General features: G+C 41.0%; 54 protein-coding genes (1 of these 54 running past the window's edge). 25 read left to right on the forward strand and 29 right to left on the reverse strand.

What is annotated here, in order from left to right; genetic code table 11:
• Nucleotides 1-127 precede the first annotated feature (127 nt).
• From ACWIB3_RS07605 to ACWIB3_RS07615, 3 genes are read right to left on the reverse strand one after another with little or no spacing between them, the layout of a single operon-like run.
• The gene (locus ACWIB3_RS07605; RefSeq protein WP_454291298.1) at nt 128-1,534 is read right to left on the reverse strand and encodes an arylsulfatase; all 1,407 of its coding nucleotides are present in this window, start codon (nt 1,532-1,534) and stop codon (nt 128-130) included.
• A gap of 1 nt (nt 1,535) precedes the next feature.
• The gene (locus ACWIB3_RS07610) at nt 1,536-2,609 is read right to left on the reverse strand and encodes a Gfo/Idh/MocA family protein (protein WP_454291299.1); all 1,074 of its coding nucleotides are present in this window, start codon (nt 2,607-2,609) and stop codon (nt 1,536-1,538) included.
• Nucleotides 2,610-2,626: 17 nt separating this feature from the next.
• On the reverse strand, nt 2,627-3,886 hold the full coding sequence (locus ACWIB3_RS07615; RefSeq protein ID WP_313259949.1) for a Gfo/Idh/MocA family protein: 1,260 nt from the start codon (nt 3,884-3,886) through the stop codon (nt 2,627-2,629).
• A gap of 115 nt (nt 3,887-4,001) precedes the next feature.
• Here ACWIB3_RS07615 and ACWIB3_RS07620 point away from each other — a divergent pair, with 115 nt between their 5' ends.
• The 5 genes from ACWIB3_RS07620 to ACWIB3_RS07640 all read left to right on the forward strand — a co-directional run bounded on the left by ACWIB3_RS07620 (nt 4,002) and on the right by ACWIB3_RS07640 (nt 9,777).
• Nucleotides 4,002-5,267 (forward strand): DUF819 family protein, encoded by a 1,266-nt coding sequence (locus tag ACWIB3_RS07620; RefSeq protein ID WP_185210483.1) that lies wholly within the window; start codon nt 4,002-4,004, stop codon nt 5,265-5,267.
• A gap of 252 nt (nt 5,268-5,519) precedes the next feature.
• Nucleotides 5,520-5,750, forward strand: a complete 231-nt coding sequence (locus ACWIB3_RS07625) for a hypothetical protein (protein ID WP_185218211.1) — start codon at nt 5,520-5,522, stop codon at nt 5,748-5,750.
• A 75-nt stretch (nt 5,751-5,825) separates the two neighbouring features.
• A complete protein-coding gene (locus ACWIB3_RS07630) occupies nt 5,826-7,451 on the forward strand; it encodes a fimbrillin family protein (protein WP_454291300.1) in 1,626 nt (541 codons plus the stop codon).
• Between the two features lie 405 nt (nt 7,452-7,856).
• Nucleotides 7,857-8,075, forward strand: a complete 219-nt coding sequence (locus ACWIB3_RS07635; RefSeq protein ID WP_454291301.1) for a hypothetical protein — start codon at nt 7,857-7,859, stop codon at nt 8,073-8,075.
• Between the two features lie 28 nt (nt 8,076-8,103).
• Entirely contained in the window at nt 8,104-9,777 is a 1,674-nt protein-coding gene (locus ACWIB3_RS07640; RefSeq protein WP_454291302.1) for a fimbrillin family protein, read from the forward strand.
• 103 nt (nt 9,778-9,880) lie between these two features.
• Here the strand turns inward: ACWIB3_RS07640 and ACWIB3_RS07645 are convergent, their stop codons facing one another.
• Nucleotides 9,881-10,936 (reverse strand): phytase, encoded by a 1,056-nt coding sequence (locus ACWIB3_RS07645; RefSeq protein WP_454291303.1) that lies wholly within the window; start codon nt 10,934-10,936, stop codon nt 9,881-9,883.
• 10 nt (nt 10,937-10,946) lie between these two features.
• Nucleotides 10,947-13,757, reverse strand: a complete 2,811-nt coding sequence (locus tag ACWIB3_RS07650; RefSeq protein WP_454291304.1) for a TonB-dependent receptor — start codon at nt 13,755-13,757, stop codon at nt 10,947-10,949.
• A gap of 266 nt (nt 13,758-14,023) precedes the next feature.
• Between ACWIB3_RS07650 and ACWIB3_RS07655 the strand changes: the two genes are divergently transcribed.
• From ACWIB3_RS07655 to ACWIB3_RS07675, 5 genes are read left to right on the forward strand one after another with little or no spacing between them, the layout of a single operon-like run.
• Complete coding sequence (locus tag ACWIB3_RS07655; RefSeq protein ID WP_185210490.1) at nt 14,024-14,467, forward strand: acyl-CoA thioesterase; 444 nt, start codon at nt 14,024-14,026, stop codon at nt 14,465-14,467.
• Between the two features lie 20 nt (nt 14,468-14,487).
• Entirely contained in the window at nt 14,488-15,153 is a 666-nt protein-coding gene (gene rsmI, locus ACWIB3_RS07660) for a 16S rRNA (cytidine(1402)-2'-O)-methyltransferase (protein ID WP_185210491.1), read from the forward strand.
• Nucleotides 15,154-15,189: 36 nt separating this feature from the next.
• Nucleotides 15,190-16,011, forward strand: coding sequence for a PH domain-containing protein (locus ACWIB3_RS07665; protein ID WP_454291305.1), 822 nt, complete (start codon nt 15,190-15,192; stop codon nt 16,009-16,011).
• 4 nt (nt 16,012-16,015) lie between these two features.
• Complete coding sequence (gene lnt / locus ACWIB3_RS07670; RefSeq protein ID WP_454291306.1) at nt 16,016-17,620, forward strand: apolipoprotein N-acyltransferase; 1,605 nt, start codon at nt 16,016-16,018, stop codon at nt 17,618-17,620.
• Nucleotides 17,621-17,661: 41 nt separating this feature from the next.
• Nucleotides 17,662-18,795 (forward strand): cysteine desulfurase family protein, encoded by a 1,134-nt coding sequence (locus tag ACWIB3_RS07675; protein ID WP_313259966.1) that lies wholly within the window; start codon nt 17,662-17,664, stop codon nt 18,793-18,795.
• Nucleotides 18,796-18,849: 54 nt separating this feature from the next.
• Here the strand turns inward: ACWIB3_RS07675 and ACWIB3_RS07680 are convergent, their stop codons facing one another.
• The 3 genes from ACWIB3_RS07680 to ACWIB3_RS07690 all read right to left on the reverse strand — a co-directional run bounded on the left by ACWIB3_RS07680 (nt 18,850) and on the right by ACWIB3_RS07690 (nt 20,381).
• On the reverse strand, nt 18,850-19,428 hold the full coding sequence (locus tag ACWIB3_RS07680) for a hypothetical protein (protein WP_313259968.1): 579 nt from the start codon (nt 19,426-19,428) through the stop codon (nt 18,850-18,852).
• A gap of 136 nt (nt 19,429-19,564) precedes the next feature.
• Nucleotides 19,565-19,981: a copper resistance protein NlpE gene (locus ACWIB3_RS07685; protein ID WP_185218218.1), complete on the reverse strand. Its 417-nt coding sequence runs from the start codon at nt 19,979-19,981 to the stop codon at nt 19,565-19,567.
• A 67-nt stretch (nt 19,982-20,048) separates the two neighbouring features.
• A complete protein-coding gene (locus ACWIB3_RS07690) occupies nt 20,049-20,381 on the reverse strand; it encodes a tetratricopeptide repeat protein (RefSeq protein WP_185210498.1) in 333 nt (110 codons plus the stop codon).
• A 291-nt stretch (nt 20,382-20,672) separates the two neighbouring features.
• Here ACWIB3_RS07690 and ACWIB3_RS07695 point away from each other — a divergent pair, with 291 nt between their 5' ends.
• The 4 genes from ACWIB3_RS07695 (at nt 20,673) to ACWIB3_RS07710 (ending at nt 24,551) form a co-directional block, all read left to right on the forward strand.
• Complete coding sequence (locus ACWIB3_RS07695) at nt 20,673-21,404, forward strand: electron transfer flavoprotein subunit beta/FixA family protein (protein ID WP_185218220.1); 732 nt, start codon at nt 20,673-20,675, stop codon at nt 21,402-21,404.
• A 26-nt stretch (nt 21,405-21,430) separates the two neighbouring features.
• Nucleotides 21,431-22,405 carry an electron transfer flavoprotein subunit alpha/FixB family protein gene (locus ACWIB3_RS07700; RefSeq protein ID WP_185218221.1) on the forward strand — a complete coding sequence of 325 codons (975 nt, stop codon included), beginning with the start codon at nt 21,431-21,433 and terminating at the stop codon, nt 22,403-22,405.
• 104 nt (nt 22,406-22,509) lie between these two features.
• A complete protein-coding gene (locus ACWIB3_RS07705) occupies nt 22,510-23,163 on the forward strand; it encodes a bifunctional nuclease family protein (RefSeq protein ID WP_093098894.1) in 654 nt (217 codons plus the stop codon).
• 32 nt (nt 23,164-23,195) lie between these two features.
• The gene (locus ACWIB3_RS07710) at nt 23,196-24,551 is read left to right on the forward strand and encodes a nucleoside permease (RefSeq protein ID WP_093098893.1); all 1,356 of its coding nucleotides are present in this window, start codon (nt 23,196-23,198) and stop codon (nt 24,549-24,551) included.
• Between the two features lie 572 nt (nt 24,552-25,123).
• Here the strand turns inward: ACWIB3_RS07710 and ACWIB3_RS07715 are convergent.
• Both ACWIB3_RS07715 and ACWIB3_RS07720 read right to left on the reverse strand, forming a co-directional pair.
• Entirely contained in the window at nt 25,124-26,290 is a 1,167-nt protein-coding gene (locus ACWIB3_RS07715) for a hypothetical protein (RefSeq protein WP_185210501.1), read from the reverse strand.
• A 70-nt stretch (nt 26,291-26,360) separates the two neighbouring features.
• Complete coding sequence (locus ACWIB3_RS07720) at nt 26,361-29,111, reverse strand: TonB-dependent receptor domain-containing protein (protein WP_454291307.1); 2,751 nt, start codon at nt 29,109-29,111, stop codon at nt 26,361-26,363.
• Between the two features lie 176 nt (nt 29,112-29,287).
• On the opposite strand from ACWIB3_RS07720, the gene ACWIB3_RS07725 reads away from it, so the two are divergent.
• Genes ACWIB3_RS07725 through ACWIB3_RS07735 form a run of 3 tightly spaced genes read left to right on the forward strand, consistent with a single transcriptional unit; the run spans nt 29,288 to nt 31,861 of the window.
• Nucleotides 29,288-29,935 carry an ABC transporter ATP-binding protein gene (locus ACWIB3_RS07725; RefSeq protein WP_254529789.1) on the forward strand — a complete coding sequence of 216 codons (648 nt, stop codon included), beginning with the start codon at nt 29,288-29,290 and terminating at the stop codon, nt 29,933-29,935.
• Between the two features lies 1 nt (nt 29,936).
• Nucleotides 29,937-31,373, forward strand: a complete 1,437-nt coding sequence (locus ACWIB3_RS07730) for an ABC transporter permease (RefSeq protein ID WP_313259976.1) — start codon at nt 29,937-29,939, stop codon at nt 31,371-31,373.
• Entirely contained in the window at nt 31,373-31,861 is a 489-nt protein-coding gene (locus tag ACWIB3_RS07735; protein WP_237219546.1) for a hypothetical protein, read from the forward strand. The genes ACWIB3_RS07730 and ACWIB3_RS07735 overlap by 1 nt, the downstream gene beginning before the upstream one ends.
• Here ACWIB3_RS07735 and ACWIB3_RS07740 read toward each other — a convergent pair.
• The 10 genes from ACWIB3_RS07740 to ACWIB3_RS07785 all read right to left on the reverse strand — a co-directional run bounded on the left by ACWIB3_RS07740 (nt 31,858) and on the right by ACWIB3_RS07785 (nt 41,533).
• Entirely contained in the window at nt 31,858-32,577 is a 720-nt protein-coding gene (locus ACWIB3_RS07740) for a 16S rRNA (uracil(1498)-N(3))-methyltransferase (RefSeq protein ID WP_313259977.1), read from the reverse strand. The two genes, ACWIB3_RS07735 and ACWIB3_RS07740, sit on opposite strands and share 4 nt — an antisense overlap.
• 11 nt (nt 32,578-32,588) lie before the next feature.
• Nucleotides 32,589-33,902, reverse strand: a complete 1,314-nt coding sequence (locus ACWIB3_RS07745) for a hemolysin family protein (RefSeq protein WP_185218226.1) — start codon at nt 33,900-33,902, stop codon at nt 32,589-32,591.
• Nucleotides 33,892-34,509 (reverse strand): inorganic diphosphatase, encoded by a 618-nt coding sequence (locus ACWIB3_RS07750; protein ID WP_185210507.1) that lies wholly within the window; start codon nt 34,507-34,509, stop codon nt 33,892-33,894. The genes ACWIB3_RS07745 and ACWIB3_RS07750 overlap by 11 nt, the downstream gene beginning before the upstream one ends.
• A gap of 8 nt (nt 34,510-34,517) precedes the next feature.
• Complete coding sequence (locus ACWIB3_RS07755; RefSeq protein WP_093098881.1) at nt 34,518-35,060, reverse strand: inorganic diphosphatase; 543 nt, start codon at nt 35,058-35,060, stop codon at nt 34,518-34,520.
• A gap of 7 nt (nt 35,061-35,067) precedes the next feature.
• The gene (locus ACWIB3_RS07760; protein ID WP_185210508.1) at nt 35,068-35,724 is read right to left on the reverse strand and encodes a DedA family protein; all 657 of its coding nucleotides are present in this window, start codon (nt 35,722-35,724) and stop codon (nt 35,068-35,070) included.
• 26 nt (nt 35,725-35,750) lie between these two features.
• Nucleotides 35,751-36,164, reverse strand: a complete 414-nt coding sequence (locus ACWIB3_RS07765) for an HIT family protein (protein ID WP_185210509.1) — start codon at nt 36,162-36,164, stop codon at nt 35,751-35,753.
• 473 nt (nt 36,165-36,637) lie between these two features.
• Nucleotides 36,638-37,111: a transcription elongation factor GreA gene (gene greA / locus ACWIB3_RS07770; protein ID WP_093098877.1), complete on the reverse strand. Its 474-nt coding sequence runs from the start codon at nt 37,109-37,111 to the stop codon at nt 36,638-36,640.
• 143 nt (nt 37,112-37,254) lie between these two features.
• Nucleotides 37,255-37,962, reverse strand: a complete 708-nt coding sequence (locus tag ACWIB3_RS07775) for a response regulator transcription factor (RefSeq protein ID WP_093098875.1) — start codon at nt 37,960-37,962, stop codon at nt 37,255-37,257.
• 13 nt (nt 37,963-37,975) lie between these two features.
• Entirely contained in the window at nt 37,976-39,640 is a 1,665-nt protein-coding gene (locus ACWIB3_RS07780) for a sensor histidine kinase (protein ID WP_214648497.1), read from the reverse strand.
• Between the two features lie 6 nt (nt 39,641-39,646).
• Complete coding sequence (locus ACWIB3_RS07785; protein ID WP_185218230.1) at nt 39,647-41,533, reverse strand: S9 family peptidase; 1,887 nt, start codon at nt 41,531-41,533, stop codon at nt 39,647-39,649.
• A gap of 97 nt (nt 41,534-41,630) precedes the next feature.
• Here ACWIB3_RS07785 and ACWIB3_RS07790 point away from each other — a divergent pair, with 97 nt between their 5' ends.
• The gene (locus ACWIB3_RS07790) at nt 41,631-41,924 is read left to right on the forward strand and encodes a DUF4286 family protein (RefSeq protein WP_313259983.1); all 294 of its coding nucleotides are present in this window, start codon (nt 41,631-41,633) and stop codon (nt 41,922-41,924) included.
• On the opposite strand, the gene ACWIB3_RS07795 is transcribed toward ACWIB3_RS07790, so the two are convergent.
• The 6 genes from ACWIB3_RS07795 to ACWIB3_RS07820 all read right to left on the reverse strand — a co-directional run bounded on the left by ACWIB3_RS07795 (nt 41,921) and on the right by ACWIB3_RS07820 (nt 45,967).
• A complete protein-coding gene (locus tag ACWIB3_RS07795; protein WP_254529781.1) occupies nt 41,921-42,268 on the reverse strand; it encodes a DUF983 domain-containing protein in 348 nt (115 codons plus the stop codon). The genes ACWIB3_RS07790 and ACWIB3_RS07795 overlap by 4 nt on opposite strands.
• A gap of 63 nt (nt 42,269-42,331) precedes the next feature.
• Nucleotides 42,332-42,610, reverse strand: coding sequence for a hypothetical protein (locus ACWIB3_RS07800; protein ID WP_185210516.1), 279 nt, complete (start codon nt 42,608-42,610; stop codon nt 42,332-42,334).
• A 41-nt stretch (nt 42,611-42,651) separates the two neighbouring features.
• Nucleotides 42,652-43,353: an RluA family pseudouridine synthase gene (locus tag ACWIB3_RS07805; protein ID WP_313259986.1), complete on the reverse strand. Its 702-nt coding sequence runs from the start codon at nt 43,351-43,353 to the stop codon at nt 42,652-42,654.
• A 71-nt stretch (nt 43,354-43,424) separates the two neighbouring features.
• Complete coding sequence (locus ACWIB3_RS07810) at nt 43,425-44,417, reverse strand: MlaD family protein (RefSeq protein ID WP_454291308.1); 993 nt, start codon at nt 44,415-44,417, stop codon at nt 43,425-43,427.
• 8 nt (nt 44,418-44,425) lie between these two features.
• A complete protein-coding gene (locus tag ACWIB3_RS07815) occupies nt 44,426-45,202 on the reverse strand; it encodes an ABC transporter ATP-binding protein (RefSeq protein WP_185210529.1) in 777 nt (258 codons plus the stop codon).
• 6 nt (nt 45,203-45,208) lie between these two features.
• Nucleotides 45,209-45,967 carry an MlaE family ABC transporter permease gene (locus tag ACWIB3_RS07820; protein WP_093098864.1) on the reverse strand — a complete coding sequence of 253 codons (759 nt, stop codon included), beginning with the start codon at nt 45,965-45,967 and terminating at the stop codon, nt 45,209-45,211.
• A gap of 218 nt (nt 45,968-46,185) precedes the next feature.
• Between ACWIB3_RS07820 and ACWIB3_RS07825 the strand changes: the two genes are divergently transcribed.
• From ACWIB3_RS07825 to ACWIB3_RS07835, 3 genes are all read left to right on the forward strand, one after another.
• The gene (locus ACWIB3_RS07825) at nt 46,186-47,691 is read left to right on the forward strand and encodes a DUF6600 domain-containing protein (RefSeq protein WP_313259991.1); all 1,506 of its coding nucleotides are present in this window, start codon (nt 46,186-46,188) and stop codon (nt 47,689-47,691) included.
• A 228-nt stretch (nt 47,692-47,919) separates the two neighbouring features.
• Nucleotides 47,920-49,098, forward strand: a complete 1,179-nt coding sequence (gene pncB / locus ACWIB3_RS07830; protein WP_254529772.1) for a nicotinate phosphoribosyltransferase — start codon at nt 47,920-47,922, stop codon at nt 49,096-49,098.
• Nucleotides 49,091-49,810: a class I SAM-dependent methyltransferase gene (locus ACWIB3_RS07835; protein WP_185210535.1), complete on the forward strand. Its 720-nt coding sequence runs from the start codon at nt 49,091-49,093 to the stop codon at nt 49,808-49,810. The genes pncB and ACWIB3_RS07835 overlap by 8 nt, the downstream gene beginning before the upstream one ends.
• A gap of 142 nt (nt 49,811-49,952) precedes the next feature.
• Here the strand turns inward: ACWIB3_RS07835 and serS are convergent, their stop codons facing one another.
• Entirely contained in the window at nt 49,953-51,224 is a 1,272-nt protein-coding gene (gene serS, locus ACWIB3_RS07840) for a serine--tRNA ligase (protein ID WP_454291309.1), read from the reverse strand.
• 117 nt (nt 51,225-51,341) lie between these two features.
• Here serS and ACWIB3_RS07845 point away from each other — a divergent pair, with 117 nt between their 5' ends.
• The gene (locus ACWIB3_RS07845) at nt 51,342-51,884 is read left to right on the forward strand and encodes a hypothetical protein (protein WP_185210538.1); all 543 of its coding nucleotides are present in this window, start codon (nt 51,342-51,344) and stop codon (nt 51,882-51,884) included.
• Here the strand turns inward: ACWIB3_RS07845 and tamL are convergent.
• A complete protein-coding gene (gene tamL / locus ACWIB3_RS07850) occupies nt 51,881-54,187 on the reverse strand; it encodes a translocation and assembly module lipoprotein TamL (protein ID WP_454291310.1) in 2,307 nt (768 codons plus the stop codon). The two genes, ACWIB3_RS07845 and tamL, sit on opposite strands and share 4 nt — an antisense overlap.
• 52 nt (nt 54,188-54,239) lie before the next feature.
• Here tamL and ACWIB3_RS07855 point away from each other — a divergent pair, with 52 nt between their 5' ends.
• Genes ACWIB3_RS07855 through ACWIB3_RS07865 form a run of 3 tightly spaced genes read left to right on the forward strand, consistent with a single transcriptional unit; the run spans nt 54,240 to nt 57,472 of the window.
• Nucleotides 54,240-55,001: a TrmH family RNA methyltransferase gene (locus ACWIB3_RS07855; RefSeq protein WP_185210540.1), complete on the forward strand. Its 762-nt coding sequence runs from the start codon at nt 54,240-54,242 to the stop codon at nt 54,999-55,001.
• Complete coding sequence (locus ACWIB3_RS07860; protein ID WP_185210541.1) at nt 54,994-56,187, forward strand: MFS transporter; 1,194 nt, start codon at nt 54,994-54,996, stop codon at nt 56,185-56,187. The genes ACWIB3_RS07855 and ACWIB3_RS07860 overlap by 8 nt, the downstream gene beginning before the upstream one ends.
• A 7-nt stretch (nt 56,188-56,194) precedes the next feature.
• On the forward strand, nt 56,195-57,472 hold the full coding sequence (locus ACWIB3_RS07865; RefSeq protein ID WP_454291311.1) for an AI-2E family transporter: 1,278 nt from the start codon (nt 56,195-56,197) through the stop codon (nt 57,470-57,472).
• A gap of 54 nt (nt 57,473-57,526) precedes the next feature.
• On the opposite strand, the gene ACWIB3_RS07870 is transcribed toward ACWIB3_RS07865, so the two are convergent.
• A protein-coding gene (locus tag ACWIB3_RS07870) for a DNA polymerase III subunit alpha (protein WP_454291312.1) crosses the window boundary here: on the reverse strand, nt 57,527-57,671 show its 3' portion. Its footprint extends 2,792 nt past the window's final position; 145 of the gene's 2,937 nt are visible here — the last part of the coding sequence; its start codon lies beyond the right edge, outside the window; it ends in the stop codon at nt 57,527-57,529.

The raw sequence follows: 57,671 nt of genomic DNA on the forward strand, positions 1-57,671 counted from the left end.
GTACCGGGATGTCGCCCGTCACGCGCGCTCTGCGGTGCTCCTCGCCGCCGCCGCCTACGGCAAGGCTGCCATCGACGCCATCCACGTGGACAGTTTGCAGCCCTTCGCTTTTTATATCCAATCTTTTTTATTGAAAGGGGAAAATATCACTTTCCGTTCTAGCTTCAGCCATGATCTTCTTGGCTTTTTTCACCAGTTCAGGATGCTTGGCAGCGATATTGTTTTGCTCGGCAACATCGGTCGGTAAATGGTAAATTGCTATTTCAGCATCCGGATTACCTTTAGCATTCAAGCGGATAGCCTTATAGTCACCTAACCTTAGGCCTTGCTTCCCGCCTTGTTCATGGAACTCCCAATATAGATATTCATGTTCCTTTTGCCCTTTTTTACCCAACAGGGTTGGCAAGAAACTGATACCATCGGTTTGTTTCATCGGTTTAGCTTGGGCAATTTCCAATAATGTTGGTGCTACATCCCAGAAAGCGCCTATATGGTTAGATTTGCTATTCGCTTTTACCTTCGCCGGCCAATGCACAATAAAAGGCGTTCTCACCCCTCCTTCATAGACATCACGTTTATTTCCACGGAACGGACCCGAGCTCTTAAAGAAATCAGGATCTGCTCCACCTTCTCTATGCGAGCCATTGTCGCTCGTAATGATGATAATGGTATTTTCAAGCATTCCTTCTTCTTCCAAGGCAGAAACTACATCTGCTACCTGCCTGTCCATACGGGTAACCATAGCTGCAAAGGTCGCTCTAGGCTTAGCTTGACTAGTATAACCCGAACTCGCATTAGGTCCATAAGGGCTACCTTTAAATGGTTTTTCCTCAAACTTACCGTCAAATTCCTGAAAGATTTCATCTTCCGGAACGATCAATTCAGCATGAGGCAATACTGTTGGGATAAACAGGAATATAGGTCCATCCTTGTAATTATGGATAAAAGTCAATGATTTCTGATGGATCAGGTCTGGAGCGTAGGTCGTGGTTTTCATTAAGTTCTCATTGCCCTTCAGGTCAATACGTTCCTCATTATCCCACAGATGAGTTGGATAATAACGGTGGGATTGTCTTTGGCAGTTATAACCATAGAATTCATCAAAACCTTTTTCCAGGGGATCACCTGTCGTTCCAACCATTCCCAAGCCCCATTTTCCGAATGCACCGGTTCTATACCCAGCATCTTTCAGGGCCATGGCAAAGGTTTCAACTTGCTGAGCTAAAGGTTCCTGACCTTCAGGAACTATTTCTTTATTCCCACGGATATGCGTATGACCCGTATGCTGCCCGGTCATCAAGGCAGAACGTGAAGGGGCACAGACAGGAGCCCCGGCGTAGAAGTCCGTGAAGAGCATGCCTTTTTTAGCTAAGGCATCGATATTTGGGGTGCTGAATTTTTCTTGTCCATAGATACTTAAGTCTCCATAGCCGAGGTCATCAGCGAGAATCAATACAATATTAGGTTTCTTGGATTGAGCTAACAGCATCAGGTTGAGAAACAGCAACCCGAACAAAAGAGAGTATTTGCGCATTTTAGAGTTTTACGATTTCACCAGTCTTTACAGATTCATCACATGCAATAGCAATTTGAAGGCTATTGATGGCATCCTGCATTGATTTTTCCAAATTTAAGTTTTCCTTGATGGCTTTCAGGAAGAAGCGTTGTTCCCTGTTGCAAAGTTCTTGATGGTCAGGCTCATCGGTTAGGTCTAGCCATTCATCTTTTTTCAAAAATTCATTCTGCGCATTGATATCAGCATAATGGACCTTTAAGGATTCTGTTTTGGTATGTGACTCGACAGAGTCTGAATTTCCAGCTTTTCCAGCTTCTTTGGCCACGATGGATACGCAGCCCTTCGGCCCGATCACGTCTTTTACAAAGAATGCGGTATCACTGATCATAGGGCCCCAACCTGACTCATACCAGCCTACACTGCCATCATCAAAACGGATCTGCAGCTGGCCATAATTGTAATTATCTTCCGGTATATCATCCGTTAACCTTGCACCGATGGCTGATACAGTGACCGGATTGGCATTGGTCATTTGGCACATCACATCGATATAATGCACGCCACAGTCAACAATTGGGCTCAGGCTTTTCATCAAATTACGGTGCACATCCCACATATAGCCTTGGCTTTGCTGGTTCAGGTTCATGCGCATGACCAAAGGATACCCCATGGTCTTGGCAACCTCAATAAATTTAATCCAGGAAGGATGGTGCCTTAAAATATAACCCACCACCAGTTTTTTATCGGCAGCATTGGCCGCATCGATTACTTTCTGGGCCCCTAAAACCGTATCCGCAAGGGGTTTTTCAATGAAGACATGTGCTCCTGCCTGAAATGCCTTGATGGCATAGTCTTCATGGGTATCCGGATAGGTAGAGATGCAGACCGCATCCGGTTTCGACTCTTCCAGGGCCTGCTCATAGCTGTCATACAAGGGATATTGCGCAGCTAATTTCTCATTCAATTTCTTTTTACTGTCTCCACGCGAGACCAGTCCTACAATTTCAAATTCTTCCATCTCATGATAGGCCTGCGAATGGGATGCTCCCATATTACCACAGCCAACCACTAAAATCTTTATCTTTTCCAACATTTCCCTTTCACCAATAATTATGTTGCCAATCCCGGTCTAGGGATTCTTGCAGTATCTATTTCCATTTCCCAATTATATCCATCTGAACTCGGACCATAGGTTTTGGTTGAATTCAAGATTTCATCCAACGAAATAATGCTACCAGTATAAGCAGCTTCGCGCGCCCAGATAGCCATTAAGGTAGAATCCGCCATAAAATCACCATCATTGATCACTTGCTTATTCTTGATGGCCGCAAAAAGCTCATCATGTTGCGTCTGGTACATATTGTTCATCTTACCGTTAAATTTCCACGGATTTGAACCATTGATTGCATAGGAACTCAAAAGGCTTACATTAAAATTGCCTTTGGTCCCGATTGCTTCTACGGAGTTTCGTGGTTGGGTACCATTTTGCTGTCTGCCGAAATGGAACCCTTTCAAGCCATCTCCATAATCAAACTCAATGGCAAAATGGTCGAAGACATTGCCATACTTGTCCCAAGGACGGCTCTGTCTACCTCCTGTTCCTGAAACAGTTTTAGGCAATCCGCGGTTTAGGATCCAGTTCATGAAATCTATGCTGTGCACGGTCTGTTCAACGATGATATCACCCGAATAGCGTTGGTAGTAAAACCAATTGTATAATTGATATTTTAGGTCGGTCCAATCTGGCTGCCTAGGTTTTTCGGTCAATTCACCGCCTAACCTGAAAGTACTGATGGCATAGATATCACCGATACTGCCATCGTGGACTAATTTTGCCAGTTCACGGTTAGGAGTTGAATACCTAAAGCAATAGCCAGAAACAAGGTTCAACTTTTTCTCTTTGGCTACTTTTACCGCTTCACGTACTTTATGTACACCGGGCACATCTACCGCCATTGGCTTTTCACAGAAGATATGTTTCCCATGTTTAACCGCTTCGGTCAAGTGATCCGGCCTAAAGCTCGGAGGGGTAGCCAACAACACGACGTCAACGTCGGACGCAATTAAGTTTTTATAGGCATCAAAACCTACATACTTCCTTTTTTCAGGAACATTGACGCGATCTTTGTGCGCTTCTTGTAGGGAAGCGAGCGCAGTTTCCAATTGTTCCGGAAAAATATCGGCCAATGCCACAATTTCGACATCTGGATCAGCAGTTAAGGCCTGAAAGGCGGCACCTGTTCCACGACCTCCACAGCCGACTAATCCTACTTTTATTTTTTTCTTGAAATCAAGGTTGGTATTTGAAAAGTCTAATGAAGTGGCACCAAGGATAATACCACCGTTTTTAATAAAATTTCTTCGGTCCATTCGGTCTTTTTTTGAATGATTCAGATTGATCTAATGTTTTTGATATGTTGATTATTTCAATAAATAATTGAAAAATTATCTATTTTCACAGCAAAATAACAATTATTACAATTTTATGCAAATAACCGATACAGAAGCCGGACCATTGATAGAGAACACTACGGTGGTCTTTGGATTATTGATGACGATCTTAGGTTTGGTTTTTTACACCTCCAGTCTATCCAACAGATACATCAAGGGATTTTATAATGTCATCCCGCCATTGTTGCTCTGTTATTTCTTACCGGGGCTATTGAATTCGTTTAATATCATCGATGGTGAAAATTCGCCATTGACGACGATCGGGAGCCGTTATTTTCTTCCGGCCTGTTTGATCTTATTTGTGATCAATCTAGACCTCAAGGAGATGTGGGCATTGCGCAAGAGAGCAGGATTGATGTTCATAACAGGTACAATAGGTATCCTATTGGGCGGCCCATTGGCTGTTTACCTGACTTCCTTGGTCGCACCAGAAGTCGTTGGGGGCACAGGGCCCGATGAGGTCTGGCGTGGATTAGGTGCATTGGCAGGTTCATGGATTGGTGGATCTGCAAACCAAGTGGCCTTAAAGGAGATCCTTCAACCTTCTCCTAACCTCTTCTCTTCCATCATCGCCGTGGATGTTTTTGTAGCCTATATCTGGATGGCCATTCTATTATATGGTGCAAGCAAATACAAGGCCGTGGACAAATTCTTCAAGGCCGATTCCCAGGACGTGGAGCACCTAAAGGCAAAAATGGATGAACGCGTAAAAGTTAACAGCCGCATTCCGGAGACGAAAGATTTTATGATCATGATTGCGCTAGCCTTCGGAGGAACGGGACTGGCAACCTTATTGGCAGAACCTGTTGCTAACTTTATGGCAACCCATTATCCGGAGACGGAGAAGTTCTCCCTGACCAATACTTTCTTCTGGTTGATCTTCTTTGCTACTGCCATTGGGATATCCCTATCTTTCACTCCAGCAAAAAAACTGGAATTTGCCGGAGCATCCAAGATCGGAACCGTTCTGTTATACGTACTGATTACCACGATCGGAATGCAGATGAACATCATGGCCATTTTGGGCAACCCTGGTTTATTTGTAGTCGGCTTTATCTGGATCAGTTTCCATGCTATATTGTTGATCATTGTTGGAAAGATCTTTAAGGTGCCATTCTTTTACTTTTCTGTGGGAAGTATGGCGAATGTAGGTGGTGTTGCCTCCGCATCCGTGATGTCTGCTGCCTTTCATCCCTCTTTAATTTCTGTTGGAGTAATCTTATCAGTATTCAGTTATGCAATCGGAACCTATGCAGGATGGTTAACGGCATTGCTGATGAAAATCGCTTCAGGCGTATAAAAAAAACCTATCATTTCGAGAAACAGCGCCAAGTCAAATAGCGCTGTTTTTTTTTGCTTGCCGACACACATTTTCCAAATCCTCCTGCATCGGCTAATTACTTAACTTAAAGTTTATACCTAAAACACTAATTTTTACCTTTGTATTAATATTTTTATTTATTTTTGCTAATATTAATTAATTAAGAACCAATTAATTAAAAAATAACGATTATAGATAAACAGCCAACCTGTTATTAAGAACCAAAAAATCATGAAGACCCCACAGGAACCACACTGCTTGGGCGCCGAAGATTTGAATGCCTCAGTAAGGAAAAAAGACAAAAAACCTTACTTACGCCCGAAAATTTCCATTCAGCCCCTACAATTAGACTTCAGTCTTATGGCCACTTCTACCCATGTAAGAATGGGAGGCCCAGGCAATGTCCCAGAAGTTGAAGACTGGGAGGACGAAGGAGAAACTATTAAAGATTTTGACTTTTAGAAAAACCAACTAAACCCTAAAATGATGAAAATTACAGCCCCCCTATTTATTCTAAGCAGTTTATTTTGCATTGTCATGTTAAATTGTTGCAAGCCACGTGATACAGATTTACCATCCGAAAAAGGGATTGTCTTTCGCGTAGCGGGGATCGAAGAAGATAGTAGCACAGAATTAATGGGCTCCAATAGAGAAAGGAATACCGAAAACCTCAATAAATTTCCAATCCATCGAGAGCTACACAACATAGAAGGCATGGACATCGATCTAATGATCGAAGAAAGCTCTGAAAAGAATATAGCATTGACAAAAGCTGTAAGCAGCAAACCATTTGGTGAATTTAACTGGTACATCATCATGCTCTTTGAAGCCGATGGCAATGGCAACGCTGTGTCATTTCACCTTCTCTCCGCCAGCACTGGCAATGGACCAACAATCCCATTTCCCGCATATCGCAATAGGCAATACAGATGGTTTGCCTATTCCTATAACTCCTCTACTTACCTCCGCCAACCAACAGTTGAATCTCCTATATTAAATGTCAACTCCGCAGCAGCTGAAGACGGAAGCGACTTTCTTTACGCCACAGGCGTAATCACAACGAGCAACGATCCGAACGCTCCAAATGTAGCCCCCATTACTTTTAAAAGAATGGTCAGTGCGATACGTTTTGAAATCGATGCTAGAGGCGCATTCTCTTCCATCAAAAATCTGACGGTGGATTTCCCCGCATCTTCGAATGGCTTTAAAAACGGAAAATTTTCACTGAGAAATGGGGTATTTACAGAAATAAATGCAGAGGGGCCATTTAGTAGATCAACATGGCTTGATCATATAGCCGATACCATCCCAACCGGATGGGTCAAATACCAACAGTTGCTAACTGTTCCGAACGGTGAACCTATGAATTTTCAGGCTCTCCTAAAAAGTTTGACCCTGACGAGTCAAACCATCACACCAAATAACCCTACCGCACTCACCTTTGCAGACAGAGATTACGGAATACCTACAGCGGGCATTCCATTAAATTTCCCAGCTTTCACACCCGTTGCAGGCAAGCGATATACCATAAAATTAAGATTAAAGGAAAGTACGCTTTTAGTTGGCGGAAGCAATTGGGCTAGGGGAAATTTGACCTATGTAGCCAATTCACCGAAAAACAAATATAGATTTTGGTACGACAACAACTTTATAAAAAATGTCAATGGCGGAATGATAAACTTTATAGAACGCGATTATTTTGACACCAGACCACCCATAGGGGAACCACAAGCCGAACCCAGAAATTGGGACCCATGTGCTTTAGTATATCCAGAAAACACTTGGCGGCTTCCAACAGCAGCAGAATTCACTAGACTAGGCGAATTGGCAGAGTCGATTAATAGAAATCGGGTTGACCAAGAAAATAATGGCGGATGGTATGCGTCTTGGAGAAACCGACCAGGGGTGGGCACTCCAAGGTACAAAAACAATAATTTTAATTTAGTTGCCGCTGGCTTCAGGGACAGAAAGACAAGAGAATTAAGGAGATTTAATTATCGGGGTTTTGGAACGCTTTCAGCTGATGAAGGATTCTTTAAGACCTCGGACACGACCCAGTTTTTCAATTTTGACTATGGCGGATTTGCAGGCATAGACTTTGGCATGAGGGTGTTTACTACACATGAAGGCATTGGAGCAAATGTTCGCTGCGTGAGGAGATAACCCCCATTTGATTAGCAAAAAAAACAGCAATATTAACCTAGCTGTTACTCAATTTTTGGACCGAAGAGGGACAAATGTGCGATGGGTCAGAAAATAAATAATTAGGCAAAAATATAACTACATATAATAATTTTTCTTGCAGGCGTAATGATTTTCATTGCGCCTTTTTTGTTTTGAATATTTTTCGACTACAGACTTAATAAAACATATGACGAAAGAAAATTTCAAAAAACATGCCTTTAGTAACATTTTTATACTTTTAATAAATTTTTTACGAAATATTGTTTTGAATTATATAATTTTGAAACAAACGATTATAAACCATTGATAATATTAAATAATTATAGACCAACCAGTTTAAGATTGATCGGATTGAAATATTCATAAACTAAAAAGCATGATTTTATGCCTAATAAAAAAACAAGAAGTAAAACTTTTTTTAAAAACAATGAACATCTCAAACAAGAATATAGCCTTCCAACAATTGAAATCTATGTTGTTAAATTAGATTTTGATGTTGCTATTACATCAACCAGGATAAGGATTGGAGGGGAAAACGAAAATACGCCAAAAGTTGATGAATGGGAAGATTCCGACGGCAAAACCTTTAATGTAGACTTCTAAAAGCAAATAGACCCAAATTAAAAAAACAATGAAGCACAGAATTGACCCAATTGTCTTCATCTCATTTTCTTTTCTAATCCTCTTTTGCCAATGCAAGAGACCTGAGCCTACAATTGGGGGCAAGGAAGGATTAACATTCAGTGTACAAGGCATTGGAGAAACCATAGACACAAAGGAAATCCTTGCAAAGCACAGTTCAAAACAGAGAAGTGCTGAACCCTTGATCTATAAAAAAGAGCTGACTTCTGCAAATGGTGTAGATTATGACTATATGCTAGCCGAATCGAAAGCCTTTGAACCGAAATCCCGTTCGATAGCCATAGCAAACCCGCTACCCAGCAGCACAAAATACCTGATCGTGCTGTATGATGCCAATGATGCCGGTGAGGCAACTACGTATTTTGGCCAGGCACAGGCTTCGGCAACTTCTGAAATCGTGATCGACGCCTATAGGAACAAAAACTACCGTTGGTTTGCCTATTCCTACAATAATGGCAATGATCTAGCGACATTTGACCCTGCAAATCCAAATCTGACCATTAATTCTACAGCATTGGGCCAGGGGTCGGAATTTTTATACGCGACAGGGCTGATCCGAACTTCTGATGACCCTGAAGCCGAAAATAGAATTCAGATAACCTTCCAGCGGAAAATGAGCTTACTCAGAATTGAGCTGGACGCTAGGGGTACCTTTTCCAAAATTAAGAGTACCAGTATTGAATTCCCTCAAAGTGGGGGAAATACTGGTCTTAATAATGGCGTATTTTCAATTATTAACGGAAATTTCACGAGCACCACGCCTGTAGCTTTTAATGCAAGCCAGTGGACCGACGCCATAGCCGACAGCATTCCTTTAGGCTGGGTGAAATACATGGATTTCCTAACTGTTCCCAGTGGTGGAAACATGAGTTTAGCGGGTAATATAAAGAATACCATAATCACAAGTCAATCTGTAAATTCAGAAGCGCCCAATGTAGATTATTTTGTTGATCGAACGTTTGACAATGTCCCATTTAGCGTACCTTCTTTTACACCTGAAATGGGCAAACGCTATGTGCTAAAAATACGGCTGATCGAATCGGGAATAAATTATGGTGGCGCAAGTTGGGCACGTGGAAACCTCACCTTTGTTGCAAACTCCTTGAAGAATCAATACAGGTTTTGGTATGACAACGGTTTTGTAAACAACAAATCTGGAGGTATGATGAATTTCATAGAAAGGGATTACTTTGATACCAGACCCCCAAGACCACTTCCACAAACTGGTCCGACGATCTGGGATCCATGTGACCAAGTGTACCCGAAAGGAACTTGGCGCCTTCCTAAAACCTCTGAGTACCATACCATAATAAATTACACGACCAACAGGGTCCGCTACAACCAACCTGGAGACAAAGGCTGGTATATGGCCTGGACAAATGTTTCATCATTGGGTCCACCGAGATATCCAGACAAGCACCTACCCTTTGTTGCGGCTGGATACAGGGCAATGAACAGAACATTGAAAGACTTCAATTATGAGGCTGGAAATATAGTACCTTTCTTTCCAAAATATGGGGATATAGGATATTATAGGACTTCGGACACCTTAACGTACATGACCATGTATTACAGGCAGAGTGCCGTGTTTACGACAATGGTACTAGATTTAGAACAGATCAGGGACGGAAGAGGCGCCAATGTAAGATGTGTCCGTAAATAATAAAGAAAGTTATAGGTAGTTTTAAGTATAGGTCAATAGTTAGTGTTGAGAAAAGGCCGCGAAAATTTCGCGGCCTATCTATTATCAATCCAATTGTTGTATGTTATTTTTTTGCATCAATCTGATCTTGGAACTGCTGCCAGTCATAATAATGGAACACCATTCCATTACTCATAGCAACCAACATTCCTTTCGGGAATTTAGCTCCGATCGGCATAGATATCGCATCGGCACCATCACACTCCACAGCTGATACCGGAACCTCAGCAACCCTTGTATATTGATGAGGATTTCCTGCATCCCCTTCTCGAGGGTAGATGTTAAAGGAATTATTCTGTTGATTGGAGGCTACAATATAACCTGTACTGTCGCTGCTCTTGTAGATGGCAATACCTTCATGGTCCTCTTTGAAATCCTTTTGTCCGAAAACCGCAAGGACCTCATTGCCCTTAGCTGGATCAGCATAGTATTTATGAATTCCGAAACCTTCATCAGAATAATAGACATAACCTAGTTCGTTATCCACGGCTATTGCCTCGATTTCCTTTCCTCCCTGGAAGGCTCCGAATTCACGCACTTTATTACCTACGACCACGCCATCCTTATCCTGTAGTTCATACTGATACAGGTATTTTCCTGTCGGTCCGATCTTTCTACCTACGATGGCATAGATCTTATTTCCTGTAGTATCCATTTGCGTATATAGCGCGATACCCATAGGTGACCTTTCTGTTTCACCTTCAAACACGGGAATACCGCCATTATCTATCGGCTTTAGATCCGGTAAGCTGAATACCCTGATCTTATCCGTACCGCGTTCTGTAACTACCGCTATATCCACTTTCTTACCGGCCAAATTAAAGCCATAAGCGATGTCGACATTGTTTGGACGATCCAAAGGAACGACCTTGTTAATGATCTTTCCGTCCATATCATAGGCATAAAGCCCACCGGTTTTTTCATGTTTATCTGTCCCGATAACAATTACCTGGGAGCTATCCTGAGGGTTGACCCAAATAGCGGGATCATCGGTATCATTAGGCACCACTTCAGTAATTACGGCTGGTTTCAGCGCATTCTCGGCAACAGGGGCCAACTTATCTCCACAGGAGACAAGCACGAGGGCCGAAAAACTAAATATTGTAAGTTGTTTCTTCATTTGTTGGTTTTTATAAGTCATATTTAATTCCAAGGGTATAGCGCGGCTTGTAATATTCTAATTGGCGCATGCGCTGTACATCACCTTGGTAGTAACGCAAAGGTTGATTGGTTAGGTTGTTGGCTTCAGCAAAAATGCGAAGTGACTTAGTTACTTTATATGCAGCATTTGCATCTAGGAAAAACTGTTTGTCATAATAAGCATCGGTAAATGCATCATCTCCGATTTCATCCAAGTAAGCTGCCGTATAGTTTGCAGATACACGAGCTGAGAATTTGTTGTTTTCCCAAGACAAGGACCCGTTCAACATGTGCGGAGCAGTCCTAGGCAGACCTAGGCCTTCACGCAACACACCGTCTTCACCTGAGATACCCTTAGCTTTTGACTCGGTAAAGGTATAGTTTGCATAGATGGCGAATCCTTGCAGGAATTTTCCAGGAAGGAAATCCAACTGTCTCTGGAAAGCAACTTCAAAACCATAAACATCTACCTTATCGCCGTTTCTAAACTGTGCAAAGTCCCATGTTTCACCTGCAGCGATAGGGTTTGCTAGATTTGGGAACACTTCCGAGAAACGAGCATTTGTAAAACTCCTATCATTGTACATGTAGATAAAGTTCTTTAGGTTTTTATAAAATGCACCTCCGGAAATAATACCCACATTTTGGAAATAGCGTTCCAACATGATGTCGTAGTTGGTCGAATAGGTTGCTTTCAAGTTTGGATTGCCTGCGAACAATTCTTTATCATCTATGTTGGAGTTAACATATGGCGCCAAGGCGTAGTAGTTTGGTCTTGCCAAACTGGTTGTCACAGCAGCACGAAGGATAAAGTTGTCCGAGAAATTATGCTTTAAGGTAATACCTGGAAGAATGTTGGTATAACTGTTTTCATTACGGATCTGACCTTTTAATTCTTCTTCATCAACGACATTATTACCGGTATAGTCAATGCGAGTATGCTCCAAACGAGCTCCCAAGATCAAGGCTGTTCTTTCCGTTATATTTTGATCCCAACGCACATAACCTGCAAAGATCTGCTCTTTTGCTTTATAGTTTTGGGAAAGGAACTCTTTTGGGTTTGCCTCTTCTTCAAATTTAGATTTATCGCTTAGGTTTAAACCTCCTAAATAGTTTTTGTCTACAAAGGTCCCTGGAGCATAACGCTCACCTTGGTCCCAAGTTTTCGCGTCCCATGTCACCAATGGCATTCCAGAAGTTAAGGTCTCAAAGCCTGTAACGGGCTTGTATTCAAAGAAATTGTTATCTCTTTCTTTGGTTTTCAACCTTACACGTCCACCAAAACGGATCCTTCCTTTTTGATCTGCAATCACCGACAAAGGAATACGGAAGTTTAATTTGGCACCGAATTCATCTTCATGGGTGTTGTTTTCATTTTCTGTGATTTCATTAAGTGCAAATTTGTCCAAATCTGCGTTTGCATTCGCAATAAATGGCAGGTAAGGATCAGAAATATCGACAGAAAGAGGTCCCGATGGTTTTTCATAAGAGATATACCTTTCGTTAGGTCTCCATTCAGAGGCTCTTGAATAAGAAGCAGCCCAGTCCATATCCAACAAAGGTGAAATAAGGTGCTCCCCTTGCAATGAAAAGTTCAATACAGTCTGACGCTCTAAACGACGGCCTTTGTTTCTGCTATTATCAATACCGCCTTTAGTTTCACGTTCAATCAGTCCTGTGTAAGACTTGGTTGCATTATCGTACTTTAGCTTTGAGAACTTGGTTGCAAAACGGTTTTCGCGGTCATCACGCCAGTTGTACATGGCATTTAAGGCAATCCTGTTTCTAGAATTAAAGTTGTAGTCCCAGGCAGCTGATACACTTCTACGGACACGGACCACATCATATTTACGGATCTGCATTTCTTTTAGGAATACATTTCCATCTTTTTGATCCCATTCCGCTTCAATGTTGTTTGAACCAAAATCATTGGTCTGCATCGTTCCACTCAATACCAAGCCCATCTTGTTATCCAGGAATCGGTTACCATAGATCAAAGATCCATTGTAGATTGCTTTTTCACGAACTGGGGAATATCCACCACTTAGGGTAGCAGAAATACGTTGCTTATTCGGAACGGCACGAGTGATCAGGTTCACACTACCACCGATCGCATCAGCATCCATATCAGGGGTCAAAGTTTTGTTAACTTCGATCGATGAAATCATGTCGGAAGGAATCAAGTCCATCTGAACATTACGGTTATCACCTTCTGCTGAAGGAATACGGTCACCATTCAAGGTCACAGAGTTCAATTCTGGGGAAAGACCGCGGACAATAATATTTCTTGCCTCACCTTGGTCATTTTGCATCGTAATACCCGGAACCCTTTTCAAGGCATCTCCGATATTCTGATCCGGAAAACGGCCCACTTGGTCAGAAGAAATAATATTCGTGATGTTGCTGTTATTTTTTTGCTGGTTCAAGGCTTTTGCTTGACCTTTTGCAATATCTCCAATGACTTGGATCTCATCGATTGTTTTGCTAGCTGGCTCCAAAAAGATTTCAACAGCCATATCGGTAGTCTGGATCTTTTGTTCAAAATGTTGGTAACCTAAATAGTCAACCGATACGGTATAAGTTCCAGCAGGAAGGTTTAGGAATTCAAAATTTCCGTTTGCATCGGAAACCGTGAATTTATTGCCTTCTGCAATTCTTAAAGTTGCACCTGGTAAAGAAAAATGATCATTGTTGTCCATGACCTTACCTTTTAGGATGGTCGTTGTAGCCAAAGGGGTGGTCCTTTGAGCAAAGGAAATACAACAAATGAAATTGAATAGGAATAATAGGAATAATCTCATAAAGTTAATAATTTAATGGCCCAAAAATATTTATAGGGATTTACTAGATTATTAACTGGATGTTATTAATTTGTTAACATACCAACTTGGCGATTTTCCTATAATGAGTATTTATTTCTTTTTATCAGCAAAATAGCCTAAATGCAAGAAATGCAGTTCGCAAAAAGTTAACATTGAATTCTCATCAGATTGTTAAGCTTCGTATTTCATGGAAAGCCGATTATTTATTTTTCATATTTTTAGAAAAACACTAAAGATTAAGGTCGATGGAAGAAAATATATTTTACGAAGGACAGGTTTTATGGTCGCAGATTGATGCAAATGTGCATTTACGACATTCTGCATATGCGGATTTTTGCGCCCAGGCAAGGAGTAATATGCTGAACAAGATGGGGCTGTCGCTAGAGGAATTCAATAAGCGAAAGATTGGACCTATTTTGTTTCGTGAAGAGTTGAATTATTTGCGGGAAATAGGTTTGGATGAGCGGGTAAAAGTAAGCGTTGTGATCACTAAATTCAACAAGCTCAATTCTAGGTTTTCCTTCAGGCATGAGATCTTTAAGGAAAATGGTGTGAAAGCGGCCGTTGTGTTAGTGGATGGTGCTTGGATGAACATTAGAGAAAGGAAATTGACCAACATCCCAGAAGAATGGATGGAAATTATCAGCAAAATACCTAAGTCCGAAGATTATACTGAAATAGATTCTTAGTTAATCGCTATCTTTGGATTATGTTATATATTGTTCCCACACCAATTGGTAATTTGGAAGATATGACCTTTCGGGCCATCAATGTCCTGAAACAGGTTGATATTATTTTAGCTGAGGATACAAGGACCAGTGCACCTTTGTTAAAGCATTTTGGGATTGACAAAAAAGTCTTTGCCCATCATCAGCATAATGAGCATAAAGCTGTCCAAGAAATTATCCGATTGTTAAAGGAAGGGAACCAGATCGCGCTAATCTCGGATGCCGGGACGCCAGCCATCTCTGATCCTGGCTTTTTATTGGTTCGGGAAACGATCAAGGAAGGTTTGGATGTGCAATGTTTGCCTGGTGCAACGGCTTTTGTTCCTGCCCTGGTTAATTCTGGACTGCCAAATGACCGCTTTTGCTTTGAAGGTTTCCTTCCTGTAAAAAAAGGCAGACAGACCCGCTTGAAATCATTGGCAGAAGAAAAAAGAACGATGATCTTCTATGAATCTCCACATCGGATCTTGAAAACCATAGATGAATTCATTCAAATATTTGGACCTGAAAGGCAAGCTTCAATATCCCGAGAAATCAGTAAGATGTATGAGGAGACCGTGAGAGGCACATTGGAAGAGATTAAACAGCATTTTGAATCCAATCCTATCAAAGGGGAATTTGTGTGCTGTGTCGCGGGACATGAGTAATAATAAAAAAGAATTTTTGACGTAAATATCAAATCAATGGAAAATTATCAAATCGACAAATTTGTTCAGGATGGACAGGATCCAAAAGTGGTAGAAAAGATCCATGGAAAGATTTTGGATATGTTGACCCCTGGAGAATCCATTAATTATATAGCCCTGCAAAAAAAACCGGCCGTGAACTTATTGCCGGATAGCATTACCCTTTCTAACAGGAGAATCTTTCTGTGTGAGTTCACAAAATTGGGTCTTGCTACCAACTTCGAGATCTTCCCTTGGAAGGATATTAAGGATATTGCATTTAAAGAGGAGATCTTTGGCTCCAAGGTTACTGTTATCCCTTTTACCGGCGAGAACTTAACGATTGATTATATCCCAAAGATACAGGCCAGGAAGTTGTACCAACTGATAAAAGATGCTTTAGCTAATCTGCAGAACCAGAAAAATGAAGCTAAAGAAAGTACTCCTGTTTATGGCAATAAACCAGCCTACAGTAATCCTGTGGTTAGTCCGGAAGAGAAGGTTGAACCTGTTAAACCAGCTGAACCTACAAAACCTGTTGAAGCTGAAAAACCTGTTGAACTTCCAAGGTTTGAGGAAAGACCTAGCTTGAATTCTATGTTTGCCCAACAAAACCAACAAGCTCAGGCTGCAAAACAAGAACCTCAAAGCTATCAACAGCCAACTTCTTTCAACTCCCCTACCCCAGCGCCACCTACGCCTAGTCCGGAAGTGCATAAAGCTGAAGAGGATGATGAAATCACTTTAAAATTAAAGAAATTAAAGAGCTTGTATGACAAGCAGCTTATTACCCAAGCCGAATATGAAACTAAGAAGGCCGAAGTTTTAAGCCAATTATAATAGCATGAAAAACAATTACCTACTAGCCGGTCTAAGTGCTATATTACTGTGGCTGGCTTGGCCCCCTATCCCATATTCTAGCTTTCTACTTTTTATTGCTTTTGTACCCCTATTGGTCGCTGTTGAAAACGTGATCCGCGGGGACTATAAAAAGAAAGGCCGTAAGATATTTGGTCTAGCGTTTCTGACAGGTGTCATCTGGAATACCGCATCCATTTATTGGGTATTTAATGCCATGAATGCTGTATTAGATGTATTCCCATCGTTTATGGTTTCTTTGATTCCATTTACCCTGGCGCCTCTCTTAATGGCTCTGGCATTTAATCTTTACTACCAGATGCGCAAAAGGAACAACATCATGCTGAGCTTTATGGGGCTTGTATCCTTTTGGATGGCATATGAATACCTGCACCAGACTTGGGAACTTGCATTTCCTTGGATGACATTAGGGAATGGATTTGCCAATTTCCATCAAATGGTTCAATGGTATAGCATTACTGGTGTATATGGTGGAACTTTGTGGATTTGGATAGCTAATATCATTGTATTCCTGTGGTATTGGCAAAGGAAGGAAAAGGTAGAGGTCTATAGCCAGAAACTGCTATTAGGTTCATTGGCTGGCTGGATTCTCGTTCCTGCTATTGGATCTTTAATTGTCTACAGCACTTACGAAGAACATGTCAACCCTTCTGAAATTGTAACTGTCCAACCAAATATTGATCCTTACGGTAAATTTGGGTCAATTACCCCAGAGGAGCAATTAAACACCTTAACCGATCTTTCGCAAAAGGTAGCAAAACTAAATACCGAGTTTTTTATTTGGCCTGAAACCGCAATATCAGGATCTAATGGAATCAATGAGGAGGAGTTTCGGGAATATGACCAGTACAATAAGATCCTTGAATTCTTGGAGCCTTATCACAATGGAAATGTGCTTTCAGGGATAGAAAGTTACCAGATCTATGAAGATCAGAAGACCTTGACCGCAAGACCGATCGGTAATGTTTTTTATGACAGCTTCAATGCTGCAGTATTGGTGGATGGTTCTAGTAAGCTGCAATTTTACCATAAATCTAAATTGGTACCGGGGGCGGAGAAAACTCCTTTTGGAAAAACCTTGTCATTCTTAACCCCTCTATTCAAGCATTTTGGTGGTACTACGGGTGGGTATGGTAGCCAAGAAGAACCCTCTGTCTTTTATTCTGCCAGTGGGATCGGCGCTGCACCTGTAATCTGTTATGAATCCATTTGGGGGAATTATGTAGCTGAATATATTAAAAAAGGAGCCCAATTTATTGCTGTCATCACCAATGATGGATGGTGGGGAGACACCTCAGGAAAGGACCAACACCTTCAATACGCTAAACTTAGGGCCATTGAGAACCGCAGATGGGTAGTTCGATCAGCCAATACAGGTATTTCTGGTTTTATTAACCAACGTGGGGATATTGTCCAAAAAAGTTCTTGGTGGGTGCCGACTGCGCTGTCTCAGGAAATCAATTTGAATGAAGACCTTACTTTCTATACAAAATATAGTGATTTAATAGTCTATTTATCATTCGTAACAGGCTTAATATCAATAGGCTTAATGATTGTCAGAAAAAAATAAATATAACAGAATTATCCTATTGAATAATTATATTTGCCGCCATGCAAGTTTATTTTGATAATGCCGCCACCACTGCCTTAGATAAAGAAGTTATCGAGGTAATGGTTCAGATGTTGAACGAGAATTTTGGAAATCCATCGTCCATCCATGCACATGGCCGAGAAATGAAGACCATTGTTGAAAAAGCAAGAAGAACAGTCGCTAAATTATTGAATGCATCACCTTCCGAGATATTCTTTACCTCCGGAGGAACTGAAGCAGACAACATGGCTATCGTTCGTGCTATTGAAGCTTATAATATTACCCACGCAATCAGTTCACCAATTGAGCACCATGCTGTTCTACACACGTTGGAAGAACTGGAAAAAGCTGGAAAAATTCATTTAGATCTTTTACGCGTTGATGAAAAAGGAAATGTTGATCTAGGTCAACTAGAGGAGCTTTTGTCTAAAAATCCAAAGACCTTTGTTTCCTTGATGCATGCCAATAATGAATTAGGCAACTTAACTGACCTTAAAAAGGTTAGTGAGCTATGTGAGCAATTTGATGCCATCTTCCATTCAGACACTGTTCAGACGATGGGACATTATGCACATGACTTAGCAGACCTAAAAATCGACTTTATTACAGGTGCAGCTCATAAATTCCATGGACCTAAAGGTGTTGGATTCTTATACATCAATGCCCGCAATAAGATCAAACCGCTTATCTACGGAGGTGCTCAAGAGAGAAACATGCGCGGGGGCACAGAAAACGTTTATGGAATAGTGGGATTGGCAAAAGCATTGGAAATCGCTTATGCTGAAATGAACGAACACCAAACTTATATACAGTCCCTAAAGGATTATATGAAAGCTGAGTTGATCAAAGCCGTTCCAGATGTAAGATTCAATGGCGAGGTTGATTCAAATAAATCGTTGTACACTGTACTGAACGTATCCTTACCATGCACTAACATGGGCGACATGCTATTGTTCAACCTAGATATCAAGGGCGTTTCTGCATCAGGTGGAAGTGCTTGTAGTTCAGGTTCCGAAATAGGCTCGCACGTCCTTCAGGGAATTGGAGCTGATGGTACTAGACCATCTGTGAGGTTCTCTTTCAGCAAGTACAATACAAAAGAAGAAATAGACTTCGTGGTAGCAACAGTAAAAGAAATCTGTAACCATAAATAGGTCTCGTACGATAATATTAAAAAGGCTGTTGCAGTGCAACAGCCTTTTTTTTGACTAATCCTTATGTAATTTGACAAGGATATAATCTTCATCCTGTTTCAAGGATAGATGCAGTTCATTATTACCAAAATATAGAACTTTAAAAACAGTAAGATGCCTTTTTGTGGAATCATTCAGGATGAGCGCGGCTTCCGGTTGATCAATCCTCCAATTCACCTGCATTCTTTGGTTATATGATTCATCATAAACAGTGTTACGACAATGTGAATCAAAGGAATTAGCCTTATAGTATTGTTTCTCAAAAATTTCCGCTTTGCCATTAGGTTTAAAATTGATCTTAAAAAATTCCATTTTCTGTTCCACCTTACTTACTTTTTCGGGGCAAGGGGTTTCTTTAGATTGGAATTTTATCAGTTTAGCAATTTGATTAACCTTGGAATAATCCAGTTCAGATGATAGGCCTTTGGGGTTGATATTATTGTCATAATATTCATAGGCTGTCCATTGCCCTGTTATTTCCAATGGATCGACTGTATTCTCCTCTTCATTCACTACTACCTGAAAAATACTGCCTATGGATACCAATAGCAAGAGCAAAACGGGCATCATCATAAAAGATAATTTGGTTTTCATCTTTTAATAATTAGTGTTATCCAAAGATAATCAACCCACTACGCGAAAAAAATACCTAGCATTAGGTATTCCTCAAAATAGATAATAATAAAAGTGTGGGGAGTAGTTCCATAAAAAAACCTGCTATTGCAGGTTTTTATTTTATTTTTTGAAGGACATATTTTTCGGCGAGGTCGCCTTTTATTTCCTTGCCAGAGAGATCTAATTGATTGAGTTGGTCCTTAGATATCTTAAAGCTATAATCTACATTCTCTAAACTCAAAATATCCTGGTCAACCTTCCATTTTCCGGTACTTTCAAATACCTCAGCACTTTTGCCGACATATTCATACCGCATGGAATAATTTTTATTCTTGTCTAAGCTAAGTACTGTCGCAATTGTAGTACAATCTGCACAAGGTAATTTTCCCTCATAGGTCCCAACGATTGCCAAACCTTTCACTGCATTATCTTCGGCAGCAACAAGCTGATTTACGTTGGATTTGTTGTTAATACAACTAAATCCAAAGATCAGCATGATCAATCCGATTAATGACAGTGTTAATACTCGCATAATTTTCTTCCTTGCCAGAAAAAATGCAAAAAAGATACCACAAATCTATTTTTTAGAAAATTTAACATTAATCGTCTTCATCGAGCAGCCCATTAGCCATAAGCATGGCATTTTTAAGTTCATTAAGCGCATGAAAATTTCTTTTTTGCTGAGCAACCAGAACTCCCTTTTCATAAATTTCAAGTGCCGAGTCCTTCTCCCCCTCGCCTTCCAAAAACTTTCCAAAATGATAATAGGTACCTACATAATCAGCATGGGAATGTACAAGGTCTTCAAATCCATTTCTTGCACTTTGTTTATCTCCCAACTTAACAAACTCCATCGTCAGGGCATACTTCAAAAAAGGATCGTTTGGGCTTTCTCTTAAAAAATTCTGTAACTGTGCTAATCTGCTTTCCATAAACAAAAGTAATCAATATTTAGAAATGCAAAAGCCTTGCTCCCGCGGAATATAATTACTATGCTAGCATACAAAATGACAAATCAATGACTATTAGATACTCGCATCAAAACCAAGGATGTATTAACATATTAAAATAAAAAAATATGGTTAATTAAATTTATAATATTTTTTATACAATTTTAATGTTATTTTGATAATTAACAATTATCTAACAGTTCCTGAAAATCGAGGAAACACAGCTTTGAAATGCTCCTTAATTAATGTAGGTTTGTGTAAAACGTTTGAATTATGAGAATATTAGTATGTATAAGTAATGTCCCTGACACCACTTCAAAAATAACATTCAGCAACGATAATACGGTTTTTAACAGCAATGGTATTCAGTATATCATTAATCCATATGATGAAATTGCATTATCTAGAGCAGTTGAATTGGCGGAAGGTGGCAAAGGTACGGTCACTGTAATCAATGTTGGTGATGCTAGCACAGAACCTACCATCAGAAAGGCATTGGCAATTGGTGCGGATGATGCAGTTCGCGTAAATTCTCAACCTAGAGACGCTTGGTTTGTAGCCAATCAGATTGCCAACTACGCAAAAGAACAAAACTTTGACCTGATCTTAACGGGTCGTGAATCCATAGACTATAACGGCGCACAAGTTGCTGCCCTATTAGGCGAGCTATTGAACCTACCTTCGGTTTCCATTGCAAAGAAATTAGATATCCAAGATAACAATGCGACTATTGACCGTGAAATTGAAGGCGGTAAAGAAGTATTGACCGTTTCACTACCGGTTGTGGTCGGTACTGCTGAAGGAGTTGCAGAACCAAAGATCCCGAATATGCGCGGCATTATGGGAGCAAGGACCAAACCTCTTCAAGTTGTGGAACCAATAGCAGTAAATGAATTGTCCAATATCGCGAAATTCGAATCACCTGCTCCAAGGGGCGCTGTGAAACTGGTAGAAGATGTGGACCAATTGGTTCAGTTACTTCGTTCCGAAGCAAAAGTTATTTAATTCATTTACCCCATTAAGAAATAATCATGGCAATTTTAGTATATATAGAAAATACAGAAGGTACATTAAAGAAGTCGGCATTTGAGGTCGCTTCTTATGCCAAAGCTATTGCTGACCAATTAGGCGATACTGTAACCGCCCTTTCCATTGGGAATGTGGACAGGTCAGAATTAGAAAAATTGGGCAAATACGGTGTATCCAAAGTTTTGGATGCCAACCAAGACAAGTTGAAGAACTTTGTGAACAAAGCATACGCATCCATTATAGCATCTGCTGCAAAGCAGGAAAATGCGAAGGTTGTTGTCCTTTCCAATTCATTTAGTGGAAAAGGATTGGGACCAAGGGTTGCCGCTAAACTAGATGCAGGTTTTGCTGATGGTGCGATCAACCTTCCTACCTTCAATGGTGAACAAATGGAAGTTAAAAAGACTGCATTCTCCAACAAAGCATTTGCAACCGAAGTGATCAGCTCAGCGGTCAAGGTGATTGCTGTCAACCCAAATGCTTTCGATTTGAAAGAAACAGGAGGATCAGCAGAGATCGTAGACTTTACACCTGATCTGAACGACCAAGATTTTAATGTTATGGTCAAAGAGATTGTCCGAGCAACGGATAAAATCTCCCTTCCGGAAGCAGAAATCGTGGTTTCCGCAGGCCGTGGTATGAAAGGACCAGAAAACTGGGGAATGATCGAGGAATTAGCCAATGTGCTTGGTGCTGCAACAGCCTGTTCAAAACCTGTTTCCGATGCCGGTTGGAGACCCCATTCAGAACACGTAGGACAAACAGGTATTGTGGTCAGCCCGAATCTCTATATCGCTATCGGTATTTCTGGAGCTATCCAGCATTTAGCGGGAGTAAGCTCATCAAAAAACATTGTTGTCATCAACAAAGACCCAGAAGCACCGTTCTTTAAAGTGGCGGATTATGGAATCGTAGGAGACGCCTTCGAAATCGTTCCAAAGCTGACGGAAGCTATCAAAAACTTAAAAAACAACTAGGAATAACTAAACAATGAACGAGTGGCCTTGCCTAAAAAAACGCAAGGTCACTTTTTTTTTGCTGTTAATATTCCCATCTTTGTAATCACGTTAACGTGTTATCGATGAAGAAAATCAAGTTAGATATTGTAGGCTTATCTTATAGCCAGACCCAGTCTGGAGCGTATGCCCTGGTTCTGGGAGAGGTAGGAGGTAACCGAAGACTACCTGTCATCATTGGCGGCTTTGAGGCGCAATCCATTGCCGTTGAAATTGAAAAAATGACCCCAAGCAGGCCCCTAACCCATGATCTATTCAAATCTTTCGCGGAAACCTTTAAGATAAAATTAGAAGAAGTCCTGATCTACAACCTGGTTGATGGAATCTTCTTTGCCAAATTGATCTGTACGGATGGAGAGCAGACTTCTGAAATCGATGCCCGTACTTCGGATGCCGTCGCACTTGCTGTACGCTTCGAATGTCCGATCTATACCTATGATTTTATCATGAATACAGCCGGAATCGTGATCGAAGGAAACGACTTTGCCTTTCTGGAAAACATCGAAAACGTAGGAAACTATAAACAATCGGACACTCCAACCGAGGAAAAAGAAAAAGAACAGGAAAGCGTTGAAAAAGAACCAGCAAAAAACAAACCATCACCTTACGCTTCCCTAACGCTGGAACAACTTGAAAAAACCCTGGAAAAAGCTATCGAAAACGAACAGTATGAGACGGCTGCCAAAATCAGGGACGAAATAGAAAAACGAAAATCTTAATTTCTACCTACAATAACTAATAGCAAAATACGATGTCTATTAAACTGAGGTTAACGATCATGAACTTCCTGCAATTCTTCGTCTGGGGAGCATGGTTGATTACTATAGCAAACTATTGGTTTGGGACTAAAAACTGGGGTGGTACCGAATTCGGAGCCATTTTCTCAACCATGGGCATTGCATCTTTATTTATGCCTACTCTGATGGGTATCATTGCTGACCGCTGGGTCAATGCCGAAAAACTTTATGTAGCCTTACACTTGCTTTACGCAGCCTGTCTGATCTATCTTGCCCAAGTGCAGGACCCTGGATCATTCTTTACGGTCATGTTGCTCAGTATGTGCTGCTACATGCCCACTTTAGCCCTGTCCAACTCCATTGCCTATACAGCACTCAACCAAGGCAATTACGACCTGATCAAGGCCTTCCCTCCCATCCGCGTATGGGGAACGGTTGGTTTTATCGCGGCCATGTGGATGACAAACTTGAGTGGAAGTAAAGCAACGGAGGGGCAATTCTATATTGCTGCCGGAGGTTCCATCCTATTAGGGCTCTATTCCTTGATCTACCTTCCTAAGTGTCCACCGCAAAGACATATACAAGAAAATGCAAGCTTTTCCCAGATCATGGGACTCGAGGCTTTCAAGCTCTTCGGAAACTTTAAGATGGCCATGTTCTTTATCTTCTCCATGTTCTTGGGTGCAGCCTTACAACTGACCAATGCATATGGCGATGTGTTCTTGGATGAATTCAAGTTCTATCCAAAATATGTAGATTCCTTTGTGGTGAAGTATTCTACCATTATCATGTCGATATCGCAGATCTCTGAAACCCTGTTTATCCTTGCCATTCCATTTTTCCTGAAAAGGTTTGGTATCAAACAGGTTATGTTGATCGCCATGGTGGCTTGGGTGCTACGTTTTGGACTATTCGCCTATGGAAACCCTTCCACTGGCCTATGGATGATCATTATGTCCTGTGTAGTCTATGGAATGGCCTTTGACTTTTTCAATATTTCAGGTTCCCTATTCGTGGAGACCAATACCAATAACAAGATCCGTTCATCAGCACAAGGATTGTTCATGATGATGACCAACGGATTTGGAGCCGTATTTGGCTCTTGGGTATCCGGATGGATCATTGATAGGTTCTACACCCTTTCGTTCAACGACAGCGCTTCTTTAGCCTCTTTCTTGGACACCACAGCCGACAATGGTTCCCTGCAAAAATTCATCAGCTCCAGAGGGGTGAATGTCAGCAATGGAATCTTTGATCAGGTCATTCACTTAAAGGACTGGCACCATATATGGATCGCCTTTGCCCTATATACCCTGGTAATAGCCATACTCTTTGCCATTTTGTTCAGACACAAACATGAGGTGAAGTAGTATTTAGTATAAAGTATTTAGTATTTAGACTTGATGATATAAAGCCTGACAGAATCTGCCAGGCTTTACTGTTTGTGTACATATTTTGGGAAGGAAGGCATAAGTATAAAGTAGGTCAATACGGGTCAAATGTCATAAAAATCTCTGATCATCTCATTTTTGTCATGATAATCTAATCCATCTGTTAAAAGATGTTAAGAGCTGGTATGCGATATACAATCGGCATATGCTTTGCGTTATAGATAGTACAAACAGAGTAAAAAAGAGTAAAGAGTAAAAATTTCATAATTTAGGTTAATAATTGGTTAGTTAAAAATCCTGAGGTTCCCCGCCCCAGGATTTTTTTATTGGATAAATCACTAACCGATATCAACTTACCCCAATTAAGCTTGATACCTATATAGCGATATATTGGCCATAATCTTGGTCTATCCTCTCATCCTTCCCATCTTGGTTCATAGCCATAATCTAGGCCTATCCTCCCATCCTTTCAATCCTGGTTCAAACCCACAAAAAAAAGACCGCCATGCAGGCGGTCCTTTGTATTTGATAAACTATTTAGTACTATGTTCTTAGAATTGGAATTTAGTCCAAGCAAAAGCATTTACATCAGCACCTTTAGAAGCATCTTTAGTTAACAATGCATTTACAGGATTAACGATTTTCGCTTTGTCTAAACCATTAGCTGGATCAAAGTTGTAGCTAATTGAAGTTTCTGGGTTAGCACCATCTGTATCGATCAATACATAAGGAGTAGTTCCAGGACCAAATTTAACGAATGCGTTAGTGATAGTCGCTTTAGCACCTCTTCTGATTTTGAAAACCTCTTTGTTCATTACCAATGAAACTTTACCATCTTGTCCTTTGATATCAGCTGCATTGACAACGATAGTCATTCCATTTACCTTGAAATTTGATTGGTTAACGTGGGTTGGGTTTTTACCGTCAAAGTTTCCATCAGCTTCGATACCTCTTGGATCCTCAGTAGCGTCAGAGTAACCTTTCATACGGATACCGTAAGCGTTTGTGATTGTACCGCTATAACCTTCAGTAAAGTCAAACATATCATCTGAACAGTTCTCAACCAAAATGTTTGTAGCATTTACTGTACCTCCGAAGAATTCGATTGCATCATCAGCTCCATATCTTAAGTGAAGGTTAGAAAGTTTTGTACCATTACCAACACCGTTCAATGTTAAACCATTGTGCTCTTTGTTTGAGTCCATACGAGCACCGGTATATTCGATCTTCACGTAGTTAAGTACACCTGAGTTGTCAGCTGGATTGTCACCACCATATTTTACAGTTGCATCCATCTCTGTAGTGTTTTGTGTCACTACACCTGCAGGACCTGAAAGAGGAGCTTTACCATTGATGATTACTCCACCCCAGTCACCTTCTTTTGGTGTAGCTGAAGCTGATGTAAACACAACTGGTTTTTCTGCTGTTCCTTCTGCAACGATTTTACCTCCTGGTTTTACCAACAAGAATACACTCGTTCCACCGCTCTTCGCTTTGATAGTAGTCCCAGCTGGGATCTCTAAAGTAGCGCCAGACTCAACGTATAATGCACCAGTTAAATTGTAAGTAACGTTCGCATCTAATTTTGTGTTCTTGTCAATCTTACCAATTAGATCCTGCTCACTTTTTGGAGTCGTTGGAGTTGGCACATTGGTGTCTGTACATGCTGTAAAAGCTAAAGCACTTGCTGCTAAAATCGAAAATAATTTTGTCTTCATAATCTTTTTATTTCTACACAAAGGAACCGTTAACAGTTAACCTTTCTGTTAGGTGAAAATTAATTTATTGTTAAAACTTATAAGAAATTCCTAGGTTAAAATCTACCCCTCTTTTGTACTGCTCAATCAGCACTTTTGGCGAGTCCCCACCAATCTCACGCGACAGTTCCCTGTTCGGGTTCAAGATGTTCTCAATCTTTAAATTAACGCCAATACGCTTCTTAATCATCGCCTGAGTAACAAAATCTAAAGATGGAATACCTTTCTCCATGATGTTCTTGTACCCTGATGTACCATAGGAGAAAATACGATCCGAGAAATAGTTGAATACAACAGAAGGCGTCAAATCCACGTTAGCAAAAGCTAATTTATAGGTTAAGTCTGCGTTAACTAGCAATGGAGATGCTCCTTCCATTTGGTCAGACTCTTTATTGAAGGATCTTCCTTCCAGACTTAACTTCTGGTCCGAATGCAGATAAGAAACATTCAAGCCTCCTGACAATACGTTTTCTCCGTTGGCACCTGAAGATTTGATCAAATCTTTCTTCAATTCCAATTCCGCACCGAATACGACCGCATCCTTACCGATGTTATAGAAACTCAATGTACTTCCTGATGAACCAGATTCAACCTTCGCAATTGGGTTTTTGATATTCTTGTAGAATAGACCAAGGGATACCAATTCTGAATTGCTAGGATAAAACTCCCATTTGAAATCTGCATTGATGCTCTCCGATGGATTCAATGCCGGGTTACCTTGAGTGAAGTTGTTATTACCTCTATATCTTACCGGCGCTAACTCAATAAACTGGGGAACGGTATAGGTTTTGGAACCTGAAGCTCTCAAGAACATATTTTCTGTCAAGGAATATTTCAAATTCAAACTTGGCAAGAAATAGTTCTTGTTGATTTTATTATAGTTTGAAGTTGAATAATCCGGTAGGTTGGTTTGATAACTTACAGATTGGAATACATTGTCCAAACGCAAGCCCAATACCGCTGTAAATTCAGGGGTAAACTGGTAAATTGCTGAAGCAATACCACTTTGGGTCCTTCTGCTACCTTTATAGTAGAAAGGGTTCAAGTTGCTTACATCTCCATCTCCACCTCTATTGGTTACCAAATCAAAATACTTTCTGTAACCTTCAGCACCAATGATAGCCTCGATATTGTTTAAATCTAATGGAGGCGCAGCAACGGCTCTTAATTGATGGTTGAATTCCCACCAATTGAAATTTCTGTTCACAAAGTTCCCGGTATAACCGAATGAGATCTTTCTTTCCAGACCTGATTCGTTATCCAGGTTATAGTTCAGGATCGCTTTTCCTATATAACCGGTTTCATCCATGTCCCCAAAGTATCTTTCATTCTCTCCAGCACTGTTTCTGGAAAGGTTAGTACCTGTGGCGTCCTTGGTTACCGCTCTGTTAATTCTACGATCTGGCTCATTGCCGATCACATTATTCATGGCCAAACCTAAATCTGCAGACCATTTTTCATTCAAGAATAGTTTGGACAATAATTGATTGACAAAAACATGGTTATCATTCACCTGTTGTCTTCTCATGTCAACTACGTCAGTCTTGGCATCACCCACATTCTCCTCAAATCCATGGAAATCACTTAAGTCCTGTCTTTGGTCATGGATATACAGGGAGTTAAAGCTCACATTGCTATTTCCCCAAGTGTACCTTAGGTTCAACATACCGGTTTGGGAAACGGTATATTCATTTCTCACGAAATCTTGGTTCAAGATCAAACGACCTTGGTCATCAGACTGCTGGATCTTTCCATTTGCATAACGGTATTTGGAATCCATACTGGCTGTGAAGAAAATGCTCAATGGATTGTTTCCAATCAATACCCTTTTATTTCCCAACAACTTGAAGTTTGAATTGAAAAGGGATCCTTGAGGATTAGGATTCCAGCTATTACCAAAATTATAGGTATCAAAACTGGTCATTTTTGGTTTTGAACCGCCAGGAAGGCTTCCAAACCAATTTGTTCCGTCAATTCTCCTGAAATTATCTGCACCAACCGTTTGCGAGTTAACTCCTCCGCCAACATTGATTTCAAAACTGTTTCCGGTAGCTTCCTTTGTAAAGATATCAACGTTTGCACCAGTCACATCTCCAGCAATATTCGAGTTGAAAGTCTTGTTTACATTAATGCTTTGGATCACATCTGAACTGAAGAAATCTAAAGAGATATTTTTATTCAATGGATCTTCCGAAGGTAATGGCAATCCGTTTAGGGAAGAAGAGTTGTAACGGTCGCCCAACCCGCGTACAAATACGTTCTTTACACCTTCTTGTCTCGATACACCCGCCATTTTAGTCAATGCTGCTCTTGCATCGCTAACCCCTTTTCTAGATAGCTCCTGTGCACCGATGGATTCTACCATCAGGTTGGATTTCTTTCTTTCTTCCAATAAGGCTAATTCTGTAAATTTTTCACGGCGTCTGGTCACCACCACTTCTTCGATCACCGCATCTGCATTTTTCAGCGCAAAGGACACAAACTCAGTGTCGCTAGACTGTAGCGTAAAGTTCATTTCTTGGGCGTCGTACCCCATTAGAGTCGCACGAATCAGATATTCTGCGGATTTATCGCTAGGTAAGGGGATAAAGAATTCACCTTTGTCATTCGTTGTTGTGCCCAACTGGGAGTTCGCAATTGTTACTGTAACACCTGCCAAAGGTTGGTAGGACTCCACGTCCACAACCGTCCCTTTTACTCCAAATGGTGCTTGCTGGGCATAGCTCATCATCACGCCGAAGCAAACAACCAACAATAAAAATACTCGTTTAATACAATTCATACAATGTTAATATTATGTTGCAAAAGTATAATCGCATTGTTACGTGAATATTAATACTCTATTATGTTAATATTAGTCTCTAGTTAATTAATTGTTAAGACACCTATCGGTCAAATTGTTACCCTTTAGATTGGGTTTAGCCAACAATTAGTGTTATTTTGCAACAAAGTTTTATTATGAGCGATTTTGTATTAAAAACCTCCAATTTATCTTATCAATACCCTAAAGGTCCCAAACTTTCTTTCCAAGATCTGCTGCTGGCCGATCAGCAACATACCTTGGTCTTAGGGGACTCAGGATCCGGAAAATCAACGCTATTGAACCTCATTGCAGGTTTTTCTTCTCCAACTACGGGAGAGGTCATCATTAATGGCCAAAATCTCTATCAGCTTTCAGGAAGTGATCTGGATAAATTCAGGGCACAGAACCTGGGATTTATTTTTCAGGAAGCTCATCTGCTCAAAAATCTCTCTGTAACAGAAAATATCAAACTGGCCCAAAGTCTTGCCGGACTTGCCGTGGATGAACAGGCCATTAAATCGCTATTGGAAAAACTGCAACTTGGCGGTTTTGGAAACAGGAGACCCAATGAGCTGAGCCGTGGTCAGGTACAGCGTGTTGCGATCGCCAGGGCATTGATCAACAAGCCTTCGCTACTGATCGCTGACGAACCTACCGCAGCCCTAGATGACAAGAATACCTTTCTGGTGGTGGAACTCATCAAGGGACTGGCCAAAGAACAAGGAAGCACCCTTTTGATCTCTACCCATGACAAAAGGTTAAAAGATGAATTTACTAACAACTATATACTAGCTGCGCAATAAGATGAATACATTACAATTAGTCTGGAAAAACATATCACAACAATGGGGCTCCACGCTGTTAAGTATCATCCTAACCGCATTCGGAGTAGCTATCTTGGTGAGTATCTATATTACCAGTGACACTTTTGAAAAACAACTGGACAGCAATAGCAAACAGGTTGACCTCGTTGTTGGTGCCAAAGGGAGCCCGTTACAATTGATCCTGAGCGCCCTGTACCATGTGGACAACCCTACTGGGAATATTAAACTGGCAGAAGCTGAAAAGCTGATGGATAACCCATTCATTGAAAAAGCTGTACCCATTTCATTGGGAGATAACTTCAAAGGCCACCGTATCGTTGGTACTGACACCAGTTTCATGGGCTTATACGAACTTCAATTGGCCGATGGTCAATTATGGAACAAAAGTTATGAAGTAGTCATAGGCAGCGAAACTGCCCGTAAAAACAAATTGAAATTAGGGGATAAAGTACACGGCGCACATGGTCTGGCCGAAAATGCCCATGTTCACGAAGAGCATCCCTTTACAGTTGTCGGAATCCTGAAACCGTCGGGTTCTATCGTAGACAACCTGCTATTGACCAATTTAGAAAGTGTCTGGGATATCCATGGCATCGGTCACGAAGACCATGACCATGAGCACGATCATGCCGCAGAAGCCCACGATCATGACCATGCAGACCATGACCATGACGATCACGGGCATGAACATACAGCTACAGAGCCACATCAACATGATGAACATGCACACGACCATGCAGATCACGAACATGAAGAGATCGTAGCGGAAAAACCTAGCCCCCTTGCTCAAGCAACTCCGGATAGCCTAGTGACAGAACGCCCTAGGTCGGATGTATTCGTAAAGAGCATCGCTGATGATATCGTTCAGGACAAAGGATTGGAGATAACGGCCCTATTGGTCAAATTCAGCTCACCTGCTGCCATTGGTGTGGTCCCTAAGTTGGTCAACCAATCCACAAGCATGCAGGCAGCATCCCCAGCATTGGAAACAGCAAGATTGTTTTCTCTAATGGGTGTAGGCATCGATTCCCTTGAAATCTTGGCCTATGTCATCATGATCATCGCCGGACTGAGCGTATTTATCAGTCTTTATAATGCGCTTAAAGACAGAAAATATGACCTTGCCATCATGAGAACCTTAGGGGCAAGTAAGATTAAACTATTCACCATGTTGATTGTCGAAGGATTGGTAATAACCTTCATTGGCGGTATTGTCGGATTGTTCATTGGTCATATCGGCCTGTACCTGATCAGTACCCAGACCAGTCAGAGTGCAGACTTTATCCATGCATTCCAGATATATAGTAAAGAATGGTTAATTTTGCTTACGGCTTGTTTAATTGGGGTGATCGCATCCCTTATCCCAGCAGTAAAAGCATACAACACAACAATTTCTACCATTTTAGGTAATAAGTAATGATGAGAAAGTTAATATTTACAGTATTCGTATTGATGATGACAGTGAGCTTTTCTAAAGCTCAGATTGGAAACTATAGCAATGAAACGCAAGTTCCAGATCATACTCCTATGATGAATGGTACTTGGGAAGCCATTGACAAGATGATGTACAAGGTGTCTACCGTGGGTAACAAAAAAGTGTATACCCCGACCTACCCACCTGCATTGAAGAAATTAGAGAACACCGTGGTTGATCTTCCAGGTTACATGGTACCCTTAGTGAGTGGCCGAAACCACAGCACCTATATGCTTTCGGTATTGCCGATCACCCAGTGTCAGTTCTGTGGTACCAATGGTATTCCCCCAATGGTGGAGATCTTTATGAAAAAAGGTACGGTGAAGTTTACGGATGAGCCGATCAAGATCAAAGGAAAGATGAAGTTCAATCCTGAACCCTTGAAAGGTAATGCGGAAATTCAGATCGTGGATGCTGAACTCGTGAACTAACGGTTCAGTAAAGCAATTTCTGTACAAGCATACAAAGCAGCCGTTTCTGTGCGAAGTCTGGCCTCCCCAAGAGATACCGGAATAAATCCTGCAGAAATGGCTTTTTCTATTTCAACGGGTGAAAAATCACCCTCAGGGCCGATCAAGACCAAATACCGTTGACCCTTTTCAAATTCCTGATTTAAGTATTTCTTTTCAGCGTCTTCCTCACAATGGGCAATTGCCTTGTTCAGGTTTTTTTCTGATTCAATCTTGTTCAGGAAGGCATCAAAACCTATAGCTTCATTTAGAAGGGGCATATAAGCCTTTAGGGACTGTTTCATCGCCGAGACGATGACTTTGTTCAGACGCTCGGTTTTGACCTCCTTACGCTCGGAATGCTCGCTGATGATGGGCGTAATTTCCTGGATTCCGATCTCGGTCGCCTTTTCCAAGAACCATTCGATACGATCGATGTTCTTGGTTGGTGCCACTGCAATATGTAAATGGTAATCTGGTTTTTGGAATTCTGGAGTATAATTTAAGATTCTCAGCTGCGTCCTTTTGGGATGTGCATCCGCTATCTCAGCTTCATAGAAACCACCTACCCCATCAATCAACTGAACCTGGTCGCCCACGTTCAATCGCAATACACGCACGGCATGCTTGCTTTCTTCCTCAGAAAGTTGAAATAAGCTTTGATCGGGCTTTAAATCCGCTGTATAGAATAAATGCACAATATTATGGATTATTCTTCGTCCTCATCGTTTGGAGTTTCGACAAGGTCCAATTTTACAAATTCAATGTTTTGTTGCGTCTTCTTGATGATGGTAAAACGGTAACCCAATTGTTCCGTACTATCTCCAACATCTGGGATCTTCTCAAAGAGATGAGAAACCAAACCAGCTATCGTATCATAATCTGAACTTTCAGGCAGTTCCAACGGCAAATATCCATTGGCATCATGTACACTGGCACCAGCATCCACCATAAATTCCGTTTCCGAAATCTGCTCTACTACTGGAGTTTCCTCATCATACTCATCCTGGATCTCTCCTACCAATTCTTCCACGATATCTTCCAGCGTTACCATACCAGCCGTTCCTCCAAATTCATCTAGGACAAAAGCAATCTGGATCCGCTTCAATTGGAACTCCGTCATCAGGTCGTTGATCTTTTTGGTTTCAGGAATAAAATATGGCTTACGCATGATGTTCTTCAATACCACATCCTTACCCTTAACAATAAGCGGTAAGATATCTTTGGTATGGACAACACCAATGATCTGGTCAATATTGTCATCATAGATCGGAATACGGGAATAGCCCTCTTCCGTTACGGTATTGATAAACTCTTCTGCCGTATCATCCTTGTCTACTGCAACGATCTTGGTTCGGGGCACCATAATGTTCTTGACGATACGCTCATTGAAATCGAAGACATTCTTGATCAATTCATGTTCTGCATTGTTCAAGGCACCACTCTCTTTTCCTTTCTCCAATAGGTATTGGAGTTCTTCGGATGAATGGCTGGCTTCATGGGCACTCACCTGGATACCGATCAATTTCAACAAGAAATTGGCGAAACCATTCAACAACCAAATAATAGGTCTGAAGACGTAATAGAAGAATTGAAGCGGCACGGCCACTTTCATGGTCGTTGCTACAGGTTTTTGGATCGCGATGGACTTAGGTGCCAACTCTCCAAAAACAATATGTAAAAAGGTAATGATACTGAACGCAAGGACATGGCCTAGGTTCGTCGCTAATTTACCGGTAAGTTCAATGTTGAAAAATCCGAAGATCTGGTGTACGATTTGCGTCATTACGGCCTCACCCACCCAACCTAAGGCTAGGGAAGCCAAGGTAATACCCAATTGGGTAGCCGCAAGGTAACCGTCCAAATGATCGGTAATGCTCTTGGCCATCTTGGCAACTTTACTGCCCGATTTGGCCTGGAGCTCTATCTGAGAGGCTCGAACCTTCACAATAGCGAATTCAGCTGCAACGAAAAAACCATTTGCCAGCACTAAAAAGATAGTCCAAAAAATATCAATTGCCATGATTTAGGTTTTTATTAGCGAATTCTTTCTTGTACAATTCTAAACTCTCTAATATAACATTTTGAGCGATAGCTCTTCCACTTATTTTGTTAATAATAACTTTTTTTCCTTCTAGGTTTTTATACTCCAGAAAAAACTGCACGATTTCTTTCATAGTGTGGGGCGGAAGCTCCGAGATATCATTGATATAGTTATAGGCCATATCGTTTTTCGCTACGGCGATAACCTTATCATCCTGATCTCCAGAGTCCGTCATGCTCATCACACCGATTACTTTTGCATCCACGAGGGATGCAGGAACAAGATCCACTGAACATAACACAAGTATATCCAGTGGATCTTTGTCGCCACAGTAACTTTGTGGAATAAATCCATAGTTGCTCGGGTATACCATTGAAGAATGCAATACCCTATCCAACTTGATCATTCCAGAAGCTTTATCAATTTCATATTTGCCTCGGCTGCCTTTGGGGATTTCAATTACTGCTGTAACAGTATTTGGGACATCCTTCCCAGGGGAAACCTGATGCCATGGGTGCTGCTCCTGTCCTAGCCCAACAAGGCTTGAAAACAACAAGAACAGCGACAATAAAATTGAGAGGTCCATGAAAATGGTTACTTAGTCCTAATTTCTTTATTGTAAAGTTCGATACTTTCCATGATGATGTTCTGCGCATAGGCACGACCATAAAGATTCTCGATGGTCACATTCTTGCCCTCAAGGGTTTTATAATCTTGGAAGAAACGAACGATTTCCTTCATCGTGTGAGGAGGAAGTTCAGATAGGTCGTTAATGTAGTTTACCGACATATCGTGTTTCGCAACGGCAATGATTTTGTCGTCTTGTTCACCATTGTCGATCATGTGCATCACACCTACAACTTTCGCTTCGATCATACACATCGGGTAAACATCAACTGAGCATAAAACTAAAATATCCAAAGGATCTTTATCATCGCAATATGTCTGCGGAATGAATCCGTAGTTAGCCGGATACATCACAGAAGAAAACAATACACGGTCTAATTTGATCAAACCACTGTCTTTGTCGATTTCATATTTCGCTTTAGAACCTTTAGGAATTTCGATAATGGCATTTACGGAGTTAGGCAAGTCCTCACCAGGAGACACTTGATGCCAAGGATGTTGTGTACTCATTAAATAATTACTGTTTGTTTATTTCGTTTTTCGTTTTTCTATTCTTAAGCCACTTTTTCAGGAGTGCAATCGCGATAGGTAGGAATGCGATGACGATCAAGGCTACGATGATATATTCAACATAGTCGATGATCCATGGGAATTCTATACCTAAATAATAGCCTGTCAGGGTCAATAAAGACACCCACAACAGCGCTCCCAGCACATTGAACAGCACGAACTTCCTGAAGTTCAGCTGTACTACACCTGCAAAGATGGGTGCAAATGTACGAATAATAGGTACAAATCGTCCAATTATTAATGCTGTTCCACCATATTTCTGGAAAAACTCCTCGGCCATGATCACATATTTCCGTTTGAAAAGTATGGAATCTTTCCGTTTAAAGAGCATGGGACCCGTTCGATGCCCAAACCAATAGCCCGCAAAATTACCGAGTATCCCGGCCGATAAAATCCCAAAATACAATGTAACAATGTCCACATCGATTTTATCCAGCGCACAAAACAGCCCCGCTAAAAACAACAAATAATCCCCTGGGAGAAAAAATCCAAAGAAGAGACCGGTTTCGGCAAAAACTATAAGACAAACGATGTAGAAACCACCGTGACTTAAAAGATATTCAGCATCTAGCAATTGTTGAAAAGACAACAAGTATTCTTGCATAGTAAATTATATTTCCCGCTATCGGATTAAGCTGGGTTTGTTATCGTTGAAATTGCATCCCGAATCTGGTCAGCAATCGTGTTCATGGTGTCTTCCGAAAGCTTCAGCTTTGGTTTTTCAAAGTTCATATCATGCACATGGTTCAATGGAATCAAATGAATATGCGCATGTGCTACTTCTAGACCAACTACCGCTACACCAACTTTTTGACATGGAAATGCCTGCTTGATGCCTTGGGCAACAATCTTGGCAAAAACCCACATCCCCATATATTCCTCATCGTTGATGTCAAAGATATAGTCTGTTTCTTTCTTCGGGATGACTAAAACATGTCCTTCAGTTAGTGGATTTACATCTAAAAAAGCTAAGTAATCATTGCTCTCAGCAACTTTATAAGCAGGAATCTCTCCTGCAACGATTTTAGCGAATATGGTTGACATAAACTATAGTTCAATTTCGTGAGTAACAAAGATAATAATTTTGTGCACATATGAACAGACATTCAGCCCCCTAGAAGCATAAGATTTAACTTCAATGTGACATTTATTGATTTCTTAACAATAAAATAATGACAAATAGGATTTATTACCGGTTTCATCACCCTAAATTACCCCTGTTTGTTGAAGTCATTATTCTATCAAAATCCCCAGCCAATTTTTCTGCATAGTAAGTTTAATGGCTACATCAGCTTACCCTCATTCGAGACATATATTGAAAATTCCGAATATGTCTCGAATAAGAGTAAAGCCTTTCCCGAAGCAACTGCCAAAACTCAAATGGATAATAATCTGAATTAAAGGTTAGAAAAAACGCTTCGTGGAACCTTGGAGCAAAAAAAAAGCCCCGAAATATCGGGGCTGTAAATTGTAAGAAAAGTGCGGTTATGGCATCACCGCACATAACCTCTATTTCATTATCTTGAAATCTCCAGAACTTCTAGTTCAAGTTGTCCTGCTGGAACTTCTACCGTTGCGATATCGCCAACCTGCAGTCCTAATAGACCCTGCGCAATCGGTGATTTAACGGATATCTTTCCTGCCTTCAGATCAGCTTCTGTTTCAGAAACCAATTGGTAAGACATGACTGCTCCATTTTTCTTATTCTTTATCTTTACGTAAGACAGTGCCAATACCTTTGAGGTATCTAGACTCGACTCATCGATGATCCTTGCTGATGCCAAAACTTCTTCTAGTTTCGCAATCTTAGCTTCATGAAGTCCTTGAGCTTCTTTCGCGGCATCGTATTCTGCATTCTCGGAAAGGTCTCCTTTATCTCTTGCTTCAGCAATCGCTTTAGCGATGTTGGAACGACCTTCTGTTTTTAGATATTGAAGCTCTTCTCTAAGCTTAGTTAATCCTTCTTCTGTGTAATAAGTTACTTCTGCCATAATATGTACCTTTTACCCTCTTTTTATAGTTTTCTAATATTTTAATAAACAAAAAAAAGACAAGACCACACTATCCGCTAATAGGACAACATGGTCTTGCTCTTCTGACGAAGTTATATAATTAAATTTAATAAAACAAATATCTAACTTACATCATCAGTTTCTTCATTGATGAATCTATAGCCCAATCCTCGAACGGTTTGCAAGTAATGAGGCTTGTCAGGATTGGTTTCGATTTTCTTTCTTAAGCGAACAACGTGCATGTCCAAAGTACGGGTATTCACGTTGGAACTATAGCCCCATACCACCTCCATCAATTCTTCGCGGGTGATGTCTCTACCTTTGTTCTGTAAGAAGTGCAAGAGGATTCTGTTTTCAAGGATTGTAAGCTCGATTTTCTTGCCATCCCTGATCAGTGAATGTACATTGGGGTGATGTTCGGTATCACCGAAATGGTAAACCTCGTTCTGGGTTTTAGGCACAAAAAAGCGTACTTTATTCTCGATCATGGCCACTAAAACATCCATATTGAATGGTTTGGTGATATAATCGGTCACGCCGTAGCTATATGCATCAATTTTATCGATATCTTGGGATTTGGCGGTCATCATAATAATGATGTTCTCAAATCCAGACTTTCTTACGGACTCACATACATCTATCCCTTCTTTACCTGGCAGCATCCAATCCAATAGAACGATATCTGGCTTTTGGTCTAAGATGATTTTCTCAGCTTCCAAGCCATCACTGCATTGAATTACTTGAAAATTTTCGGTCTGTAGACGGTGACTAACCAAGAACCTTAAGTTATCATCATCCTCTACAACGGCAATAGTTATATCTTTATTCATAGTATTCTTAACATTATTTAGGAAAAGTCAAAGTAAAGGTCGTTCCCTCTCCTTCCACACTACTGACTTTGATCTCTCCACCCATAAATTCGGTAATCTCTTTACAAAATGCCAATCCAAGCCCAACACTCCCACCTTGATTGAACTGATTCTTTACTCTATAAAATTTCTTGAATATGTTTTTAAGTTCATTTCTGTTTATCCCAATTCCTTTATCACTAAACTTCATGATAAAGTGCTTTTTAGATTGTTGTACACTAATATCAATAAATTTTCTTGAAACTTCTGAATATTTGTACGCATTATCAATTAAATTCTGGAACACGGAATTCAATAAAACCGGATCTGTATGCATTTTGCTGTCCACATCGATGTGATAGCTCAGGTTCAGATCAGGATATTTAATCCGTGTACCCGCAAATACTTCCTCGCAAAAACTGTTCAAATCAATGTATTCTCCTTTAAATTTTAATGATTTATTTTCTATCTGCGTGAAAGACAGCAACTTATTCATCAAATTATTTAACTTATCAGCTTCCTGATCTAGGATCTTTCCGTACATCGCGCGCTCTTGATCACTTATCTTCTCGGCACTCCGGATATTGTTACCCGCTATCTTGATCACACTGACCGGCGTTTTAAACTCATGGGTCAGGTTATTGATAAAATCATACTGCAATTGGAACAACCTACTATTAATGGAGATATTCCTATAAATCAAATAAATAATCAATAACAAAATTAAATATAATAGGGAAACGCCCAACACTACAGGAAAAAATCTTCTATTGATCTCTCCTCTCAAAAAATGTTCCGAGGAATCAAATTGCAGTTTATAGTCGGATAATGCACCTGGCAACGGCATATCTGTGGAAAGAAAGGCTTTTTCTTCCATCACATTAGGGTCAGCTATGGCCTTGATCCGAATGGTTTCATACAACCTCTTTTGGTTATTGACTATTTTTATCTTCTGAGGATTAACCTTATACACGAATAAATCTTGGTCAAACGCTACAGGCGCCGTCATTGCCGTCGTATCATCCATCATGGATTTATAGGCGCGAAGGGTATTGACCCGTGGGATGTTCAGATAGGTTATTTTTCCCGGAACCGTATTATAGAAGATCCGATAGATATCATTTTCGCTCAAGGAAGTAGAATCATCCAGGACATCCAAGAAGTTCACCATTTTAATGGCCATGCTGTTGAAGTCATCGGCATTAGGTCTGTTATCTACCGAAGAAAGGCTGGCCTTGATCAATTTATTTTCCTTGTCCAATTTATAGGAAAAGATCGATCGGGGATAAATCAGGAGGTTTTGAAAGCGTACACCGCGAACGGTGGGGTTCTGATTGGTGAACAGTACGTCATAAAACACCAATTCGTCAACGAATGGATTCTTTCGCAAGACCTTTTCAGAATAATTGCTGGCATGTGTGGAATCGAGGTACCCCTGATAATTGGATACTTCGGAAATATCGTTATTGAAAAAGCTATTAAAGGGTTTTAGGGTCGCATCAAAGACATCGACCTTTCTGTTATAAAACTCAGATTCTACAAAGTTGGACATCATTGTCCTGGCCAAGAAAACTGAGATGATATACAGGACTGTCAAAAAAGCCAAAAAGGCGATCAACAACCCAATGTTTTTCCGGTATTTACTTGCTCTTTTCACCATGTGTGATTACTTCAGGTACACTGCAAGAAACTTCTCTATCTCCTGATAATATTCTACGATATTCTCTTCGTTCCTAAATCTTTTGCCTTCTTCTTTCTTAAAGATATAACGCACTGGAACTTCATTGCCCTTCAATTTACCAACAAATTGATTAGCATCGGTTACCGAACTGTATTTATCTTTTCCACCTTGGAAAAATAGGATAGGGATTCGAACCTTATCAGCATGGAAAATTGGGGAAATCGCTTGAAACAATTCTGGTTCAGTCTCTGGATTTCCAATGATTCTATAGAATAACTGTACGTAATGTTTTAGATGAGGGGGAATTTCCCTGAAATAAGTGAATAGGTTGCTATATCCCGATGAGGATATGGCACATTTATAAAGGGAAGGATTAAATGCAGCAGCATACAGGGCAGAATAACCGCCGAAACCGGTACCCATAATGGCAATCTTATCCTTATCGGCTATCCCCTGATGGATCAACCAAGCGACACCATCCGTAATATCAGATTGGATCTTACCGCCCCATTCCTTGAAACCTGAGGTCCAAAAGTCCTTACCATAGCCCACTGAACCACGATAGTTCACCTGGAACACGGTGTAGCCACGATTGGCAAGGAACTGAACTTCCGGATCAAACCCCCATTCCGATCTCCTGTTAGGACCATCATGGACCAATACCACAACAGGGCTGTTCTTTCTTTTATTTTTAGGATACGTGATATAGGCATGTATATTCTTGTTGTCCCGAGACAGGAATTCCACTTCCTCCATAGGATTGAACTCCAAATCCTTGAGTTTAGGATTCTCTTCGTTCAACAGTTGGATATCATCCTTTTTCTGATTGTAATAATAGGTTTCTCCAGGATGGATATCGCTATACACACGTACGACAAATCCAGTTAAGCTGCTGTCGCTATCCAAGAAACCGATTTCGGAACCTTTGAATTTCTTTTTCAGCTTTTTATAGACCTGCTCATATTTTTCGTTGAAGATGTTCTTTTTGAACTTATCGATGAAGGAAGTCGCATACAGCATTTCCTGTAGGTTGGCAGAATAGCCCTCTACGCCAAGGTCACCAAGTTTGTTCTCATAGATATTGCGGATTTCTTTGCCATTTTCGGCATCAAACTCCACCAAAGCCATCTTATCTCGGTTCTGATTAGAAAGCGCATATACATTTTTATCGGAATCCTTTACAAAGCCAAGGGGTACAAAAATGGTTTCGAAATCATTCTTCATGACCTCTTTGAAAGGCTGTCCTTCATGCTTTCGGTACAATAATGACTCCTGTACACTATCACTGGTCAATGCCATCCTCACCACTCCATCAGGAGCTCCGATCCAGCTCACCACATTTCCTGGGTTATGCTGCACCAATTGGGGCTTTCTACCGTCTAGGTAAATCCTATACAGGTCAAACAGCGAGGAATCACGTAAGTTCATCCCAGCCATTAGGCTATTGTCTTTCTCAACAATGGGATAGACCCAGCGCAATCTTGATTTTTCAGGTGAAAATAGAGCTTGTCTTTTTTCGGTCTTCACATCAATCTGGAACATCCTCAAACTATCCGTTGGAGATTGCGTATTGGAAAAGACAATGCGTTTGTTGTCAAGCCAGAAAAAGCTTTGGACATTCAGGTTGACCTGATAAGTAAGTTGTTTGGAAGAATCGGGTTCTTCGAGGTCGAGAATGAAGATATTTTTGCAATGGTCATGCACCCCCAGATAAGCTACCTTGCTTCCATCGGGAGACAGTTTAAAAGAGGTCCTTTCTGGCTTAACGAAAAAGTCCTCTATTGGCACATGTAACTGACCACCCTGCTCTTGCTTACATGAAACCAAAACCATCATCATAAGTAGAACAGAGAACAAGTAATTTAAATTCATTCTATTTTTTTAGCCTCTAATCAAATATTATAAAAAAATACCGTAAAGTTCCTTTTGCAACCTTAATTTTACAGCTTCAATCAAGCTATAGATATCTATGTTTTTATACAACGTTTCGATCATCATTGAAGATTCCATTCATCAGGAAGTCATTACTTGGACCAAAGGTCTATTGAATGAGCATCCTGGATTTGCCATTAAATTACTCAAAATGCTCCATTCTCCACACGAAGGGCAAACCTATTGCCTTCAGGTGGTATTAAACAATGAAGAAGATATTGAGAGAATTAGAGAGCAGGTTATTCAGAGGCTTCAGGAATATATTAGCACGCATCATGTAGAAAAGGCTTTTCTGTTTGATAGTATCATGCAATACATCCCCCATAATTAGCCCTTTAGGTTTGCACTATTTTTTGGGTCCCCGTATAATTTGGGGTCGAAGGATACCTTCGGCGAAAGATAGTGCAATAAAACCAAACGTGAATAACGATAATTGAAAGGTGCGAAAATAACGATCGCACTGAAAAGGACAATGATATAGGTCCAAGGAGACTCACTGCCCGTTAAGTAAGCCGTAATTAAGGCTAGCATTAACACCTCGCCTACGGAAAAAGCATAGCTAACATACATGGCAGCATAGAAATAGCCGGGTTCTATCTCGAATTTAAATCCACAGTGCGGACAAAATTCGTGCATTTTTTGTTTAGATAGACCATAGGCTGATCCACTATACATATTTCCCGTTCTACACTTCGGGCACTTACTTTGGCAAACAGCTTGAAATTTAGAGATCATTCCTTATTCTTCCACCTGTTTAACCATATTCAATGAATTGGCTGAGCCGGTATTCCTGAATTTCTTATACCAAAGGAACCCTACACCAGCAGCAATCATAAATGGCATTGCTAATAAAAACAAAATCCCATCATTTAGGCCCTTACCTTGGGTATTACCTTCCTGTGTGCTGTTTTCAGCATTCAATGTACACATAGCACATTGTGCTGAACCTGCAGTAGGAACAGCCAACAGTGTAATACTTAGCAAACTAGCAATTAGACCTATTCTGAACTTTTGCATGAAACTCATATTGCAAAGTTAACGTTATTATCCCAATTTTCTTATATGTTTCCCTTAATCAGGACATTAAATTTCTCCCAGAAGCCATCTTCCGGCAAAGGAGCCTTAATGATCATTTGCTCATCTTTGATGGGATGTACGAAACTCAAGGACCTGGAATGCAAACAAATGGTCCTTTTATGGCTACCACGTTGATATCCATATTTATTGTCTCCTACGATGGGACAGCCCATATATGCGAGTTGGCTTCGGATCTGATGGGTACGGCCCGTCAATGGGTTGACCTTTAGCAAATAATATCCATCTAGGGTACCTACGACCTCATAATTAAGCTCGGCATAACTTCCATTCTTAACCTCGCGGTCATAAGCTTTGGTGACCATCTTTTTTCGATCACGCAGCAACCAATTTTTCAGGGTCCCTTTTGGATGTGGCGGCTTTTCACGAACCAAAGCAAGGTAGGTTTTTTCCACCTTGCGATCATGGAAAAGACGGTTCATGCGATCTAATCCTTTACTGGTTTTCGCAAAAAGGATCATTCCACTCACTGGCCTATCCAAACGATGGATAACCCCTAGAAAAGCTTCGTTTGGTTTATTGTATTTCTTAGCCAAAAACTGCTTGACCATATCCTCCATGGAAGTATCTCCAGATACATCTACCTGAACGATATCACCTCCACGTTTATTGATGGCGATAAAATGATTGTCCTCGAAAAGAACATCTTTCTCTGTAATTCTCATATCCATTATCAAATATAAAAAGCGTCTTTAGCAGACGCTTTTCTATACTTTTTGACGATCAAATTCTTTAATTATTTAATTGAATCCTGAGCTGCCTCTGCTTCTTCCTTCGCTTTTTTCTTAAAGAAACCTCTTAACAGGAAGTTGCTCTGCAATGCTTCCATGTTTTCATCCAATTTCTCTGTGCTCATATTAAGGTTTCTAAGGATCTGTTTGATTTCATTAGCTGCTTCAGGGTCATTGGTCAACACACCAATGGCGTTATCCTTGTCATTTAAGCGTTCTGAGGTTTTATTTAAGTTTGCCATCAAAGCAGTCGCTGTTTGGGTCACCCCTTGCAATTGTGCTGCTGATTCTCTCAGACTTGCAAACACTGCTGTATCCGTAGATAGCTCATGGATCAGGCCTTGGTTGCTGTTTAGCTTTTTGGTCAATTCCACCAAATTATTGACAGCATGATTGGCCTGTGACATGGTACCATTCAATGAAGTAACAGATTGCCTTAAATTATTGGCAATTGTTTCATCGGTCATCATAGCGCCCACCGCACCTTTTCCTTCGAGCATATTCTTGGAAAGCGCAGCAAAGTTTTTGGTGATCTCCACCAGGTTTTCATTGTTGATCTGCAGGGTTGCCAACATGGCATCCATACCTCCAGAAACACCGGACTTGATTTCATCACCATTCTCAATCTGAGGAAAGGTTTCTGTACCGCCCACAAGACTGATAATAGCATTACCGATCAAACCATCGGAACTCAATGTAGCGATGACGTCTTTACGGATAAATTTGCTGGATTTCTCTTCAACGTTCATGACCACACGAACATTCTCCACACTTTCAAAGCTGATTTCTTTGATAATCCCTACCTTAACACCTGAAAACCAAACGTTATTTCCAACTTTCAAGCCTTTAACATCTTTAAAGTAAGTCGTCACGGTCAGGTTTTTAGAGAATTTGTTCTGTTGTGTTCCAATGACCAAAATCCCTGCAACCAAAATGATTAATCCGATGAAGGTAAACAATCCTACAATTATTGATCGTTTTCTCTCTGATGTTGCCATATATCTTGCTATACTATAAAATTATAATCATAAAAAGGTTTCACTCTCTCATCATCCGTATCAAAGATTTCAGAGAATTTACCTACACGTTCAAATTTGCCATCCAAAAGCATGGCTACCCTATCGCCTACCATTTTTGCACAAGCCAAATCGTGTGTAATGATAATGGAAGAGGTTTTATATCGTTCTTGGACTTCATTGATCAAGGTATTGATATCCAAACAGGTCAAGGGGTCCAATCCGGCTGTTGGCTCATCATACATCATGATATCAGGTCTTAAGATCAGGGTGCGTGCGATACCGATACGTTTTCTCTGACCTCCGGAAAGCTCTGATGGCATTTGATTGATCGTCCTTAAAAGGCCTACTCCATCTAATACATCTTCGACTTCACGGTCAATTTCTGCTCTAGTTAGGTTTCTTTTATTTCTAACCAAGGGAAACTCTAGATTTTCACGCACGGTCATACTATCATAGAGCGCACTGTTTTGGAAGGAGAACCCAATTTTCAAACGCAGATCTCGCAATTCCTTCTCGTTCAATTGGTTTACTACTTCGCCCAACACGGTAATATCACCTTTATCAGGCTTTAACAAACCGGAAATCAGTTTAATCAAAACTGATTTACCAGTACCAGACCTCCCTAGCACCACCAAGTTCTCGCCATTATAGAGTTGCAGGTCAACGTTTCTCAGGACATGTAAATCCCCAAAGGACTTACTTACCCCTTGCACATTGATCACTACATCGTCGTAATTAATATTTACTGGCTTTTTCTGTTCCATAATCCATTATCCCATTAAAGCTAGAACCTGAACGATCAAGAGTTCCTCGATGAACACTATAAACATGGATGCCACAACGGCACTGTTTGCTGCTTTACCCACACCCTCGGTACCTTTTGAAGAATAATAACCTACATAGGTACTAACAAAACCAATGGTAAAACCGAAAACAATGGCGCGGAATACCATGGCGAAAATATCTTTAGGAGCGATAGCTTCAAATACCTGGGTAATAAAGCTTAGAATACTCAACTGATCTTTGGAAATAATACTCAAATAACCACCTGCTAATCCAATTCCGGCAACATAAAAACAGAGGACAGGAATCATAAAAGTTGTGGCCAATATTCGACTCACAATCAGGAACTTGAACGGATTGGTACCTGATACCTCCATGGCATCGATCTGCTCGGTAACATTCATGGAGCTTAATTCTGCACCTATCTGCGACCCTACCTTACCGGATGCAATAAGCGCAGTAACCAATGGGGCCAAGGCCCTTACGATAGCGATGGAAATTAAGGCTGGCAACCATGAGGCGGCACCAAATTCCTCCAGGGAAGGTCGAGATTGTTTTGTAAAAACAAATCCTACAATAAAACCCGTTAAACTTATTAATGGAAATGATTTCCACCCAATTTCATAACATTGTCTAATGATCTCTTTAAACTCGTAAGGTGGACTTACCACTTCGCGAAAAAAACGCATCAGGAAGCGGTGAATCTTCGCAAACTCTAGTAATAAGGACTCAATTTTTTTAGCCATTAACTATGTGATTAACGTGTTTTTCCAATTGCTAATTCGGAAATATTTTGTGGCAAATGTACAAAATTTCTTAATATCCATTCGGAAAGTCTATCCAATATTAGCAGAAACATCAGTAAGAGCAAAAAAGTTTGACAAAATAATTATACAATTAAACCTTTTCTTAAAAGTGGCGGTCATACCTACAAATTATGGTAATAAGATTAAATGGTTTACATATGAAAAATTTAAAAACATCCACAATATATACTGCATTTATGATGATGCTCTTGGGGCTTTTCAGCGTAAATTCAGTATCGGCACAGGGATATCAAGATGTCGATTTTGATGTTTTTCATGAAGAACTGGACCCATATGGGGATTGGGATCATGATGACGAATATGGCGATGTTTGGTATCCGGATGAAGACGATGACTTTCGTCCTTATGGTACCAATGGATATTGGACCATGACCGAATATGGAAATACCTGGGTCTCCAATTACGATTGGGGATGGGCACCATTCCACTACGGTCGGTGGATCCACAGACCACATAGAGGTTGGGCATGGGTTCCTGGCTATGAATGGGGACCAGCATGGGTAGATTGGCGTAGTGGTGGTGGATATTACGGTTGGGCGCCGATGCGTCCTGGCATCAGTGTCAATGTAAGCATCGGTTTACCGCTAGACCTATGGGTATTTATTCCTACTACGCGTATCTATGACCGTTATATCAATAGACATTGGTCTTACGGACGTCGCAATATCTATAATAACACCACGATTATCAACAATACTTATATCGTGAACAACAACCGTTACTATGGAGGTCCTGCTCGCAGAGACATCGAAAGACATATCGGTAGACGCGTTGATGTTAGAAATGTAAGTTTTGATAACAGACGTGGGGCATCACGTTTAAGTCGCAGTTCAGTATCGATGTACCGTCCAGATAGAAACAATCGTTCGGATCGTGCTGTCAGCAGCAGAAGTGGACGCCTTGAAAACAATCGTAGCTCACGTTCTTCTGACAGATCTCCTGCCAATCGCGTAGAGAACAGGTCAGGACGTAGCCAAAGCGGAAGAAGTAATTCTGACTACAGAATCACTAGAAATGCGAACGGACAACGTGAAATGCATATTGGAAACGGCAATTCAAACCGTAGCAATAGAGAAGCCACCACGAATTCACGTTCTGGAAGAGTAGAGCGAGGAAACACAAACAACAACAACAGAGACCGTCAGCCTTCTTCTCGCGGACGCGTTTCAATGGATCGTCCTGCTTCTAGAAATGAATCAATGAACCGCAGTTCTAGACCAACTAGAAATGAGTCTATGGACCGCAGCTCTAGATCGACCAGAAATGAATCGATGAACCGCAGCTCTAGACCAACTAGAAACGAGTCCATGAACCGCAGCTCTAGACCGGCTAGAAATGAGTCGATGAACCGCAGTTCTAGACCAACTAGAAACGAATCCATGAACCGCAGTTCTAGACCGGCTAGAAATGAGTCGATGAACCGTAGCCAGCAAAGGCAATCTGCTCCACAGAGAGAACAACGCCAACCTAGAATGCAACAAGAATCTAGGTCGCAAAATAGAGTATTTCAAACACGCAACTCCGAAAGACCACAAAGTCGTCCTTCGGTACAACGTAGTTCAAATCATGAATCTAGATCATCTTCAAGACCACAATCAAACCAACGTTCTGAACGTGGTTCAGGTCGAGGAAATAGAGGATAAATTTTTATATTTAGTTGAAACAATTTGTTAAAGCGGGCTGATCAAGATCAGCCCGCTTTGTTTTTTTACTCGACGACTTAGCCAAGCTAAGACCTGAATGACTAGAAATCTGTGGTTAGAATTTAATCTAAAAGGAGATGATTTTTTGTTTTGTTGTGGATAAAAAGGCATTTTTGTTCCTGCTTTTTGTTAACTTCAATTCAAGCACAAGCATAATTTTTTTAAGGAATGGCAAAACTTACCTCCATTTTAGACAATGATTTTTACAAATTCACCATGCAATATGCCGTGGTGAAACTCTTTCCAAAGGCGAAAGCACGTTATCAATTTATCAACCGTGGGAAGCATGAGTTTCCGGCGGGCTTTGCCGAAAAACTGAGGGAAGCTGTAAATCAATTGGCAAACTTGAAGCTTACGGTTGCTGAAAAAAACTTTTTTGCAAAGACCTGTCCTTATATCGACCCGACATATTTTGATTTCCTACAAGGCTATCATTTTGACCCAGATGAAGTCAAAATTACACAAAATGGCCCCGATCTATCGGTAAAGGTCGAAGGCTATTGGTATAGGACCATTTTATGGGAGGTGCCCCTGATGGCATTGATCTGTGAAACCTATTATGAAGTAACTGGACAAAAAAGGGTGGATGATGCTGAGGTCATGAATATTGTTCATGAAAAGATGTACAAATACGATAAGCTCAACATTACGATTGCAGACTTTGGGACCCGTAGACGCCACTCCTATGCCGTGCATGACTTGGTGATCAAAGCCTTGAAGGAGCATCCTTCCAAGACATTTATCGGCACGAGCAATGTGCATTTCGCCATGAAATACCATACTAAGCCAATCGGTACACATGCCCATGAATGGTTTATGTTCCATGCCGCAAAATATGGCTACAAGATGGCCAACCTCTTAGGCTTGGAGAACTGGTCGGATGTTTACCGTGGCGATTTAGGGATCGCCCTTTCGGACACCTATACTACAGAGGTTTTCTTCAAACAGTTTGACAAGAAGCTAAGTAAGCTATTTGATGGGGTCAGACATGATAGTGGCGATGCGATTGAATTTGCGCAAAAGACTATTGACCACTATAACAGTAAAGGAATCAATCCGCTCAACAAGACCATCATCTTTTCTGATGGACTGGATTATGAGAAGGTCGTAAAGATTGTCAATTTCTGTCAGGATAAAATCGGTCATTCATTTGGTATCGGAACAGACTTCACCAATGATGTCGGTCTGTCGAGGATGAATATCGTAATCAAGATGACGGAAGCCTTTCCAGATGAAGGCGAATGGACTCCTGTAATCAAGCTGTCGGATGAACCTAACAAACATACCGGTGACCCCGAGGAAATAAAAATGGCGAAACGTTTCTTAAATATCGCAAACCATGAATAGAGATGTTTATGGTGAAGCGCTATATGATTATCATGCTGTAGGCAAGCTGAATGAACCTCTCCTATTGCACAGCAGCTATGGCGATATTGAAGAAATGCCCATTGAAGTGTTTTTCAGGGAAGAGGAAGATATTCCGGAGCTGGAATTTATTGCGCTATCCCTTTGCGACGGCAAGGTCCTGGATGTTGGCGCAGGTGCCGGAGTACATGCATTGTACCTGCAAGAGAAGGGATTTGAGGTCGATGCCATGGAAATCTCGGAGACAGCCTGCAAGATCATGGAAAAGCGCGGTGTAAACCATGTCATCCATGCTGATTTCTTTAAGTTCTCGGATAAAAAATATGATACCCTATTGTTCTTGATGAACGGAATAGGGATCGCCGAAACCCTAGATGGATTCAGGAATCTTCTAAAACATTCAAAAAAGCTGCTTACCGATAAAGGACAGCTTATTTTCGACAGTTCCGATATTTCCTACCTCTATGAGGAGTATAGGATTGCCAGACCAGAACACTACTTCGGTGAGATCAACTTTCAATACGAATACAAGGGTAACCTTGGACAGCCTTTCAAATGGCTTTACATCGACCAACAAACCTTGATCAAAATAGCCCATGAAGAGAATTGGGTAGTGCAGGTCCTATTTGAAGATGATAATGATCAGTATTTGCTGAGGATGGAGCCTAGAGGAGATATGAGTATTGAGATGTGAGATATGAGATAGAAAGGCGCTAAGAGAGATGTGAGAATTGAGATTTGAGATCATACAGGTTTCAAATTTAATATCTCAAATCTCACATCTCATATCTCAATACTGACTAAAAAAATATCCCCGAGAGATCGGGGATATTTTTTTAGTCGATATAGTCAAATCCTACATAAGGGACCAGAACTTCTGGGATCTTGATTCCTTTTTCGGTTTGATTGTTTTCTAAGAGTGTTGCTACGATTCTAGGTAAAGCCAATGCAGAACCATTTAAGGTGTGCGCCAATTGGGTCTTGCCATCCTCGCCTTTGAAACGAACTTTAAGACGGTTTGCTTGGTAAGTTTCAAAGTTTGATACTGAGGATACTTCTAACCAACGTTCTTGTGCCGCTGAATAGGTTTCCATATCGTAGGTCATGGCAGATGTAAAGCTCATATCACCTCCGCATAAACGTAAAACGCGGTATGGCAATCCTAACTTCTGCAATAAAGACTGTACATAGCTACTCATCTCCTCTAACGTTTCGTAGGATTTCTCAGGATTAACGATCTGAACCAATTCAACTTTATCAAATTGGTGCAATCTGTTCAAACCACGGACATGCGCACCATAAGATCCCGCTTCTCTGCGGAAACATGGGGTATAGCCACAATGTTTGATAGGGAAATTCTCACTTTTAACAATGGTATCACGGTAAATATTTGTGATTGGCACCTCTGCAGTTGGAATCAGATAAAAGTCGTCGTTTGTGACATGGTACATCTGACCTTCTTTATCAGGTAATTGACCAGTTGCATAGGCAGAATGTTCATTCACTACAATAGGGACCTGAACCTCACGGTAGCCCATTTTAGCAGCTTCATCCAAGAAGAAGTTAATCAATCCTCGTTGCAAACGGGCGCCCTTTCCTTTATACACTGGAAAACCAGCACCGGTGATCTTAGTACCTAATTCGAAGTCAATGATATCGTATTTAGCTGCTAATTCCCAGTGAGGCAATGCTCCTTCAGGTAACTGAGGGACCGTTCCATTTTCTAGAACCACTTCATTATCCTCTGGAGTCAATCCAGCAGGAACCAGTTTATAAGGAAGATTCGGCAATTGGATCAACTTATCGTGCAGTTCTTTTTCGATTTTATCCAATGCTTCTGAAAGCTCTTTGATTTGCTCTTTATATGATGCAGAACGCGATTTTATTGCTTCAGCTTCCTCTTTCTTACCTTGACGCATCAAGTCTCCAATTTGCTTAGCGGACGAGTTTGCCTCAGCTGCAACAGAGTCAGATTGATTTTGAGTTTTGCGACGTTGTTCGTCTAAAGCAATGATCTGATCGACCAATTCTACTTCGTTGAAATTCTTAACTCCAAGCCTTTCAACTACATGGTCCCGATTTTCGCGGATGTAATTTAATTGCAACATATAATTATGCTTTTTTATTTGTAACGTGAGCAAAGATAAGAAGACCTCCGCAATTAATAAACTTGAATTTGTAGCCTATCCATTTTTAGAATCCATGCAATTTTGTATCATTGCATCATGAAAAACAGATGGTTTCTTTTCTTATGCCTTGGTATCTTGTACCTTATGCCCCTAGAATTGCTGGCGCAAAACACAATTATTAAGGACTTTACAGTAAAGGAAAACCTTTCGCAGAATGGAAAATTAGCGATAATTGCCATCGATACCGCTGAAAAAACAGATAATACGGTCAACGGCAATTATAATTTCACCATCAATGGTTTTTCGCAGGAACTGAAATTTACCGATGGTGTGGCTGTTACAAGCAATCCCATTGAATCTTCAACCTTTGTGTTTTTTAAGCATAAATTCGCAGGTTCTGATTTAGGGAAACTTTTTTTCTTGCGGGTGACCGACAAAGGCATTACCCCTTATAAAATCAGTGGATTTCTTTTGATCATTATTCCCTTGTTGATCCTGTACATTGCCTATAAGTTCAAGCGCTTCCTGATTACCCTGTTAATTCTAGCGGCTATTTATTTCTACCTGAACTATAGCAAAGGATTGGATGTTCGACAGTTGATCGAAAGCAGTATCATGGGATTGAAAGGCCTGCTCTAGAACGGCATCCCTACCCCGAAATTATATTGGATAAAGCTATATCGGTCTGGCCAGTTGGTCTGATAATAATCCTGTTTGAATTTCTTGGCATTGAAGAAGTCCTTGATAACCCATTGATCCGAACCTGAAAACTGTGGATCTTTCAGTTTAAGACCTGCATCTAAACGGATAATAAAATAATCGAGGTCGACACGAAGACCGAAACCAGTGCCCAGTGCAATTTGCGAAAGGAATTTATCCCCACGGAACTCCCCATTAGGATTGATGATATCTTCACGGATCCTCCATACGTTTCCAGCATCTAAAAATGTGGCTCCATTTAACTTGGCCCCAAAGAAATTGTTCAGCATGCGGAAGCGAAATTCAGCATTGGTTTCCAACTTTATTTCACCAAGCTGATCGAGGTTTCTCAGGTTTACACGGAATTCAGGGTTGATGGAAGAACGGTTATAGCCCCCTGGACCCAGCGTACGGGCTTGCCAAGCGCGGATACCATTCATACCCCCTGCAAAGAAACTCTTTTCAAAAATCATGTTCAGGGAGGAGTTGTTACCATAAGGAACCGCAACACCGGAGTTGACCCGAAACACAAACTGTTTATTTCCGCCCAGATGTCTGTACCAACGATAGTCTATTTCACCTTTCACATATTGTAGAAATGGCACCCCAAAGATCAGCTTCTCGCCGTCTTGATTCTGCTTGAATTTCATGACATTCCCCAACACACCTAACAGATTTCCACTGACATCGACCGCTCCCCTGAAATAACTGAAGTTTTCTTTGGTTGTTAATTTTGGTCCATTGTAGGTATAGGCATACTGTGCACCTAAGCCAAAGTATTTACGGTCATTGCTTCGAACATACAGGCCATAGCCCTGATCGATCAGGCTCTGTTTAAATTCTTCGTTCAACTGTCCGTGTCTATACTCGATAACCACCGGAGTCAGACTATGCATCTTATTGGTTGCCTCATACCAGATGTAGTTTAAGCTATTGATCCAATACCGGTTGGCATAGGTTTGATCCTGAAAGAACAATTGCAAACTAGATGAAAAGGTGGTTCTAGGCAAACCGTAACGACCTACGCTACGAACCCGGAAAGGGGTCAATAACCTAGGAAAGGACAGGTTAACCCCTACCTGAAAGTCATTGTTAAAGATCTTATCGGCCAAGCTACCCGGCAACCTGGAATCAAAAAGTACTCCATAGCGCATTTTGACCTCAATGGTTTCCGATCCACCGAAGACATTTCGATGGGAGAAGGTATTCCCCACGTTAAAACCGCTCATTCCAGAGCTGAAAGTAAATTCGCCTTCAATCTGGTTGCTCATGGCAGAACGTGGCACCACATTATAATGGACATCCAATTTATTGGAATCTTTTTGCTGGTAATTGATCTTTACCGATCGGAAACCATTCATTTCATATAACCGGTCGTAGGCCAATTCCTCATTCGCACTATTGAACTTTTGTCCTGTTCTCAGGAATGCATATCTGGATAACGGTCTTAGTTTAAAATTGCCGGTTTGATCGGTATAGAAAATCTTGGTCAGGCTGTCAAATTTACCCTCAGAATTCTTCTTTAATTCCGGATCGGCAGCTTCAACCGTAAAGTACACACTGTCAATATAATAAATCTTATGTTTAGTTGAATCTTCTCTATTGGACACCTGGATCAATAAATCAGCTTGATTATCCAAATCAATGGTATCAATTCCAGCCCGCATATATTGCCTTAGGTAATCATAGTATCCCGATTCTCTCATATTGGTATATAAACGCTCTCGTTCTAGGTAAAGATCAGAAGCATCATAGCGTTTTCCTGATTTCAAGGGACTAATTGGGACGACCTTTTCTTGATAGATGGAATCAACGGCGGGGTCCTCTACTGTCCTATCGATTTCCCGAATGGTATAAGGGTTTCCCAGGTTCGCATTGAAGTTGATTTTTGCTTTCTTTTTATTGAATTCTATCTGTGGTTCAACCTTGGCATTAAAATAACCTTTGGTTTGGAGGAAGCGTTGAATTTGGGTCGCCGATAGCTCGACTACCGCAGAGTCTAGGATTCTCGGTGCCTCACCGACATTTTTTATTTTTTCAGTTTTATATTGACCGTCTCGGGTATTGAATATGTTATAGATGGTCAGATAGAGCGGAGAATTCGGACGAATTTCATTGGCCACGTACATGCCAGCGGGTTCTTTCAATTCGGGAGTTACGCCATTTAGATCGACATCTGTGACCAGGTATTGATTGTCGTCGAGGTATTTCGCAGATCGACAGGACGCAATAATTAGCGACAAAAACGTTATACTTGCAAAAAATAATAAACTTCTTTTATTAGTCATTCATCCCATGTTGTCAAAAGCTCAAATCAGTCTAATTACTTCATTGCAGCATAAAAAATTTCGAACTCAGCATAACTTATTTGTGGTAGAGGGCATAAAATCCGTTTTGGAGTTTATACATTCCAGCTACAAGATAAGTAAAATATTTGCGACAGTAGATGCCGCTGCAAAATTGGGCAAAATACCGCAAAATATAAAACTTGAAGAGCTTAGTGAGTCAGAGTTTGGGAAAATAAGTGGCTTAAAGAATCCGCAAGGGGCTTTGGCTTTGGTGGAAATCCCTCATTTTAATCAATTACAGGTAAAGGATTTACAGGGGAGGCATAGTTTGATCTTGGATGATGTTCAAGATCCTGGCAATTTGGGAACCATCATCCGTACGGCGGAATGGTTCGGGATTGAAAACATTATCTGTTCAATAGGCACTGTAGATGCCTACAATCCCAAGGTCGTACAGGCGACCATGGGTTCACTTTCCCGTATTAAATTACACTATCTGGATCTGGAAGAGTTCATTCAGAAAAACAGCATGCCGGTTTTTGGGGCATTGTTGGACGGGGATTCTATTTATGGGACCAATTTTGGGAATGAAGGGTTTATCATGATGGGCAATGAGGGAAATGGAATCAGGGAAAGCTTGATCCCTAAAATTGATCAGGCAGTGACCATTCCGCGGGTTGGCAAGGCTGAGTCATTAAATGTTGCAGTGGCGACAACAATATTTTGTTCAGAATTGACGCGACAAAATATGGAAAAGAAAAATGGATAATATCGAAAACGAAGATCAACCTTTATATACAATACAATTTGGACTGCTCTGTTTGAGCTCTCTCCTATTCTCTGCGAGTTTCAACATGATCATTCCAGAGTTACCCAATTTCCTGTCCTCTTTGGGAGGTGCAGCCCACAAGGGCCTGATCATTGCTCTTTTCACGCTTACAGCTGGGATTTCAAGACCATTTAGTGGCAGATTGACGGACAAATGGGGCCGAGTACCTGTGATGGCCATAGGGTCTACCGTCTGTGTCATCTGTGGTTTTTTATATCCTATCCTGAGCAGTGTTGCTGGATTCTTTCTCCTTCGCTTAGTCCATGGTTTCTCCACTGGATTTAAGCCCACGGCCACCTCGGCATATATCGCTGATATTATCCCATCGACGCGTTGGGGTGAGGCATTGGGGATGCATGGGCTATGTTTCAGCATCGGTGGTGCCGTTGGACCGGCAATTGGAAGTTATATTGCCCTAAAGTATGATCTGAATACCATGTTCTATAGCTCTTCAGCATTTGCATTCCTTTCCATCATTATCGTGATGAACATGAAGGAAACCCTGAAGGACAAAAATAGATTCTCGCCTAAGATGCTCAAGATTTCACGCCGTGATATTATTGAAGTGCGTGTGATTCCTGCAGCAATCGTTACGCTTCTCTCCTACTCGGCTTATGGTGTAATTTTGACTTTGATTCCGGATTGGAGCGAACATTTGGGCATAGTAAATAAGGGGCTGTTTTTCACGGCCTATACCTTGGCGTCCATAGGGATTCGATTTGTTTCGGGGAAAGTGGCCGATCGCTACGGTAGGATCAGTGTGATGAAAGTAGGGCTGGTAGTGGTCGCTATCTCTCTTTTGTACCTTGGTTTTGGAAACAGCATTGCTCAATTGGTGATCGGTGCCTGCCTTTACGGGATAGGTACGGGTATTTTTTCGCCAGCAGTCAATGCCTGGACCATTGATCTTTCACTGCCGCAATATCGTGGGAAAGCCATGGCGACCATGTATATCGCATTGGAAGCTGGTATTGGAGGTGGCGCATTATTTGCTGGATATATCTATCACGATGAAATCCTTAGAATTCCGTATATTTTCTATGGGAATGCCCTGATCATCTTGCTGGCATTTTTTTATGTGATTTACTGGAATTCAAAAAACAAAAAAACTAATAACCTGTTATAGCATTCGTATGGAAAATAAACAAACCAAAAGACCGTATTCCTTTGAGCTTGCATCGAGCTTGATGGCCTTGGTTCTTATCATTGCCGTCATGTACTTTACCCAGGGTGTTCTATTACCGCTCATTTTTTCAATCCTGATTTCAATTTCCCTTTATCCATTGGCAAGATTATTTGAAAGAATCCGTCTTGGAAAGGCCTTTTCGGCGATCTTGGCTGTCATTGTAGCCATAGCAATTATCTCGGGTCTATCGTGGTTTATTGTTTATGAGAGTATCTTGATCGGTAAAGATGCATCAGCGATCACGGACAAAGTGATGTCTGTATTAGAGGGTGGGCAGAAGTGGCTGAAAAGCCAATTCGGCATTGAAAGGACTGAAGTGATGGAAAAACTGCGCGAGCAGGGGGAAAAAGCCATGGAGAATGCCGGAGGTATGGTATCCAGTACATTTGGGTCGATTGGGAATATCCTGGCCAGTGCCATCTTGGTTCCATTATTGAGCTTTTTCCTATTGTATTACCGTGATTTCTTTCGGGAATTTTTCTTTAAAGCTTTTAAAACAACTCCTCAGAGTAAAGTCAATGAGGTGTTGAACAAAATATACGATGTGGTTCAGAGTTATTTGGTAGGGCTGATTACCGTAATGGGAATTGTTGCTGTACTGAATACGGTGGGACTCATGGCGATGGGTATTGACTATGCTTGGTTTTTCGGCTCGTTGGCCTCCCTGCTGATGTTGCTTCCTTATATAGGTATTGCCATTGGATCGATCTTGCCTGCATTATTTGCATTGGCCACAAAGGATAGTGCTCTATACGCATTGGGTGTGGTGGCTTGGTTTCAAGTGGTGCAATTCCTGGAGGGTAACATCATTACGCCAAATATTGTGGGTTCCAAGGTCAGCATCAATCCATTGATGGCAATCATCGGAATCCTATTGGGCGGGATGTTATTTGGATTGGCCGGTTTGATCATTGCGCTGCCTTTTATCGCAACGTTAAAGGTTATTTTTGATGCAAACCCAAATATGGAAGCATTTGGTTTCTTGATTGGTGAGCCAGAGAAACTCCATCTCAAGCGGAACTCGACACAGGAGCTGCTGATGAAATGGGGAATCGTTCGGATGCCCAAAAACAAGAAAAAAATTGAAGTGGATGTCAATGTTACGGTAGATGGTCCAGAGGAAACTCCGCATTCTGAAATGACCTATAAAGAGATCAATGAATCTGAGGAGCTCCCTTATGAAGACCTTCCGCAAGATAAATTCAAGAAGAAGGACGAAGAATAAGTTTTTCGGACTTAAGACAAAAGACATAAGGTTCGCCTTATGTCTTTTGTGTTTTTATACTTCTTGCTGAATGTTGAATCCGAGCTTCCGCATGGCAGAGATCTCGACACTGTAGACTCCAAATTCTTCCATAACCCTTCCGTGGAGTTCATAAAAGCCGCTTCCCTGGAAAGGGTATTGACGGAGTACGGGCGGAAAA

This window comes from Sphingobacterium sp. NPDC055431 (genome assembly GCF_053644255.1).

Coding starts and splice junctions, on each gene's coding strand:
- ACWIB3_RS07690 (WP_185210498.1), bottom strand. CDS start 20,381: ATGGAAAGCAGATTAGCACAGTTACAGAATTTTTTAAGAGAAAGCCCA.
- ACWIB3_RS07610 (WP_454291299.1), bottom strand. CDS start 2,609: ATGTTGGAAAAGATAAAGATTTTAGTGGTTGGCTGTGGTAATATGGGA.
- ACWIB3_RS07845 (WP_185210538.1), top strand. CDS start 51,342: ATGAAAAACAGATGGTTTCTTTTCTTATGCCTTGGTATCTTGTACCTT.
- greA (WP_093098877.1), bottom strand. CDS start 37,111: ATGGCAGAAGTAACTTATTACACAGAAGAAGGATTAACTAAGCTTAGA.
- ACWIB3_RS07745 (WP_185218226.1), bottom strand. CDS start 33,902: ATGGCAATTGATATTTTTTGGACTATCTTTTTAGTGCTGGCAAATGGT.
- ACWIB3_RS07675 (WP_313259966.1), top strand. CDS start 17,662: ATGCAAGTTTATTTTGATAATGCCGCCACCACTGCCTTAGATAAAGAA.
- ACWIB3_RS07650 (WP_454291304.1), bottom strand. CDS start 13,757: ATGAGATTATTCCTATTATTCCTATTCAATTTCATTTGTTGTATTTCC.
- rsmI (WP_185210491.1), top strand. CDS start 14,488: ATGTTATATATTGTTCCCACACCAATTGGTAATTTGGAAGATATGACC.
- ACWIB3_RS07705 (WP_093098894.1), top strand. CDS start 22,510: ATGAAGAAAATCAAGTTAGATATTGTAGGCTTATCTTATAGCCAGACC.
- ACWIB3_RS07630 (WP_454291300.1), top strand. CDS start 5,826: ATGTTAAATTGTTGCAAGCCACGTGATACAGATTTACCATCCGAAAAA.
- ACWIB3_RS07810 (WP_454291308.1), bottom strand. CDS start 44,417: ATGGCAACATCAGAGAGAAAACGATCAATAATTGTAGGATTGTTTACC.
- ACWIB3_RS07855 (WP_185210540.1), top strand. CDS start 54,240: ATGTTGTCAAAAGCTCAAATCAGTCTAATTACTTCATTGCAGCATAAA.
- ACWIB3_RS07765 (WP_185210509.1), bottom strand. CDS start 36,164: ATGTCAACCATATTCGCTAAAATCGTTGCAGGAGAGATTCCTGCTTAT.
- ACWIB3_RS07780 (WP_214648497.1), bottom strand. CDS start 39,640: ATGGTGAAAAGAGCAAGTAAATACCGGAAAAACATTGGGTTGTTGATC.
- ACWIB3_RS07695 (WP_185218220.1), top strand. CDS start 20,673: ATGAGAATATTAGTATGTATAAGTAATGTCCCTGACACCACTTCAAAA.
- ACWIB3_RS07655 (WP_185210490.1), top strand. CDS start 14,024: ATGGAAGAAAATATATTTTACGAAGGACAGGTTTTATGGTCGCAGATT.
- ACWIB3_RS07800 (WP_185210516.1), bottom strand. CDS start 42,610: ATGCAAAAGTTCAGAATAGGTCTAATTGCTAGTTTGCTAAGTATTACA.
- ACWIB3_RS07640 (WP_454291302.1), top strand. CDS start 8,104: ATGAAGCACAGAATTGACCCAATTGTCTTCATCTCATTTTCTTTTCTA.
- ACWIB3_RS07790 (WP_313259983.1), top strand. CDS start 41,631: ATGTTTTTATACAACGTTTCGATCATCATTGAAGATTCCATTCATCAG.
- ACWIB3_RS07685 (WP_185218218.1), bottom strand. CDS start 19,981: ATGCGAGTATTAACACTGTCATTAATCGGATTGATCATGCTGATCTTT.
- ACWIB3_RS07715 (WP_185210501.1), bottom strand. CDS start 26,290: ATGAAGACAAAATTATTTTCGATTTTAGCAGCAAGTGCTTTAGCTTTT.
- ACWIB3_RS07700 (WP_185218221.1), top strand. CDS start 21,431: ATGGCAATTTTAGTATATATAGAAAATACAGAAGGTACATTAAAGAAG.
- ACWIB3_RS07720 (WP_454291307.1), bottom strand. CDS start 29,111: ATGAATTGTATTAAACGAGTATTTTTATTGTTGGTTGTTTGCTTCGGC.
- ACWIB3_RS07835 (WP_185210535.1), top strand. CDS start 49,091: ATGAATAGAGATGTTTATGGTGAAGCGCTATATGATTATCATGCTGTA.
- lnt (WP_454291306.1), top strand. CDS start 16,016: ATGAAAAACAATTACCTACTAGCCGGTCTAAGTGCTATATTACTGTGG.
- ACWIB3_RS07795 (WP_254529781.1), bottom strand. CDS start 42,268: ATGTATAGTGGATCAGCCTATGGTCTATCTAAACAAAAAATGCACGAA.
- ACWIB3_RS07645 (WP_454291303.1), bottom strand. CDS start 10,936: ATGAAGAAACAACTTACAATATTTAGTTTTTCGGCCCTCGTGCTTGTC.
- ACWIB3_RS07805 (WP_313259986.1), bottom strand. CDS start 43,353: ATGAGAATTACAGAGAAAGATGTTCTTTTCGAGGACAATCATTTTATC.
- ACWIB3_RS07680 (WP_313259968.1), bottom strand. CDS start 19,428: ATGAAAACCAAATTATCTTTTATGATGATGCCCGTTTTGCTCTTGCTA.
- ACWIB3_RS07775 (WP_093098875.1), bottom strand. CDS start 37,962: ATGAATAAAGATATAACTATTGCCGTTGTAGAGGATGATGATAACTTA.
- ACWIB3_RS07735 (WP_237219546.1), top strand. CDS start 31,373: ATGATGAGAAAGTTAATATTTACAGTATTCGTATTGATGATGACAGTG.
- ACWIB3_RS07605 (WP_454291298.1), bottom strand. CDS start 1,534: ATGCGCAAATACTCTCTTTTGTTCGGGTTGCTGTTTCTCAACCTGATG.
- ACWIB3_RS07825 (WP_313259991.1), top strand. CDS start 46,186: ATGAAAAATTTAAAAACATCCACAATATATACTGCATTTATGATGATG.
- ACWIB3_RS07760 (WP_185210508.1), bottom strand. CDS start 35,724: ATGCAAGAATACTTGTTGTCTTTTCAACAATTGCTAGATGCTGAATAT.
- ACWIB3_RS07710 (WP_093098893.1), top strand. CDS start 23,196: ATGTCTATTAAACTGAGGTTAACGATCATGAACTTCCTGCAATTCTTC.
- ACWIB3_RS07730 (WP_313259976.1), top strand. CDS start 29,937: ATGAATACATTACAATTAGTCTGGAAAAACATATCACAACAATGGGGC.
- pncB (WP_254529772.1), top strand. CDS start 47,920: ATGGCAAAACTTACCTCCATTTTAGACAATGATTTTTACAAATTCACC.
- ACWIB3_RS07620 (WP_185210483.1), top strand. CDS start 4,002: ATGCAAATAACCGATACAGAAGCCGGACCATTGATAGAGAACACTACG.
- ACWIB3_RS07820 (WP_093098864.1), bottom strand. CDS start 45,967: ATGGCTAAAAAAATTGAGTCCTTATTACTAGAGTTTGCGAAGATTCAC.
- ACWIB3_RS07635 (WP_454291301.1), top strand. CDS start 7,857: ATGCCTAATAAAAAAACAAGAAGTAAAACTTTTTTTAAAAACAATGAA.
- ACWIB3_RS07725 (WP_254529789.1), top strand. CDS start 29,288: ATGAGCGATTTTGTATTAAAAACCTCCAATTTATCTTATCAATACCCT.
- ACWIB3_RS07615 (WP_313259949.1), bottom strand. CDS start 3,886: ATGGACCGAAGAAATTTTATTAAAAACGGTGGTATTATCCTTGGTGCC.
- ACWIB3_RS07865 (WP_454291311.1), top strand. CDS start 56,195: ATGGAAAATAAACAAACCAAAAGACCGTATTCCTTTGAGCTTGCATCG.
- ACWIB3_RS07755 (WP_093098881.1), bottom strand. CDS start 35,060: ATGAGTACACAACATCCTTGGCATCAAGTGTCTCCTGGTGAGGACTTG.
- serS (WP_454291309.1), bottom strand. CDS start 51,224: ATGTTGCAATTAAATTACATCCGCGAAAATCGGGACCATGTAGTTGAA.
- ACWIB3_RS07815 (WP_185210529.1), bottom strand. CDS start 45,202: ATGGAACAGAAAAAGCCAGTAAATATTAATTACGACGATGTAGTGATC.
- ACWIB3_RS07625 (WP_185218211.1), top strand. CDS start 5,520: ATGAAGACCCCACAGGAACCACACTGCTTGGGCGCCGAAGATTTGAAT.
- ACWIB3_RS07785 (WP_185218230.1), bottom strand. CDS start 41,533: ATGAATTTAAATTACTTGTTCTCTGTTCTACTTATGATGATGGTTTTG.
- ACWIB3_RS07860 (WP_185210541.1), top strand. CDS start 54,994: ATGGATAATATCGAAAACGAAGATCAACCTTTATATACAATACAATTT.
- ACWIB3_RS07750 (WP_185210507.1), bottom strand. CDS start 34,509: ATGGACCTCTCAATTTTATTGTCGCTGTTCTTGTTGTTTTCAAGCCTT.
- ACWIB3_RS07665 (WP_454291305.1), top strand. CDS start 15,190: ATGGAAAATTATCAAATCGACAAATTTGTTCAGGATGGACAGGATCCA.